Annotated in this window: 51 protein-coding genes, 2 tRNA genes and 2 CRISPR repeat arrays (2 of these 55 only partly in view); of the genes, 25 read left to right on the top strand and 28 right to left on the bottom strand. The window is 63.2% G+C overall.

The genetic code is table 11. From position 1 onward, the window contains the following. On the top strand, positions 1–874 hold the 3' portion of the coding sequence (locus M4J39_RS04475) for an ABC transporter permease subunit (protein WP_251726585.1). The gene continues 260 nt to the left of window position 1, outside the view; 874 of the gene's 1134 nt are visible here — the last part of the coding sequence; its start codon lies off the left edge, out of view; the stop codon is at positions 872–874. A gap of 1 nt (position 875) precedes the next feature. Next, positions 876–2465, top strand: coding sequence for an ABC transporter ATP-binding protein (locus tag M4J39_RS04470; protein WP_251726584.1), 1590 nt, complete (start codon positions 876–878; stop codon positions 2463–2465). A gap of 85 nt (positions 2466–2550) precedes the next feature. Here the strand turns inward: M4J39_RS04470 and M4J39_RS04465 are convergent, their stop codons facing one another. Both M4J39_RS04465 and M4J39_RS04460 read right to left on the bottom strand, forming a co-directional pair. Beyond that, positions 2551–4161, bottom strand: a complete 1611-nt coding sequence (locus M4J39_RS04465) for a peptide chain release factor 3 (protein ID WP_251726583.1) — start codon at positions 4159–4161, stop codon at positions 2551–2553. A gap of 60 nt (positions 4162–4221) precedes the next feature. Next, the gene (locus M4J39_RS04460; RefSeq protein ID WP_251726582.1) at positions 4222–4629 is read right to left on the bottom strand and encodes a hypothetical protein; all 408 of its coding nucleotides are present in this window, start codon (positions 4627–4629) and stop codon (positions 4222–4224) included. A 392-nt stretch (positions 4630–5021) separates the two neighbouring features. On the opposite strand from M4J39_RS04460, the gene M4J39_RS04455 reads away from it, so the two are divergent. Beyond that, positions 5022–5095 (top strand) — tRNA-Gln (locus M4J39_RS04455). Between the two features lie 2 nt (positions 5096–5097). On the opposite strand, the gene M4J39_RS04450 is transcribed toward M4J39_RS04455, so the two are convergent. The 10 genes from M4J39_RS04450 to M4J39_RS04405 form a co-directional block, all read right to left on the bottom strand. Continuing rightward, the gene (locus M4J39_RS04450; RefSeq protein ID WP_251726581.1) at positions 5098–6192 is read right to left on the bottom strand and encodes a tyrosine-type recombinase/integrase; all 1095 of its coding nucleotides are present in this window, start codon (positions 6190–6192) and stop codon (positions 5098–5100) included. Then, positions 6173–6370, bottom strand: a complete 198-nt coding sequence (locus M4J39_RS04445; RefSeq protein ID WP_251726580.1) for a hypothetical protein — start codon at positions 6368–6370, stop codon at positions 6173–6175. Before M4J39_RS04445 ends, M4J39_RS04450 begins: the two co-directional genes overlap by 20 nt. Before the next feature lie 9 nt (positions 6371–6379). After that, positions 6380–6700, bottom strand: a complete 321-nt coding sequence (locus M4J39_RS04440; RefSeq protein WP_251726579.1) for a capsid cement protein — start codon at positions 6698–6700, stop codon at positions 6380–6382. A gap of 2 nt (positions 6701–6702) precedes the next feature. Then, the gene (locus tag M4J39_RS04435) at positions 6703–6933 is read right to left on the bottom strand and encodes a phage head-tail joining protein (RefSeq protein ID WP_251726578.1); all 231 of its coding nucleotides are present in this window, start codon (positions 6931–6933) and stop codon (positions 6703–6705) included. Further along, entirely contained in the window at positions 6933–8318 is a 1386-nt protein-coding gene (locus M4J39_RS04430; RefSeq protein WP_251726577.1) for a prohead protease/major capsid protein fusion protein, read from the bottom strand. The genes M4J39_RS04435 and M4J39_RS04430 overlap by 1 nt, the downstream gene beginning before the upstream one ends. Then, the gene (locus M4J39_RS04425) at positions 8311–10215 is read right to left on the bottom strand and encodes a phage portal protein (RefSeq protein ID WP_251726576.1); all 1905 of its coding nucleotides are present in this window, start codon (positions 10213–10215) and stop codon (positions 8311–8313) included. Before M4J39_RS04425 ends, M4J39_RS04430 begins: the two co-directional genes overlap by 8 nt. Then, positions 10215–10745, bottom strand: a complete 531-nt coding sequence (locus M4J39_RS04420; protein ID WP_251726575.1) for a hypothetical protein — start codon at positions 10743–10745, stop codon at positions 10215–10217. The genes M4J39_RS04425 and M4J39_RS04420 overlap by 1 nt, the downstream gene beginning before the upstream one ends. Positions 10746–10830: 85 nt before the next feature. After that, positions 10831–11358 (bottom strand): hypothetical protein, encoded by a 528-nt coding sequence (locus tag M4J39_RS04415; RefSeq protein WP_251726574.1) that lies wholly within the window; start codon positions 11356–11358, stop codon positions 10831–10833. 2 nt (positions 11359–11360) lie between these two features. Beyond that, the gene (locus M4J39_RS04410; protein ID WP_251726573.1) at positions 11361–11588 is read right to left on the bottom strand and encodes a hypothetical protein; all 228 of its coding nucleotides are present in this window, start codon (positions 11586–11588) and stop codon (positions 11361–11363) included. Positions 11589–11590: 2 nt separating this feature from the next. Next, the gene (locus tag M4J39_RS04405; RefSeq protein ID WP_251726572.1) at positions 11591–11776 is read right to left on the bottom strand and encodes a hypothetical protein; all 186 of its coding nucleotides are present in this window, start codon (positions 11774–11776) and stop codon (positions 11591–11593) included. 314 nt (positions 11777–12090) lie between these two features. Here M4J39_RS04405 and M4J39_RS04395 point away from each other — a divergent pair, with 314 nt between their 5' ends. Continuing rightward, positions 12091–12801, top strand: coding sequence for a hypothetical protein (locus tag M4J39_RS04395; RefSeq protein WP_251726570.1), 711 nt, complete (start codon positions 12091–12093; stop codon positions 12799–12801). A gap of 58 nt (positions 12802–12859) precedes the next feature. Here M4J39_RS04395 and M4J39_RS04390 read toward each other — a convergent pair whose 3' ends face one another. From M4J39_RS04390 to M4J39_RS04360, 7 genes are all read right to left on the bottom strand, one after another. Then, complete coding sequence (locus tag M4J39_RS04390) at positions 12860–14677, bottom strand: phage terminase large subunit family protein (protein ID WP_251726569.1); 1818 nt, start codon at positions 14675–14677, stop codon at positions 12860–12862. 3 nt (positions 14678–14680) lie between these two features. Further along, positions 14681–15196, bottom strand: a complete 516-nt coding sequence (locus M4J39_RS04385) for a hypothetical protein (RefSeq protein ID WP_251726568.1) — start codon at positions 15194–15196, stop codon at positions 14681–14683. A gap of 38 nt (positions 15197–15234) precedes the next feature. After that, on the bottom strand, positions 15235–16272 hold the full coding sequence (locus tag M4J39_RS04380; protein ID WP_251726567.1) for a helix-turn-helix domain-containing protein: 1038 nt from the start codon (positions 16270–16272) through the stop codon (positions 15235–15237). Continuing rightward, the gene (locus M4J39_RS04375; protein ID WP_251726566.1) at positions 16269–16565 is read right to left on the bottom strand and encodes a helix-turn-helix domain-containing protein; all 297 of its coding nucleotides are present in this window, start codon (positions 16563–16565) and stop codon (positions 16269–16271) included. The genes M4J39_RS04380 and M4J39_RS04375 overlap by 4 nt, the downstream gene beginning before the upstream one ends. Then, the gene (locus M4J39_RS04370; protein WP_251726565.1) at positions 16562–16708 is read right to left on the bottom strand and encodes a hypothetical protein; all 147 of its coding nucleotides are present in this window, start codon (positions 16706–16708) and stop codon (positions 16562–16564) included. Before M4J39_RS04370 ends, M4J39_RS04375 begins: the two co-directional genes overlap by 4 nt. A 243-nt stretch (positions 16709–16951) precedes the next feature. Continuing rightward, complete coding sequence (locus M4J39_RS04365; RefSeq protein WP_251726564.1) at positions 16952–18016, bottom strand: tyrosine-type recombinase/integrase; 1065 nt, start codon at positions 18014–18016, stop codon at positions 16952–16954. 1 nt (position 18017) lies between these two features. Then, positions 18018–18254 carry a hypothetical protein gene (locus M4J39_RS04360; protein ID WP_251726563.1) on the bottom strand — a complete coding sequence of 79 codons (237 nt, stop codon included), beginning with the start codon at positions 18252–18254 and terminating at the stop codon, positions 18018–18020. A 635-nt stretch (positions 18255–18889) separates the two neighbouring features. On the opposite strand from M4J39_RS04360, the gene M4J39_RS04355 reads away from it, so the two are divergent. Then, positions 18890–19642 (top strand): recombinase family protein, encoded by a 753-nt coding sequence (locus M4J39_RS04355; RefSeq protein ID WP_251726562.1) that lies wholly within the window; start codon positions 18890–18892, stop codon positions 19640–19642. 145 nt (positions 19643–19787) lie between these two features. Continuing rightward, the gene (locus M4J39_RS04350) at positions 19788–20171 is read left to right on the top strand and encodes a hypothetical protein (protein WP_251726561.1); all 384 of its coding nucleotides are present in this window, start codon (positions 19788–19790) and stop codon (positions 20169–20171) included. Between the two features lie 710 nt (positions 20172–20881). On the opposite strand, the gene M4J39_RS04345 is transcribed toward M4J39_RS04350, so the two are convergent. The 6 genes from M4J39_RS04345 to M4J39_RS04320 form a co-directional block, all read right to left on the bottom strand. Next, complete coding sequence (locus M4J39_RS04345) at positions 20882–21367, bottom strand: phage regulatory CII family protein (RefSeq protein WP_251726560.1); 486 nt, start codon at positions 21365–21367, stop codon at positions 20882–20884. Between the two features lie 114 nt (positions 21368–21481). Then, entirely contained in the window at positions 21482–21637 is a 156-nt protein-coding gene (locus M4J39_RS04340) for a hypothetical protein (RefSeq protein ID WP_251726559.1), read from the bottom strand. Between the two features lie 195 nt (positions 21638–21832). After that, a complete protein-coding gene (locus tag M4J39_RS04335; RefSeq protein WP_251726558.1) occupies positions 21833–24007 on the bottom strand; it encodes a TIGR03986 family CRISPR-associated RAMP protein in 2175 nt (724 codons plus the stop codon). Beyond that, complete coding sequence (locus tag M4J39_RS04330) at positions 24000–25412, bottom strand: RAMP superfamily CRISPR-associated protein (protein ID WP_251726557.1); 1413 nt, start codon at positions 25410–25412, stop codon at positions 24000–24002. Before M4J39_RS04330 ends, M4J39_RS04335 begins: the two co-directional genes overlap by 8 nt. A gap of 12 nt (positions 25413–25424) precedes the next feature. Beyond that, complete coding sequence (locus M4J39_RS04325) at positions 25425–27356, bottom strand: RAMP superfamily CRISPR-associated protein (RefSeq protein WP_251726556.1); 1932 nt, start codon at positions 27354–27356, stop codon at positions 25425–25427. 3 nt (positions 27357–27359) lie between these two features. Continuing rightward, entirely contained in the window at positions 27360–29081 is a 1722-nt protein-coding gene (locus tag M4J39_RS04320) for a hypothetical protein (protein ID WP_251726555.1), read from the bottom strand. A gap of 629 nt (positions 29082–29710) precedes the next feature. Next, positions 29711–30166: a CRISPR direct-repeat array (repeat unit 37 nt; unit sequence GTTTCAGTCCCCTACCAAGCGGGGCACGGCCTAAGAC). A gap of 251 nt (positions 30167–30417) precedes the next feature. Between M4J39_RS04320 and cas1 the strand changes: the two genes are divergently transcribed. From cas1 to cas2e, 14 genes are all read left to right on the top strand, one after another. Beyond that, a complete protein-coding gene (gene cas1, locus M4J39_RS04315) occupies positions 30418–32370 on the top strand; it encodes a CRISPR-associated endonuclease Cas1 (protein WP_251726554.1) in 1953 nt (650 codons plus the stop codon). Positions 32371–32378: 8 nt separating this feature from the next. Then, entirely contained in the window at positions 32379–32666 is a 288-nt protein-coding gene (cas2, locus tag M4J39_RS04310) for a CRISPR-associated endonuclease Cas2 (RefSeq protein WP_251726553.1), read from the top strand. A 10-nt stretch (positions 32667–32676) separates the two neighbouring features. Then, positions 32677–33648 (top strand): hypothetical protein, encoded by a 972-nt coding sequence (locus M4J39_RS04305; RefSeq protein ID WP_251726552.1) that lies wholly within the window; start codon positions 32677–32679, stop codon positions 33646–33648. Positions 33649–35153: 1505 nt separating this feature from the next. Further along, positions 35154–37274 (top strand): hypothetical protein, encoded by a 2121-nt coding sequence (locus M4J39_RS04300; RefSeq protein ID WP_251726551.1) that lies wholly within the window; start codon positions 35154–35156, stop codon positions 37272–37274. Positions 37275–37305: 31 nt separating this feature from the next. Continuing rightward, positions 37306–38112: a hypothetical protein gene (locus M4J39_RS04295; protein WP_251726550.1), complete on the top strand. Its 807-nt coding sequence runs from the start codon at positions 37306–37308 to the stop codon at positions 38110–38112. After that, entirely contained in the window at positions 38112–38837 is a 726-nt protein-coding gene (locus M4J39_RS04290) for a hypothetical protein (RefSeq protein WP_251726549.1), read from the top strand. Before M4J39_RS04295 ends, M4J39_RS04290 begins: the two co-directional genes overlap by 1 nt. A gap of 99 nt (positions 38838–38936) precedes the next feature. Continuing rightward, entirely contained in the window at positions 38937–41564 is a 2628-nt protein-coding gene (cas3, locus tag M4J39_RS04285) for a CRISPR-associated helicase Cas3' (protein WP_251726548.1), read from the top strand. 182 nt (positions 41565–41746) lie between these two features. Then, complete coding sequence (locus M4J39_RS04280; RefSeq protein WP_251726547.1) at positions 41747–43228, top strand: hypothetical protein; 1482 nt, start codon at positions 41747–41749, stop codon at positions 43226–43228. Next, entirely contained in the window at positions 43221–43751 is a 531-nt protein-coding gene (gene casB / locus M4J39_RS04275; protein WP_251726546.1) for a type I-E CRISPR-associated protein Cse2/CasB, read from the top strand. The genes M4J39_RS04280 and casB overlap by 8 nt, the downstream gene beginning before the upstream one ends. A gap of 39 nt (positions 43752–43790) precedes the next feature. Continuing rightward, positions 43791–44993, top strand: a complete 1203-nt coding sequence (gene cas7e / locus M4J39_RS04270; protein ID WP_251726545.1) for a type I-E CRISPR-associated protein Cas7/Cse4/CasC — start codon at positions 43791–43793, stop codon at positions 44991–44993. Between the two features lie 4 nt (positions 44994–44997). Further along, the gene (cas5e, locus tag M4J39_RS04265; protein ID WP_251726544.1) at positions 44998–45726 is read left to right on the top strand and encodes a type I-E CRISPR-associated protein Cas5/CasD; all 729 of its coding nucleotides are present in this window, start codon (positions 44998–45000) and stop codon (positions 45724–45726) included. Next, a complete protein-coding gene (gene cas6e / locus M4J39_RS04260) occupies positions 45723–46469 on the top strand; it encodes a type I-E CRISPR-associated protein Cas6/Cse3/CasE (RefSeq protein ID WP_251726543.1) in 747 nt (248 codons plus the stop codon). The genes cas5e and cas6e overlap by 4 nt, the downstream gene beginning before the upstream one ends. Positions 46470–46480: 11 nt before the next feature. Next, positions 46481–47461 carry a type I-E CRISPR-associated endonuclease Cas1e gene (gene cas1e, locus M4J39_RS04255; RefSeq protein ID WP_251726542.1) on the top strand — a complete coding sequence of 327 codons (981 nt, stop codon included), beginning with the start codon at positions 46481–46483 and terminating at the stop codon, positions 47459–47461. Then, positions 47439–47753 (top strand): type I-E CRISPR-associated endoribonuclease Cas2e, encoded by a 315-nt coding sequence (cas2e, locus tag M4J39_RS04250; RefSeq protein ID WP_251726541.1) that lies wholly within the window; start codon positions 47439–47441, stop codon positions 47751–47753. The genes cas1e and cas2e overlap by 23 nt, the downstream gene beginning before the upstream one ends. Before the next feature lie 86 nt (positions 47754–47839). Further along, positions 47840–49332: a CRISPR direct-repeat array (repeat unit 24 nt; unit sequence CCCCGCCCACGCGGGGATGAACCC). A 207-nt stretch (positions 49333–49539) separates the two neighbouring features. Here the strand turns inward: cas2e and M4J39_RS04245 are convergent. Then, on the bottom strand, positions 49540–49887 hold the full coding sequence (locus tag M4J39_RS04245) for a hypothetical protein (protein ID WP_251726540.1): 348 nt from the start codon (positions 49885–49887) through the stop codon (positions 49540–49542). 190 nt (positions 49888–50077) lie between these two features. Between M4J39_RS04245 and M4J39_RS04240 the strand changes: the two genes are divergently transcribed. Next, positions 50078–50452: a hypothetical protein gene (locus M4J39_RS04240; protein ID WP_251726539.1), complete on the top strand. Its 375-nt coding sequence runs from the start codon at positions 50078–50080 to the stop codon at positions 50450–50452. A 193-nt stretch (positions 50453–50645) separates the two neighbouring features. After that, a tRNA-Gln gene (locus M4J39_RS04235) sits at positions 50646–50726 on the top strand. A 74-nt stretch (positions 50727–50800) separates the two neighbouring features. On the opposite strand, the gene M4J39_RS23025 is transcribed toward M4J39_RS04235, so the two are convergent. Together M4J39_RS23025 and M4J39_RS04225 are read right to left on the bottom strand one after the other, a co-directional pair. Beyond that, entirely contained in the window at positions 50801–53269 is a 2469-nt protein-coding gene (locus M4J39_RS23025; protein WP_251726538.1) for an ATP-binding protein, read from the bottom strand. Then, complete coding sequence (locus M4J39_RS04225) at positions 53266–54012, bottom strand: response regulator (RefSeq protein ID WP_251726537.1); 747 nt, start codon at positions 54010–54012, stop codon at positions 53266–53268. Before M4J39_RS04225 ends, M4J39_RS23025 begins: the two co-directional genes overlap by 4 nt. 212 nt (positions 54013–54224) lie before the next feature. Between M4J39_RS04225 and M4J39_RS04220 the strand changes: the two genes are divergently transcribed. The 3 genes in view from M4J39_RS04220 to M4J39_RS04210 are tightly spaced (at most 54 nt apart) and all read left to right on the top strand, a layout consistent with a single transcriptional unit that may run on beyond the window. Next, a complete protein-coding gene (locus M4J39_RS04220; protein WP_251726536.1) occupies positions 54225–55256 on the top strand; it encodes an ABC transporter substrate-binding protein in 1032 nt (343 codons plus the stop codon). A 54-nt stretch (positions 55257–55310) separates the two neighbouring features. Next, complete coding sequence (locus tag M4J39_RS04215) at positions 55311–57479, top strand: ABC transporter permease (protein ID WP_371875380.1); 2169 nt, start codon at positions 55311–55313, stop codon at positions 57477–57479. A gap of 18 nt (positions 57480–57497) precedes the next feature. After that, positions 57498–57671: the 5' end (the start) of an ABC transporter ATP-binding protein gene (locus M4J39_RS04210; protein WP_251726534.1), read on the top strand. The gene runs 882 nt beyond the window's last position; only the first 174 of its 1056 coding nucleotides appear in the window; the start codon lies at positions 57498–57500; its stop codon lies off the right edge, out of view.

Below are 57671 nucleotides of genomic sequence, written 5' to 3'. Positions count from 1 at the left end.
GACGGCCGTCGAGCGGGCGCGTCTCAGACTGGACTCCTTCGACGCCGACGGCACGAGCTACACGGCGCGCATCAGTTCCGACAAGCCGGTCGATCCCCGCGCCACGCGCTATCTCGATCGTCCCGATGAGTTCGAAGGCGCCGAGATCGTCTCGACCCTGGATGATGGCAAGACCGTCGAGGTCAAGGGCAACATCAACGGGCAGTACTTCCCGTTCGGCACCGACCGCAACGGCCGCGATCTCCTGCCGCGCATCATGGTCGGCGGGCAGGTGTCGATCACCGTCGGCCTGCTCGCCACCTTCGTGTCGCTGATCATCGGCGTCACCTATGGCGCCGTGTCGGGTTACGTCGGCGGTCGCGTCGACAACGTGATGATGCGCTTCGTCGAGATCCTCTATTCGCTGCCGTTCATGTTCTTCGTGATCATGCTCGTCGTGTTCTTCGGTCGTCACTTCGTGCTGATCTTCGCGGCGATCGGCGCTATCGAGTGGCTGGACATGGCGCGTATCGTCCGCGGACAGACGCTGTCGCTGAAACGGCGCGAGTTCGTCGAGGCGGCGCATGCCATGGGTCTCTCCAACTGGCAGATCATCCGCCGGCACGTCATCCCCAACACCATCGGGCCCGTTGTCGTGTTCGTCACGGTGCTGGTGCCGAAGGTTATCCTGCTCGAGAGCTTCCTGAGCTTCCTGGGCCTTGGCGTTCAGGAGCCGATGACCTCCTGGGGATCGCTGATCGCCGAGGGCACCACCGGCATGCAGGCGGTGCCGTGGCTGCTGATCTACCCGGCCGCCTTCTTCGTGGTGACGCTGTTCGCCCTCAACTTCATCGGCGACGGCCTGCGCGACGCCCTTGACCCGAAGGACCGCTGACATGGCCGAAACGCTACTCGACATCCGCGGGCTCAACGTTCGCTTTTCGACGCCGGCCGGTGACGTTCACGCCGTCAAAGGCATCGACCTTCAGGTCAGCAAGGGCGAGACACTGGCCATCGTCGGCGAAAGCGGCTCGGGCAAGAGCCAGACCATGATGGCGATCATGGGCTTGCTCGCCAGCAACGGTCGGGCCGAGGGATCGGCCAAGTTTCAGGGCGAGGAGATGATCGGCCTGCCGCTCGGCAAGCTGAACAAGATCCGCGGCGCCAAGATCACCATGATCTTCCAGGAGCCGATGACCTCGCTCGACCCGCTCTACAAGATCGGCAAGCAGCTTGCCGAGCCGATGATGCGCCACCGGGGTCTTTCGGCCAAGGCGGCGAGGGAGAGGGCGATCGAGCTTCTCAAGCTCGTCAAGATCCCCGATCCGGAGCGACGCGTCGACAGCTACCCTTACGAGATGTCCGGCGGGCAGCGTCAGCGCGTGATGATCGCCATGGCGCTCGCCAACGATCCGGAACTCCTGATCGCCGACGAGCCGACCACGGCGCTCGACGTGACGATCCAGGCCCAGATCCTGGAGCTGCTCGCCGAGCTCAAGCAGCGGATCGGCCTTGCCATTGTGTTCATCAGCCACGATCTCGGCATCGTCCGCCGCTTCTCCGACCGGGTCGCCGTCATGCGGACCGGCGAGGTGGTCGAGACCGGCACGGTGGCCGACATCTTCGCCAATCCGCAGCATCCCTACACCCAGATGCTGCTCGCCGCCGAACCCACGGGCCGCAAGGAACCGCCGGCGGACAATGCGCCGGTGCTGCTGGAGGGCAGGGACGTCGACGTCCGCTTCACCATGGGCGGTGGCTTCATGGGCGGCAAGAAGCTCGACATTCATGCCGTCGATCATGTCGATATTCGCCTGAAGGAAGGCCAGACGATCGGCATCGTCGGCGAGAGCGGCTCGGGCAAGTCGACGCTGGGGCGGGCGCTCCTGCGCCTCAACCATGGCACCGGCGCCATCCGCTTCGGCACCGACGACATCTCGGAGGCGAGCCGCCAGGAGATGCGTCGTCACCGCCGGCAGATGCAGCTTGTGTTCCAGGATCCGTTCGGCTCGCTCAGCCCGCGCATGACGGCCGGGCAGATCGTGACCGAGGGACTGCTGGTGCACGAGCCGCAGCTCAGCAAGAAGGACCGCGATCTCCGGGCCATCAAGGCGTTCATGGAGGTCGGCCTCGACCCGGCGACGCGCAACCGCTATCCGCACGAGTTCTCAGGCGGCCAGCGCCAGCGCATCGCCATCGCTCGCGCCATCATCCTGAAGCCGCAGGTGGTGGTGCTGGACGAGCCGACGTCCGCCCTCGACCGCTCGGTGCAGAAGCAGATCGTCGAGCTGTTGCGCGACCTGCAGGCCAAGCACGGGCTCAGCTACCTGTTCATCAGCCACGATCTCGCGGTCGTACGGGCGCTCTCGGACTACATCGTCGTGATGAAGGGCGGCAAGATCGTCGAGGAAGGTTCGACCGACCAGATCTTCGACGCGCCGCGCGAGAGCTATACCCGCGAGCTGATGGCCGCCGCCTTCGGCTGACGAGGGCGGTTGAGACCCATGGAAAAACGAAGGCCGGGCAGCGAGCCCGGCCTTTCTCGTCTTCGGAGGGGACGATCGCGGCGGCTCAGCCTTCCGCGGCCCGCGCCTGCGTTTCCTTGATGTCTGTGAAGCGGATCTTCGGCCACTTCTCCTTGATGTAGTTGAAGGCATAGCCGGAGGTGGCGAGCAGCACCGGATCGCCGTCGACATCCTCGGCCATGGCTGAGCGGTTGCCGTTCTGGAAGTCGATCACGTCCTGACGGTCGCCGGCCAGCCAGCGGGCCATGTTGTACTGGCTCACTTCAAAACCGACCTCGAGGCCGTATTCCTGGTCGAGGCGGCCCTGCAGCACGTCGAGCTGCAGCGCGCCAACGAAGCCGACCAGGGTTGGCGAGCCGTCGACCGGCCGGAACACCTGCACGACGCCTTCTTCGGCGAGCTCCTGCAAGGCCTGCTTCAGCTTCTTGGCCTTCATGGCGTCTTCCAGGCGGACGCGGCGCAGGATTTCCGGCGCGAAGCTCGGAACGCCGACGAAGGTCAGGTTCTCGCCCTCGGTCAGGGTGTCGCCGATTCTCAGCGTGCCATGGTTGGGAATGCCGACCACGTCGCCGGCCCAAGCCTCATCGGCGATCTGGCGGTCCTGGGCGAAGAAGAACTGCGGCGCGGTGAGGCCGATGGTTTTCTGTGTCCGGACGTGCTTGACCTTCATGCCGCGATTGAGCTTGCCCGAGCAGAGGCGGACGAAGGCGATGCGGTCGCGATGGTTGGGATCCATGTTGGCCTGGATCTTGAAGACGAACGCGCTCATTTTCGGCTCGTCCGCCTTGACCACGCGGCTCGATGCTGCCTGATCGCGCGGGGAGGGGGCATAGGCGGCGAGGCCATCCAGAATGTCCTTGATGCCGAAATTGCGCAGCGCCGATCCCCAGAACACCGGCGTCAGGTGCCCCTCGCGGAAGGACTGAAGATCGAAGGCGTTGGTGCCCTCGGCGGCGAGATCGATGCCTTCGCGAAGCTCGGTGAGATAGCGCTGCTCAAGAAGCTGATTGAGCTTGTCGTCGCCGATCTCGTCGTGGTGGTCGTCGCCCTTTTCGTTCATCAGGCGGGTCTGGCGGCGCTTCAGGTCATAGGTGCCGATGAAGTCCTTGCCCGAGCCGACAGGCCAGGTGATCGGTGCTGTGTCGAGGGCAAGGGTCTTCTCGATCTCGTCCAGGGTTTCGAACGGGTCGCGCGCCTCGCGGTCGAGCTTGTTGACGAAGGTGACGATGGGGATGTCGCGCATGCGGCAGACTTCGAACAGCTTGCGCGTGCGGTCTTCGATGCCCTTGGCCGCGTCGATCACCATGATGGCGCTATCGACGGCGGTCAGCGTGCGGTAGGTGTCCTCGGAAAAGTCCTCGTGGCCCGGCGTGTCCAGGAGGTTGAAGACGTTGCCGCCATACTCGAACGTCATCACCGAGGTGACGACGGAGATGCCGCGATCGCGCTCGATCTTCATCCAGTCGGAACGGGTGCGGCGATTCTCGCCGCGGGCGCGCACCTGACCGGCCATCTGGATGGCGCCGCCGAACAGCAGCAGCTTTTCCGTCAGCGTCGTCTTGCCGGCGTCCGGGTGGGAGATGATGGCGAAGGTGCGCCGCCGCTCGATTTCGCGGTGAAGCCGCGCTTCGGCGGGGGAGGATTCAAGGCTGCTCATCTCATGGTTCTCGCGGCGGTCCCGGAAAGGCCGCCAAACCACAACGCGGCGGGCCGTTTGTCAACCGTTTCGGGCGATTTCTTCGCCATCTTCCGACGCGCGAGGTGTGCCGAGGGCGGTTTTGAGAAAAGCGTGGATGTCCGCCGTGTCGAGCAGCGCCTCGACGTCCTTGCGGGCGCGATCGCCGACCTTGTCCAGGAGCAGACCGCGCGCCGTGTCGACACGCCAGACGAGGTCGCGGAGCGCCATGGTGGCCGTGCGGCTGGCAGCGGTCCATTCGGTCGCCTCGCCCACCAGAGCGCGGGCGACGCTGACGATGGCCGAATCGCGCGTCAATCGGCAGCCCTCGCTTCCCGACGCGTCGACGCCAGCCAGCACGAGCTGCATCAGGCGCAGCAGTGCACCACTGTCGTCAGGCGCTCCCGGCTCTTCCGGCGGGAGATCATGGGCAAAATTCGTCCACGGCATCGGAGTGCAGCGTAGTCCATCGTCGGCGACCGGGGTGCGTCGCTATCGTTGTTCTGGGCCGGTACGCCTTGCGGCGGCCGGCATCTTGGCGCGATCGCGTAACCGACATATTGGCATGGAAAGACCGGGTGCGTCAGGTCGCGGCGCGACTTTTGGCGGCGGTTTTCTTAATATACCCTAAATCCTATCGTCATTTGTGACGTGGGTAATAAAGGCTAGAGGCGGTCTGCACCCTGCACGGGCGCTTCTGTCGGCCCCAACTCAGGCCTCCGGCGCCCCCTTCGACAGAACCTTTGCCGGCGCCTTGACAGGGCGATTTCGATCGGGTACCAGAACGCCGCAGCCGACGAAGCGCCGCTTCGCCGCCGCCTCCGAAACCGTCGGGGTCCCGCTGGGGGATAATTTAACGGTAGAATGACGGACTCTGACTCCGTTCGTCTTGGTTCGAATCCAGGTCCCCCAGCCAATTCATTTCACTACGCTTTTCCCGTTTGGTTCATGGAACGTCCCGGCTCGGTCGGGCGTTTGGTCGGGAAACTTTGTTCTCGCTTCGAGCTTCCTTATGGCTGACTCGGCGAGCGTTGGATCGCGGCTGAGGTAGTGGGAATCGAGGATCGATCGCACATCTCGAAGCGAATGGCCGGTAAGCGTGGCGATCTCCGCCTCGGTGCATTCGGCCTTGGCAAGGCGAGTTACGGCAGTGCCGCGCAAATCATGAAACGTTAGGCCCTCGATGCCTGCTTTCTCGCAGGCGCGAGCCCATGCCGTCTGGAAGCCGGCAGGGGTCCAGGGAGAGCCGTAGGAGTTCACGAGGATCGGTGAGGGCTCACGCTTGCGAATCGGGTCCAGCATCGCCTTGAGAGCCGTAGCGACGGGGATAACGACTCGAACACCTGTCTTGCTCTGCCTCAGGCGAATCTTTTCGCCATCGTAGGCTGTCCAGGGCAGGCGCAGGAGATCGCCCTGGCGCTGTCCGGTCCAAAGCGCCAGCATCAAGGGAAGATGCAGATGGGCCGGGGCATGCTTAAGGAACATCGCCTCGTCATCGTCGGTCCAAACCTTGTCGTTCCGGTCCGCCCGATAGAGCCGGCCGGCCTTGGAACAAGGGTTAACCGCGATGAGCCCGCGACCTTCCGCCCAAGACAGCATGCGGGCGAGGATGGACCACGTGTAATCGGCCTGTCGCCGTGACTTCTGCGCCAGCTCGTCGCGCCATCCCAGAAGGATTGCGCGGGTCCGGCGATCGGGTAGGGCGGAGGTTGGAAAGTCGCCAAACTCCTTCTCAATCTTCAGGATGTGCTTGACGTAGTCCTTGCGGGTACGCTCGGCCAGTTCCGTAAACTCGGGACTGGCCTGAAAGCCGTTCATGATCGATAGCAGCGTTCCGGCCGGAGCTTGGCGCTTCTGGGATACAGCGGCATTGTAGCTTGCGACGAACTCGGCACTGCCCGGAACGCCTTCAAGTCTTGGGCCGCCCTTCCAGGCATACCAGTAGGTTTTGAAGCTGCCGTCAGCGAGCTTCTTGGTCTTCGAGTTGATGCCCTTAAGCTTGACGCGGACCACGGCCGTTAATCCATCTATCGAGAGCGGTTGCGGGTTCGGGCTCTGCTGTCCCGGCGATGATGACGATCTTGCCGTCCAGGTCTATTTCAACGCGTGCCGCTTTGAGGCCGGCACCCTCCGCGCCTTTGATGGCGCGGGTGATCTGGGCTTGGGTGGCGATTGGCTTGCGCTTCCCCATGTCGCCACCTCAGTTCGAAAGCCGGACGGCGACTGTCGCCGCGGCTGCGGCCGTCGCCTCGGTAGCGTTGCCGATCTTGAAATTCCCCGCGGCGGTCGTGGTGACCTTGCCACCGTCCCAATAAGCGGCGGCGCCTTCGGTCAGGGCTTCGCCGGCCGCCTTGGGAAGGTGGTAGACGCCGGTGAGTGCCACGGCGCCCTTGGTGCCGGCGGCGATGTCGGTCGCAGCCACGCCGAACAGGTCGCCGAAGAGATGGCCCTGGCCGGAGACGAGGCCGCCGGCCGGGGCGGTAAGGTCAAGGGTGTTTCCCTGCTGAATGAAGTTCTTCACGTTCAGATGCCTTTCGAGGAAGAGAAGCGGACCATGCGAACCGGGCCACCGGAGAGCGCCGCAATGCGGCGTTCAAGGTCGGCGATGACTTCGGCGAGTTCCGCGTCGGATCGGTATTCGAGGCGGCGGGACATGCCGCCGCTGCTGCTGATTTCGTAGGACTTGACGCCCTTGCGGCGGGTATCGAGCAGGTGATTGAGTTCCGTCGTCAGCTTGGCGAGATCGTCGGCCATCACTGGCCCTCGTTCATGTACCAGCCCTTGGAATCGAGGAAGGCAGCGCCGAAATCGAGCCGGACCTTCACCTCAACGCCATCGACCTCGAAGCCCTCGCGGCTCTGGGTCTGCGGACCCTCGGCGCCCTGGAGATAGCTGTATTCGAGGCCTTCGGCCGTGACGGGGTCAGCGGCAACGTACCAGCGGCCGGTATCGGTGAGGCGCGGCTCTACGAGCAGTTCGAGCTTGCCGCCGAAGGGATTGACGTCCTCGGTCCTGGTCGGCTGCACCGAAGCAAGCACGGTCTCGCCAGTGGTCTCCAGTTCCGGCGGCACCAGAAGGAACTTCGGCGTCACCGCGACCGGGCGACCGTTGGGGCCGGTTTGCCGGCGCATGGCGAGGCGGGCGGCCGAGAGGGTGTTGGTCGAGAGCGGGCCGCCGCCTTCGGCAAGGTTGCCATGGCTGGCATGAAACACCGGCTTGCCGTCGTCCATCGTCGGGCCGACACCGCCGTTGGCGATCAACAGGTCGACGAGGAACTGAGCCTCGAATTCCGCCGAAGCGAGTCCAAGCTTGCCCGACAGGCCGGTGAAGGCGCCAATATCGTCGTTGATGAGCATTGGCCGGCTAAGGCTGATGATCGTCCCATAGGTACCGATCTTGTAGCTTTCCTTGCCCTCGACAAAGGCGCTGTACTTGTATTCGCCGCGCTCGCTCACCTTTTCGAGCTTCGCCATGTCGGCGGCCTGGAGGGCGGTCTTGGCGCGGAAGTCCTTGGCCGTCGACTGCCGGGCGAGGCGCTTCAGCACGGCCGGCGCCGTCTCGTAGGAGGCGCGCAAGGTGCGGTTGGCCGTGTCGGCGAAGATGGCCGGAAAGTCGCTGGTCGACAGGGCGCGGGTGATGGTCTCGGCCGGCACCATGCCGGCGGTCGAGATACCGGCACGCCGGCAGCACTCACGGGCAAGGTCGAGCGTCGTCATGGAGGCGAAGGCACGAGCCGGCTCGGAAAGCTGATGGCGCGGATTGGCGCGAACGGCATAGACCGCTTCGCCTGCCAGAGACCGGAACTGCATCGGATCGTCATGCAGGCCCGTGGCGCCAACGCTGGCGGTGATGATCGGCGCGCGTGGCGCACGGGTCCGCAACGTCTCCAGGGCGGCCGCACGGGCCTCGCCTTCGGTCGCGCCACGATCGATCAGGCCGTTCGCCCAATCCGAGCCGAGATCGAAGGTGGTGGCAAGGGCGCGGATCTCGCCGTTAACGGCGGCGCGGGTCTCGATCGTCGGCGCGGCCTGCGGCTGCGGGGCCGGCGTCGGGACGACGGTCTCGGCCGACCGCTGGAACGGCGGCACGGCCGTATCAGGCGCGTTGCGCGTCAAGACGGGCGCTTCGGTATCATGCATCTTCGAGCTTCCTGGTTCTGGCGGTCGGGTCGGCACCGACCGGGACAAGTGAAACCTCCCGAAGCTCCCAATGGGTCACGGTGCGAACGCGAGCGCCCTTCGCGTCCAAACCGTCCTTCCACTGGATCGGGAGATAGCCGACGGAAACATTGCGGATGATCCCCGCCCGGATGTCCTGCCAGAAGGCTTCGGCACGGGCGGAGATCTCGACTTTGACGATGAGTTGGCCGGCTTCGACGCGGGCAGCGCGCACGGCGCCGAGCACGCGGTCGAGGCTGTCTTGCCGATGGCTGTCGAGCAGCGGCATGCCTTCGAGCCGGGTCATGTCGATGGCAGCGGCCGAGACGATCAGATCCTCGCGGAACGGTCCCTCGATGTCGTAGCGAACGACGCCGGCGCCGGTCGAAGCGATCAGCTCGACGGTGCGGGCCTTCTCGTCAATCGAGGCCGGCCGGAAGTCGGCGCGGAACAGCATTTCGGGAACGGCGCGGGCAACTGGGGCAGGGCTTTGCACCTGTGCCGCCGGCGCCACGCCAAGCCGCTTCAGACGGGCCGCATCGGCGGCAATCTCGGCGTCGACTTCCTCGGCGTCATAGCCGCGCTCGGCGATGATCTCGGAACGGCTGCGAAGGTTGGTGCGAAGGGCAATCTCGGCCGCCTTGGCTTCGCCCTCGGGGTCGATCCAAGGCCACGCCGGGGGCAACCACTTGGCGACGTCGAAGGTGCCGGGCTCGCGCATGTAGGCGGCAGCGCTAACGCGGCCTGTGAGTAACTGCCAGCGCACGAAGCGCTTCCAGACCGGGCGGCAAAGACCGAAGACGACGACGTGATGCTGAACGCCTTCGATGAACGGCCGCAAATCCATCTTCGCCATGCGGGCGGAGGAATAGTTGACCTGGGAATAGTCGCCCGTCGCCGCCTCGAAGGTGACGCCGGCACCGGCGGCGATCATCCGGAACAGGCCGGTCACCAGTGCGGTTGCGCCGCCCTGGTCGGGCAGGGGGAAGAAATCGATGTGCTTGCCGTTGGGCAGCACGGGCATTGAGCCCGGCTCAAGGGCGACTTCCTGGGCCGCGCCGGAGCTGTCGCCTTCATAGGGTGAGCCGCCCTCGTTGTCGGTGATGAAGCCGGCATGAAGGGCGGCGATCTTCGTGCGAAGGATCATCGCGTCGAGCGTCGCGTCCAGTTCCTTGGCCGGCATCAGCACGGGCGCGAACCATGAAAGGCCGCGCACCTGTCCGGGCATCAGTGGCCGGAAGCCGTGAATAACTTCGCTGGCCGGCACCCGCTCGGGCGCAAGCGTATAACCGGCCAGCGCATCACCCGGCATGGCCGGGCGAATGTGGTAGGCGACAATGCGCCCGGTAAGGTCGAACTCGACGCCTTGCAGCGCGTAGCCGGTCGGCTTGCGCCAGCTCACGGAGCGGTCGAGCTGTTCGGGGTGAAGGCGCCGGAGCTGCGGCGCACCGGTTCGGGTGTCTTCACTCCACACGGCGAGGAATTCGCCGAGAACCACGAGGTCACGGGCAAACTGTGCCTGTTGGCCGTAGAAGTCCGTCCGGCCATCCGCGTCCGCCACATCTGTCCAGGAGCTGAAAGACAGTTGCAGAGTTTCGCGGATGGCCGGGGCGGGATGCCTCGATCGCGGCACGATGCCGGCGCCGATCAGCATCCCAACCAGCGCCTCGGTGATCCGGGCGCCGATCGAGGTATTCAGTGCAAAATGTTGGGCTCGCGCCCCGATGGTCGGTGCCGTCTGGTAGACGACGCCGGGTCCAGTTGCCTGCCGGTCATCCGTCCACCGTCTCCCGCTACCGGCCGCGTCGAGCGAGCGGGTTTCTGTTGTGCGGCTGGTGGTGCGGCGGAGCAGGGTGGCGAGGCGCGAGATCGGGCTCATCAGAGGATGAACTCGATACCGGCTTCGTCGGCGCGGGCTTTGACCTTCAGGGCGGCGGCGGTGACATTCCGGATAACGGCGGACCGGACCTGGATGCCGTCCTCGTCGATGGCAGTCAGCTCCGTGGCCACGATCGGGAAGACCTTCGAGGCGGGGCCGGCAAAGCAGGAGTGACCGCCGAAGCGACCATCGATAGCCCGCTCGGTCTGAAGCCACACAACGAACAGCGGCTCATCCTCCTTCAGGAAGTCACGTCCGAGCTGTGCCGACGCGGAAAGCTCACGGTTGGCGATGGAAACGAGCTTGGAAGCGTGAGCCATGGACATGGAATCCAGCTTCACCAAATCGTCGAACAGCTGGAACATGACAGCCTGAAACGCCGTGAACTTGCGCACGGAGTCGGCATCGATGGATGCCGCTTCGTGGTCGCCGGGTGTCGGCAGGAAGTGGCGGCCTTCGCGGTCGAGGTTGAGCATCTGGGTTGTGGTGATGCCGGCGATCTTGGCGAATTCGCTACGCTTGAGGGGCATGATGGGGAGTGCCTTTCGATGTAATGATTACATGAAAATGCGCGAAGCGTATTTCGATGTCAAGATTACATTGATTTTGCGAGCATCACGCCGGTGGAAACCCTCCTTCTTCAGCCTTTGCCGGCCGGATCAGCCGGAACTCACTCTCAGGCCGGTATAGCCAGCGGGCGCCTTGTCGGGCGTTCGGAGAGCGAAAGCGAAACTGCCCGGCAAACCGATGGTGCTTCGGCGCTCGTTCCAAGCGCTGGATGCGAACGTCAGTCTTGGGCCATTGCGAGAGGTTGACCTCGTAGACGCCGGGGCCGCTGAATTCGAGGATGGGAGGCGGCGGCGGGGGCTGGTAGGTCGCAAGGAAAGCCATGTGAAGCGAGCCGTTTTTTGTTGGCTCGTCGGGAAGGATGCTTCCCCAGATCTCGAACTCGGGGAACTCGGTGGTCACCAGTTGCCGGAGATGGGCAAGCATGGCCGTAAGGCGGTCGAGGCGAGTGGAGGCGTCCGGGATGACTGCGGCGTCGACCATGCTGGCGCCGGCCAATGTGGCGGGAACGGCTAAAGCAGGAACGGCTGCAAGCCTGCCGATGAAAGAGCGGCGGGAGAGTGAAGAGATATCCATGGTCAGGCCTCTCCGGCTTGGTTTGCCTGCAATGGCGCGGTACTGATGGCCATCGCCGTTTGGACGGCTTCGAGGATGTCGCTGCCTATCCGCATGATGGAGTTAGGGGTGATCTCGGCGCACCGGCTGGTGCCAGCGGCTACAAGGATTTCGGCATAGGCTTCGATGGCGCCGAGAAGGGGATCGATCCTCAACGCGATGTCTGAGGCGGATATAGAACTCGCCGGCATGCTCAGACCTCCCTCATGGTTGCGAGCGGAAGACGGCGGCTGTCGTCTTCAAGATCGGGATCGGCGTCGAGCTGGTCGAGAACGGCGATAAGCCCCTCGATGGCGTCCTCTACGGTGCGCCGGAAGCCGCCGGGTACCTCTACGAACTCGCGGGCATAGCTCCGCCCCTCACGCAAATGCATGTTCATGGCGCACTCCGTGTGCTAGAAATGGTTCGACGTACCAGAATTGACACCGCGAAACATGTCACGTCAAGACATTTCTGTCACGAGGTTACACTTTTGAACGCAGCGCAATGCCGTATGGCCCGAGCGGCTCTTGAGATTGGAGTGAGGGAACTCGCTGCTATGGCGAAGGTCTCACCAACGACTGTCTCTAAACTTGAGGCAGGTGAGGAACTCAAGCCGCGCACGGTTGAGGCAATCAGGGCGGCGCTTGAAGCGGCCGGCATCGAGTTTATTCCCGACATCGGAGGGGGAGCGGGAGTAAGGCTCAGAAGCAAATGATGAGCAAGTACCTAAGCAACGGAACTATATCTCTTTTTCTTGCGTTATTGTTCTATGGCATGGTGGTGATCATCGCAAATACGAACGGTCAGCTCTGCGATCAGACCGAGACTATATTATCCTGTATCCGCGAATGGGTAATTGCCTTTAGTGGTGTATTCGGTGCGGTCTCTGTTTTCATAGTTTCGTTTGTGGCTCTAAGTTTGGAGAAAAAGCGCGATGATCAACTGGAGAGGCTCAACGGTCGAGCATACGCTCTAGCTGCAATTGATGTCGTCAATCACGCGAATTCAATCGCCTTCAAGTATAGTTTATCGAAATATCCATCAAGTACCAGCAGGATAACCGCAGAATTCCTCGATGAAATTGCGGATTCTTGCAGAAACTTAATTGATCAAATCATCGCCGTTGAAAAGACAAACACATTTGACTTGTCAGCCGATTATCCTAACCAGCTAATTAATGCGACCAACAAGTTTAGCAACGCGGTTTTGTTGGCGAGGTTGTTTACACCATTCCCAGAAACAGGAGAAGGTGTAGCCCCTGATGAAATGCAATATGACCAAACTGACGAGTTTTTCCTTTTTTCTCAAGCAACAGAAAACTACGCTAACAAAGTTGAAGATATAGCTAAGAAATATGGGACGGTATTTTTGTCTTCAAAGCATCCATCAAATATAGAAATAAACACCGACGACGCCACATAATTCGTTTATTTAGCGCTATCTTGGAAGATATTTTCAATAATACAATGGTTACACCATACTATAAGTGTAGCCATTTGCTTTTTATTACTATCCTGGGCGTTGAACCTCCAGTTGCGCTAGCCACGGCGTCGAGCCTGTAACCTGTCGCATATAGCCCGTGCAGAGCCGCCGTCGCGTAGACGCGGCAATCAAGCGGCTCGTTACGGACGCCGCTTTCGGCGATCCATTCGATCTTGGCCACGCCCTTGTGGAACTTGCGGATCGGCCGCTCGGCCGTCAGTCCTCGATACCAGTCGAGATCGCGATCACTTGGGAAGTGCAGCCGGCCGGGACCGGTTCCGTCGAGCCGTAAGCGCGCATAGAGCGCGGCCTTCAGAGTGTCGACGCCGACGATGAACACCGGCGCCGGTGAGCCAGCTTTCAGCTTTGGGGGGCGCTTCGGCCATGGTGGCACGCCGGGGCCGCCACGCCCCTTGATCGCCCATACGCGCCGGTTTGCTCGCCCCTGGGCAAAGCGCACCACCTCGGCCGTTCGGTGGCCGCCGCTGTCGATCGCCGTGGCGGCAACGGCGAGCACTTGGTCGCTGCCCTCGATGGGGAAGCGCTGTGCGAGCACCTGGTCGAGCTGGGTCCACACCTCCGGCTTGGCAGGGTCGCCCCATAGCACCTCATAGCCGAGCGACCAGCTTTCTTCCTGGGCGCCCCATGCCACGAGCTCCACCTCGAGGCGGTTGTCTTGGGTGTCGACGCCGGCAGTGATCGCCAGCACGCCGGCCGGCAGGCGGTCGCCCCATTCCTCGGCGCGGGCCATCAGGTCATCGGCAAGGATTGGCGTCGTTGCTCGATCCTCGAAAGGCTCGCCAAGGCGAGTGTTCACCCACGCCTGAAGGCGTGGCGGATCGTCCTTCACGTCCAGGAAGTCACGGGCCATCTCGCCCCACGTCTCGAATGGGCTGTAGAGGCCGGGAAGATGGAAGCCGGCTGTGCGGCCGTCGCCCTCGGCGGTTGCTCGCCATTCGCCGGCCGCCAACATGGCCGGCTTGTGCCGCTCCTCGGCGACGCCGCCGCAAGCCGAGCAGACGAGGTGCGCCCGGTCTGGCTCGCCCTCCGGCCATTGGATGCGGTCCCATGTGATCGGTTGCGCCTCGCCGCATTGAGGGCAGGGAACGAAGAACCGCCGTTGATCGCTTTCGAGATAAGCCTTCTCGATGCGGCTCACGCCGGCCAGCGTTGGCGTCGAACAGAGATAGATTTTGCGCCGGCCTCGGAAGGTGGCCGTGCGGCGAATGGCAAGGTCGATCGGATCGCCTTCGCCGGCCGCATCGACCGGGAAGGCGTCGACCTCGTCAAGGAACAGATACCGGGCCGGGGTCGACCTCAGGCCAGTAGGTGCGTTGGCGCCGGTCATGATCAGCGAGCCGCCGAGAAACTCCTTCTGGGCAATCGTGTTGCCCTTCTCGCGAGCCTTGGGCGGGGCGACGAGGCCTCGCAGTGCGGGCGTCTCCTCGATGAGCGGATCTATGCGGGTGCGGCTGTTGCGTCGGACCATGTCGATGGTCGGCTGAACGAGCAGCATCATGCCGGGAGCGTGGGCGATGACGTAGCCAAGCCAGTTCAAGCCGGCTTCCGTCTTGCCGACCTGGGCGCCGGCCATGAAGACGACACGCTCGATCGCTGATGAGGCCGACAGGGCATCCATGACGGCGCGGAGGTAAGGCACGCGGGCCGTGCGCCACGGGCCGGGCTCCGCCGAGGCCTGCGGCAACAGGCGATGCCGATCCGACCATTCGCTGACGGTGAGTTGCGGTTCCGGTTCGAGGCCACGCCGCCAAACGGCATCGACGAAGGCTCGGGCTTCGAGGGCAAGATCTTCCATCGGTCAGAACTCCGCCATGGGACGGGCCGCCAGGGCGGCGAGTTGGTCACGGACGAGGCGATCAAGCACGGCGAAGGCTTGGCCGGGGTCGACGCCAAGCTCGCCGGCAAAGGCGGCAGCGGCACGGGAAGACCAGCCGATCCAGGCATCCCGCTCACCCCTTGCCCGATCGAAGACGGCGCGCTCGACGGCGGCACGATCGACGAGGGCGCCGCTTTCGCGATCGAGGGCAAGGCGGGCACGTTCCGCCCGGATGCGGTCGTATTCGCCACGGCTTCCGATGAGGCGGCGATCGTCGGCGCCTGTGGTTGCCTGCCGGCGGTTCGGATCGACGTTGCGGCGATACCAGCCAGTCGCCTTCTCGATGTTGACGCGGCCGGACGGCTCGACCGGCAGGCCTTGGGCGATGAGCTGCGAGACGCGACCGGGAGACAGGCCAAGATGGGCGGCAAAGCCTTTCTTGGAGAGTGTTTCCGGCTGCAACTCCTGCGCGTCCATGCCGTCCAAAAGGTCTGTCATTTCGTCCTCAAACCACGGAAATTTAGGCTAAATCCGGCTCAACTGTAGCTAAACGCCGGGGAGCGAATTACCCCCATCGGCTCGGCCGGGAAGGACCCGGAAGGGGACGAGCCGGGAGGCCATTCGGTCTCGAAGTACCAACCGAACCGGCCGGGCTTCGAGGGAAAGGATCGGGCTACCAAGCTGAGCCCCTTCCGCTTCCGGTGCTCCTTCCAGGCCTTCCAAGCCGCCGTGCCTTCCTCGACGAAGATGCGTGCCTGCTTGGCCTCGGAAGCCTTCAGCCCGCTAGACGATGCCGGCTTGGTCTCGGCAGACCAGCCTTCCTCTCGAAGCCATCGCGCCAACGGCATCGCTTCCCCGACGTGGCCGGTGATGCGCTTGAGCCTCCGCTCTCTGGCTGCGGCGATGATCGTCTCGGGAAGCACACGCAGTCCCGTCACCGCTCGATGGAAGGCTGAGCGAGCTTTGCCCTTGTCGGTGTTGTTCGCCCAAATCTCCCACAGCTCCTCAAAGGCCGCGTCGATGTCGTTGCCGGGTTGGGTAGGGGGATTAAGGGGGTATATATTTTTATGTTTCTTCGGGTCGCAAAGCTCTGCGACCGTTGAAGGGGCGATTTGCGACTGTTCCTTTTCGGCAACAGTTGCACCAGCTTGCGGCCGTTCAGATGGGGCAACGGTTGCAGGAGCTTGCGACTGTTCGAACCGGGCAACGGTTGCATCAGCTTGCGACTGTTCGACCACTTCCAACGGTCGCACGTCGTTGCAGATGGTTGGGATCTGAAGCGGCTCTGGGATCGCCACAGAGGCCGGCAGGAGCAGGGTGAAGGTGTTGCTCTTGCGTCCCTTCGTACGTGTCACGCCAAGCCAGCCAGCGCCCTCCAGCCACTTCACGGCACGGATGGCCGTGTCACGGCTGATAGCCGCGCTCTTGCCCAAAAGCTCGTAGGAGGGGAAGCATTCGCTGCCTGGGTGAAGGCGCTGGCTGATTGCCATTGCCACCCGGCAGACCGTCGCGGAGATCTCAGGGCAGGCCAGAACGGCATTCTGCCAGACCGTTCGATAGCGAACGTCGATCATGAACGCACCGCCTTCCGAACCTGCTCGGGCGCTTCTGGAAGGCATAGGGCGTAAACGTTGGCCTCTCCGGACGTTCGCGTGACCGTAAGCCAGCCAAGCCTTTCCAAGGCGCGGACTGCGCGCATGGCCGATCGGGGCGAGCAAGCGTAAGCCTCGCCAAGCTGACGGTGGGCAATCTGATCAGCGCCGGCCTGGATGCTGTATGCGATGGCCGCTCCTGCGAGCTTTTCAGAAGGCGAAAGCTCTCGGCTGGCAAAGGCGACCGACAGCCAATAGGTGACGGTTAGCTTCATGCCGCACCGCCGATCTGGGCAGCAACAGCGCGAACGCGATCGGCGAGAGCTTCCTTGCGAAGGATCGCCCGCTCGGGATCCTCGCCCATGCGACAGCCAAGTCGCTCGATGGCGTGGGCGATCGAACGAAGCTCTTCATGCACTGGAATTGACGGTAGAAACCGGCGGTTTTCGGTCGGGAAACTGCTTCTAACCCATTGATTTTGCATATCCGGGCTTTCCCTCGGTCGGAGGAAAAGCGTAGGTCAATGACATAAGGGTAGGGGCCTCTGACTCCGTTCGTCTTGGTTCGAATCCAGGTCCCCCAGCCAATCTCTCTCCTTTGATTTTATTGAGTTTTAGGCTCTGCCGAGCGCGTCCTACGTCTTGGGTTTGACAGTTTCAAACTAGGGTTTGACAATTTCTTCACGCCTGCGGCTCACTTCCGCGTCGAATTCCGACATCACGCCTGCAAGCTTGCGGGACTTGTCGGCCCGCCGGGAATAGTGCCGGGCCATTTCAATCGTCTCCTGGCCAAGCATGTCCGCGATGGTCCGCTCGTCAAAGCCTGATTCGGCCAGAATCGTTGCGACGGTGTGCCTGAGGCCCTTCAAAGTAAGGCCTAGCTCGATCCTCCCGGCCTTTTCGAGTGCAAGCTTCACCTTTCTCCATTCGGTCTGAAAGCCGGAGTAGGTCCACGGCTTCTGCCTGCCGCTGATGAAGAGGGTATCGGCTTCGTGCTTCGGCAAAGCATCCAGAATATTGGCCAGCCGGCCGACCAAAGGCACAATGACCTCGGTATGTGTTTTCGCCCTTCGGGTCACGAGCTGACGATTCCGGACCCGGTTCTTTGGCAGTTTGAGGGTATCGCTGGGATCCAGGCCTGTGAACATCATGAAAGCAATCGGCCCGAGGAGCCGAGGAGGCAACACCTCGAGGACGGCCTCACGTTCCTCGTCACTCCATGGACGGTTCGCTTCGGACTCACCCTTCGGGCTTTTGAGCTTCTTGATCCTGAAGGCTGGGTTGCTCTTGGTGTAGCCGCGCTCAAGCCCCCATCCGAAAATGATCGACAGGACCGTTTTCACGTAGTTCCCGAACTTCACACCCCTTCGCTTTCCGGCCTTGTCTCTGATGTGAACCACTAGGGGCGGTTCGAAACACGCAACTGAGGTGTCCCGGATGTCCTGCAGGTAATCGAACACCTTTTGGTAGTCGGACTTGGTTCGTGGAGCGAGGTCCTCGAACGCGTTGTGTTCACGGTATTTGTCGATCAAATGGCCAAGCGTGCCTGGCTTTGTGAGATCGGCTTTTGTCCCCAGCGCGGTGATGCGTTGGCATTCGGCGAAGAACTCCGCCGAGCCGATAGGGAACTGCTGCAGGTCGATAGGCGTCTTGCTGACACGGTGGTAGCAGCGCGCCTTTCCGTGCCGGTCCTTGAAGATCTGAAAGCCCTTCACCCGCACATACATTTCAGGCGAGCTTCCGCAGGATATCTTCGTAGGTGTTGGCTACCCCTCCTTTGAGGTTGTCGATCCACTGGTCGAGATCCTGCATGTCGAACAGCCGTTTGCCGCGTGGCATCAGAACGGCCGCCACGGTGCAATCTGAGCGAAACACGGCCAGCGGTAGCGCCACATACTCGGCCGCCTCTCGCTCCGACAGCATGCGGCGGGGAGATACTCTCAGGTTTAGGGTTGCAGTGGTCATGCCGAGCTCCAGGGTCCTCGCGATTAAGACAGCGGCTGGTGATATGTCTCTTTGAGCAGGCCGCCGCCGCAGTTCCAGTCGGCGTGCAACGTGCCGACGCCTCACTTATAGCGGTCGAGCAACGGCGGCGCAGACGATTGCAAACTCGGCCGGAAGTGAGTGGCGGCAGCCCTCCGATCGGTCTGATGGACGGAGACTGCAGCCCGAGGGGCTATGCCCTTGCCGAGCGACGTCTCGCGAGAAGAAGCGGGTTGGCTTCGGCTTGAATCGCTCGCTCGTCACTTGGCCGGGTTTTGGTTGGTCCGTCCCGGGACACTGCGGAAAATAGGAACGGCAGCGTCCTAGGGATCGACCGCCGAACGGTCAGGTTTGGTCCCTGCCCAGCTACATGAGAGCGGGCTGCCGACAAAATTCACAATCGACTGCGGTTCGCCGAGGTGCTCGCTATAAGTCTCGGCGTGGACGGTGATCCACCCGCAAGAGAGGTCTCTGTGATCGGTATGGCTTACGTTGCCTCACCCTTTAGTGTTGCTCAGTTGTGTGCTGCTCAACTCTATAGGGGGTCGTATAGCCTTGCTCATTACTTGCTTGCCTCTCCTCTTCCCATACTTGGCCTACCTGTAGCGAGGAGTCTCATGTTCGTTGCCAAAGCACTCAAGCCTGCTGTCGCCTATGTCCGCGTCTCTACACAGAAGCAGGGAGAGAGTGGCGTGGGCCTGGAGGGGCAGCGAGCGGCAATTCGGGCACGTGCCGACGCCGAGGGGTTCCACATCATCGGATGGTTTCAGGACGTGGCCAGTGCTCGAGGTGAGCGAAACCTGGACTACCGGACCGGGTTGAGGAACGCTCTGAAGCTGGCCAAGAGGGAGCGCGCGACACTGCTTCTGGACAGGATCGACCGCATCTCCCGGCACAAGCCGACCTTCGACAAGATTATGACCGAGTTTGGGGACCTGCAGATTGTCTTGGCCTCTGAGGATTCGGCTATGGATCCCCTTGTTCTTGCCAGCAAGGCCGCCCGTGCCGAGGCCGAGGGAGATCTGATTTCTAGGCGAACCAGGGAGGCCCTGGGCATCTTGAAGGACGCCGGCATCCGGTTGGGCAATCCGATAAACCTACCTGAAGCTCAGAAGAAAGGAGCAGAGGCCAACATGCGCCGGGCGATGGAGAAACACGCCGAGATCGCCGAGGCCATCCTCGCAAACCGATGGCAGTCTCTCGCGGTGTCCGACCTGGCCGCCAAACTGAATGATCTGGGCATCAGGACCGGTCGAGACAGGCCATGGACCGCTTCGGCACTGCGCCGACCTCGCAAGGCTGCTCTTCACTTGCTGAAGCAGGCAGAGGCTGACGCTTACGGGGATAACTCCCTGTTTGGCCGCTTCTAGCGATTATCGGCGAGCAGCACGTGCTCTCGGCGTCAGGCGCCATATTCTGTTCGCTTAACCGCAATGCGGGTGCTGATATGTAGGTGCGTCTACTGATTGCTGGTTCGTTCATCTCCGCATATGCACGAGACAAAGAAGAGGCCCCATGAAGCGCATCGCCATTTTCGCCCTCATCGCCCTTGCCGGCTGCCAGACCCAGGCACAGATCGGCGAGATCTACGCCAGGGCAACGCCACCCTCACCGGCGCTCAGGGCCTATCTCGCCGAGCAAGCCAAGTTCTATCTGGTCGACCCCTACTCGGTGCGTGACGCGGCCATCACCTCGGTGAACATCCTCGACGCCAAGAAGGGCGTCACCTCGCTGTGCATTCGCGGCAACGCCAAGAACCGCATGGGTGGCTACTCAGGCATCCAAACCGTTTCAGTCCGCCTTGTGAATGACAAGGCGGTAGCCTCTTATGCGAACCAGGTTGGCTGCTACGATCCGCGTATCACCTGGCACCCGTTCCCGGAACTCGAAGCCCTCTGAGACGGTTGATTGTTGGCAACCGGAGTGATGCACGCCTCCGGGTGTGTCGAACAGCGCTGAGCAAAGGCGGCTTACGTTGACAGAGCTTTACATCGCCGGTCCGGGAAGCGACTTGATGTAAAGCTCGCCAGCGTCGATGCTCGGGAATACATATTTTAAGTTGTGTTTTCTGACCCGGAAACCTTTCGAAATGCCGCTTGAGCAGCCTGAAAGTTGACAGAGCTTTAAATAAAGTTGACAGAACGGAGCCGTTTTCGGCGTTTTGCTGAGAATGTAAAGCTCCAGGCACGTGCAAGAGTTGTGTCAGGCTGGCTATGCGATCGTGCTCGTGGGCGGAGCCTTCCCCTCTTTACCGGTGCACATAAGCCGATTGTGCTTGGTTTCCCGCGCAAAAGTGAAGGTTCCAGATGCTGAGCAGGCAGAGCAGCAAACTCTCCGGGCTGGGCGATGGTTACAGAAGCAGCCAGCTTTGGCTTTCCGGATAGTGTCCTTGTGCAGAGGACGATTGCTTTTGGCGCGCCGCTGTTCTGTTCGCCGTGAGGAAACGCCACCACGCCTCCTCTGCGGTCTACTGGACGGGAGGTGACGCACCTGCCGGACGTCGAAGTCCTAGGGAATGGCGCGTCTTCTCACGGGGATGCCTTCAGTGCCCCAGAGATCCCGAGGCTCAAACCTCCCATGCCGGCCGGAGCGGCCCATTGGGCCTGTTCTCAGGCCTCGTCATGCGCCAGGAGCGGGGCGACGGCTCTCAGGTGTTGGCCAAGCGAGGCGAGGGCGCGTTCGGCGACCTCGATTTCGTTGCGGATCTCAAGGGCGTCGCGATGGTCGATCCGGCGATCGGCCAGCGCCTTCTCCACGGACTCGAGCACGTCCGCAGCTTCAAGGACGATCCGCGTCGCTGACATGTGGATCGCCTCGAGATTGAGATCGTCGGTGGGCGTCAGGGTGGCCCCGCGCTCGGCGCCAATGAACGGTGTGCCACGCAGCAGCCAACCGACGAAACGCGGGTCCGGCGCGGCGCGGATCAGACGCCGGATCTCTTCGGCCGAGAATGGAGTTCGATTGACAAGGCGCGCATGCAGCGCGTCATAGCCGAGCCCCATTTCCATGGCGACCTTCTTGGCCGAGAAGCGCTTCTCGGCGACGATGATGTTGTAGGCGAGATCTGCGAACTCGGCACCACGATCCGTTGACATGATAGCCCCCCAAGCAGAGCCAAATGTTAGGCTCGGGCCATACTCGAGGCCAGACGGGATTTGCCCCATTTGGCCGTGACCCCCGAACTTCTGTGGCCAAGGCACCGGCCCTGCTCATCGTGCAAACATGGCGATGAGGACAATGAGCGCCAGCACGCCGGTCATCAGGCACCCAGCCGGGCCGGTCATCTCGGCGATCATTTGAGCAAACACCCCGATGAAGCCGCCGAACAACATGACGGCGAACAGTGTGAGGATGATGAAAACCATGACGAGCCGCTCCTTCTTCGGCGGCTTGTCATGTGGGGATCTCCTCTCCGGACAGAGGTCAAATCGGAGACCCCTATTTTGCCGGTCGTTCTCGGGGCTCGGTATCCATCACAGGGCCTACGCTTTTCCAAGGAAAGCAATACCCGGCGACTTTGAGGTGCTCGGGTATTGTGCCCTGAGGGTCGTCGACTGGATTCAGTCGAAAGACCAAGTCAGCTTGCGTTCGGGACTTGGTAATAGACGGCCGTCTTTAGCTCTTTCCTGCGGGCCCGTAGCCGGAAGGCTGTTTTTGTCGCTCTTCTCCGGTCGCACCATCTTTCGGATGTCACCAAATGGCTTAAGCGAAAGATAGTCGAGTTGAAGGTCTTTCGCTGGCTGCGCCAGACCGAGGAACTCACGGATCGAAGGAATGTCCGGATAGTTGGGAACTTCGACCTTCATCGCTGCCACGAAGTCTTTGAGGTAGGGCTTTGGATCCACCCCCGCTCTGCAGGCGCCGCCGTCATTCTCTGTGACAACGAGATCGACAAGCTCGGCGCGAATCTGTCCAGCGCCGAACGGCCTTGCTCGACCAAGCATGTGGCGCGATTTCCGCTCGGGGTCACCGCCATGCGTAAGAGCGAACAAGATGGCTCCGAGTTCGGACTTCGACACATTGTGCAGGCGGATTTCCGAACAAAAGCGGACTTCTTGTCGTCCAGCCGCGGGAAGAAGGAAAGAAAGCGAAGACTTCATTTCCGCGTTTCCAGGCCCATCGCCCATAGCCTTGATCCGCGCCATAGATGCAGAGAAGTCGGCGTTTGCCGTTCGCGGCAAATAGCGCTTGCGCCCGGAAAGCTTCGGGTTAGCGTCAGCGCTGTAATCCTTCGTCGTCGCTCCTCTGAGGTAGAAGGGGGCATAGGAAGCCCGCGGTGCCATCTGCACCACCTCCATTGGCTCGCTGATGCGAGGCGTTGGTTCACCATCAGCCAAGTGTGCAAAGCCGAATGCGACGCGCCCTTTGCGGGCGCCTAGCCCGGTTTCCAAACGCTCGTCTTCAAGCAAGCCGACAGCATCGCGCTCCACGACATAGCCGAACAAATTTTCCACGAAGTCGGGCGAATACGCGGCTGGGCTCTTGAGGTCGTGCTTGGGATAATGGGCTTTGTGAGAAGCTTCTACGACCGCCGCCACCGAACGCTTGTGCGGCAGCTTGAAAAGTCGCGTCAGACCGAAAAAGAAGTCCTCGCCCTGTTTCTGTGGATCCCCGACGTAGAACACCGGAAGTCGCCCACCTTGGTCAAACGTGGGTTTTAAGACCTTCCAGTTGCCATCTGGTTCCACAATGTTCTTCGATGGCCTTGAGTAGAAGCGCGAGAAAACCTCTTTCTTCGCCTCGGAGATTCTAACCGGTGGACCTACCGGCTCGTCGAAGAACACATACTCGAACTTCTTCTCGCCGTTTGGAGGAAGCTTGCCCGAGAAGACGAAAACGCCGTCCTCGCTGCCGCCGGGTTCCGTTACCAGCTTGCCATGGTCATCCGTCCGGCGAGAAGTGAACTTGTGGGTCTTCGAAAAATCATAGATGGAGCCACGCCTCATGCCAACGGCAGCATACTTTTGATCAAGTCCGCCCTTAACCCAGTCCCGGCCGGCAAAGCGCATGTTCTTTAGCGCTATATGTGCCCAGTTTGGGCCGAGGGGTTCTAGCTCCCAAATCTCCTTTCCATCCACAACCTTCCTGCGGAGCCAGCCGGCCATAACCTTACCAACGTTGGAGATGCCGCTTTCCTCGGCGTAATACTTGTGTTCGAAATCCCTTAGCCCGTAATGGTGATGAAGGTTTGCGAAGCCAAGCTTGCCGAGTGCAACAATCTCGGTGGCTGCGCGGATCATGCCGCGCAGGCTCGCGCCAGGGATCACGAATGGGCCATATCCGCCCAGTCGCATCGGGCCGACCCCGTTTCCGTTTTTGGCGGCCTCACCGATGAGGAGCGGGCTTTCCGCGATCCAATCGACCTTGATTTTGGCCGAGACTCCGTCTGGCACAGGCTCGTTACGCGGCGAGGGCTTTCCATCTACGACGGTGTCTTCAATCGTTACGAAGCGGTAGGGCGCCGTCGGAACTGGCGCGTTGCCCCAGTTGCGTTGGCGCGGTGCTCGGCCGTTGCCAGCAGGGCGATCGGCTTGAGTGTTCGTTACTTGGCGGGCGGTGGCCTTGCCGAGTTGCTCCTGCGCAGCGAGCACCACCTCTTTGAGTTCATGTGGCTCGAGATCGTCGTAAGGGGCGCGATCTGCCAGGAAGTCGCCTATTTCACCGAAAGACGAACGGCCTGAAAACCTGCCGCTCAGAAGGGCTACCGCCTTATCGATCAACGCCTTGTCAACCATTGTTCTTGCCCTCCACGATGGTCGCCGTGAACCAGCCGAAACCCTTGTTGCCGCCGGCGCCAAGCTGGAGGCCGTTGGTTGCGAGATCCGCCTTGAGGGTTGCGATCAGCTGTTCGGTGGCGGCCTCGATGCGCTTGCGTTCCCCTGGATCCGCCGTTCCGCCGCGTATCCCTTCCGGATAGCCGCGACTGTCGATTTCGAAGGTGGCCGTGAACTCGACGCCGATGAATGTTTCGGTGGTGAAGAGGGCGTTGTCCACCGGGGCGCCGGAGAAGCGGTCGAGCTTCACTGACGTCACCTCCCAGGGCCTTGCCCTTGCGACATCGAGGCCGCGAATTCCGAGCAGCCCGCGAAAGCCGGTGACGCCGAACAGGCGGTCGACCGGATGCGCCGGCATGTGACGGCGGTCGGCAATCGTGATTTGCTTGAAATCGGCGCCGATCTTCTTCACGCGGGCCAGCCATTCGGCGCGATTGCGCAGCGCACCCGAGACGCTCGAGCCCAGAATGAGTGGCAGATCCTCACCAAGTCGCTGCGGCCGGGCGTGCGGCGTCTTTTTGCGCTCGTCGTCGCTTTCACCCGACACGCGCTCCTTCTTGCGGGAGGAGTCGGCGATGATGAACGGGCCGGGGCAGGAGAACTTGACCGTGAAGCTCGTCACTTCGCGGCGCTCCAAGTCCCCCAGGGACACGCGACGAGGGCTCGTCCAGGTGAGGCCGCCGGTCGTGGCGTCGAGAAGGCCCGAGGCAGTCGTCAGCGACTGGGCGTCGAGCTTGATCCGGCCGAAGCCGTCGGCCTGTCCCTTGCCGATCTGGGTTCCGCTGCCCGTCGCCAACTGCGCCAGGGCCTGGTCTAGTGCCTTGCAAACGGCATCGACTTCGGCAAAGCGGCGGGGCGCCACCATCAGCTCGAAGTCGAACTTCGCCCCCGGCGCGACCATCTCCTGGAAGAACAGCTTGCCGTCCTCGACGGAGCCGGTGACGTCGTCGATCGCGGTGCGGGCGGCGACAAAGACGCCTTCGCCGACCTCGGCCTTGTCGAGAACATGCGCATAGGGCAGGTGGGTGGTGTCGCCGGCCTTGGCGAGGCGGGCGCCGCGCACCTGAACGAAGCCGATTTGCCCCTCATCCTTATCTGCCTTGATGCTGCCGGCGACGAGGTCGGCGTCCTTTTCGCTTGCCAGCAGCCGCCGCAGCAGGCCCTTCAGAGTGGTGCCGGGGATAAAGGGCTTTCCGTCGCCGTCGCGGGCGATGGTCGCCACCTGCGGCCGGTCGTTGCCGTCCTGCCCGGACTTGCCGTTGACGCCCTTTCGCTCTTCGAAGTCGCCCGAGCCGACATGCAGGGGTGACACAACCTCCAGTCGGCCCTTGTAGAGGCGACCGATTTCCATGGCGCGTGCGCTCATTTCCGCCTCCTCTCAGACCGCGATGACGTTGCCGGCGAGCTTGGCCGTCGTTTCGTCCGCCAGATGCCGCGTCGTGAAATGCCCGAAGCCGTTTTCCGGCACGTAGGGGCAGTTTCGCCAGTCGAGCGGCCTTGCGCCCTTGAGGCTGGGCAGCGGCAAGCCGGTCCTGAGCAATCGCGCCAGCTTCTCGTCGCCGACATTGCCCTCGAACCGGAAGATCGAGCCCGGCTGGGTGAGCAGGAACGGGAAGTATTGGTCGGCGCCATAGGGGCGGAAACGCCGCGCCTGGTAGCCGCCCGAAAGCTCCTGTCCGGCGAAGAAGTTGAGCAGCTTGAAGCCATCGCCCAGCGCCGCCTTGAAGTAGGCGGCGTAGGCGTCATGGGCGGTCATCAGCTCCTTGCCGGTCTCGTCCCATATGGCCTTGGGATCGAGTATCAGCGCCGGCGTCAGCAGCATCAGCGTGAACTCGTTCGGATGGCTATGGCGGGGCGAGGGGCGCTCCAGCTCTACCGCGCTTGCCAGCGAAAGCCTGGCGCTGGCGCCGGTCCGGCCAATGCCGTCCAGCCCTTCGGCCACCATGGTGGCGATCAGCTTCAGCGCGTCGGTGCGTTCGGCCTCCGAGAGGTTGGCGAGCGAGATGTCGAACAGCCAGCTGCGGTCGGCCATCGAGCTGTCGTCCAGCCGCCGGCGAACCGAGCGGGCGAGCGTGGTGTAGAGCGCCCGGTCGGCTGCCGTGCCCGAGGTGTTGTAGGCGCGCTTCCCGGTTTCGGCGTCCGCGTTGATCGCCGCGTGGGTGCGGGCGACCGGCGGTATGTCGATGAAGGCGGGGCGCGCCAGCGGCTCGTCGGTTCCGTAGAACCAGGTTTCCTTCCAGTCGGTGGTGAACTTGGCCGGCGCCTCGCATCCCTTGACGTAGGCGCCCTGACCGAGGCCGACGTCGATGGCGTCGCCGAAGAGAATGTCGTCTTTCTGCGTGCCATCCGGGCCGACCGGTCCCGGCTTGGTCTCGGCCACCAGCGACAAGGGCAGGGGCAGGTAGATGCGCTGGCCCGGCTTGTCGCCTTCGGGGAAGGCGTGGCCGAACACCATGCGGCTCAGAACCGCGTTGCCGTCGGGGTCTTCGCCGCGCTGGCGCAAGCCATCGGCGAGGGCGCCCTTGAACACGGAGCCCGGCACGACGACGGCGCCGAGATCGGCATTGTCGGCCACCTTGTCGGTCGACACCATGACCGGCCGGTCGAAGGTGACGCGCAGGCGCACCACGCCGTCGGTCGCTGTCGGCGCGGGCGCCGAGGCGGTGGCGGCCGGGCGCAGCGTGATGCGCGACGACGCGTGGACGATTTCGCCGAAGCCCGAGCTCTTGAAGGCGCCGACGGAGGGATGCAACGCCAGTGCCTTGGTCATCAGATCGCCGAGATGGCCGGCCTTGTCCTCGTAGACGACCACCATGCCCTCGAACAACACCACCTCGCCGAACGGGGCGACCAGTTCCAGCACCTGCAACGCGCCGGTTTCGGCGGCGCCGGTCTCCTCGTCGATCTTGACGCGGGTGGTTTCGAGGCCGTTGTTGCGGTGGAGATCGGCCAGCTCATTGCCCCTGAGCACCTTGTTGGCGGTCAGGTCGGAGAAATGGATGCGTCCACGCGCGGGGGCGTTGGTGTTGCCCCGGCCGTCATCCGCGTCGCCATTGCGGGCGCTCGGCTTGCCGAACAGCGACAGGATGTCGTCGGCGCCTATGACCTTGGGCTCGGTATGGTCGGAAAGCAGCTCCAGGCCCTCGCGAAGGATGCCCCGGATCTGGTCGGAGGGAAGGATCGGGCGGCCATCTTCGTCGCGGATCTGTGTGGCATCGACGCCGAACAGCTTGGCGGAAAGGCCGCGGAACAGGAACGGGCTGCGGATGGCCAGCCGGATGTCGTAGATGGAGCGAACGCGCTGCGGCATGGTTCAGCCTCCCACGATGGAGTTGGCGGGGAAGGCTTTCAGTTCGCCGAACGGCTCGAAATAGTCCCAGAACGTGGCGAGCATGGCGAGATCGAGCGACAGCGGACGATCCGGCTGGGCCTTGCCCAGGCCGAAGCTCGGCAGGCGATTGGCGTGAAGGCAATCGACGGCCCGGCTGTCGAAGCGGGCGTATTTCTCGATGACCACCCGCGCGGCGTCCTCCGCCTCCTTGTCCCAAAGCCCGCGCGCTTCCCGCATGGCGCGCAGCGCCGCGTAGATCTGCGAGCGGGGAAAGCCGCGCTGTATCTCCTGAAAGCGCCTGACGGCTCCGGTGAATTCGTCGCCGGGGATGGCCAGCAGCCGGGCGAGGGCGCTCGCCTGGTCATCGGGGGCGATGGCCGGATTGTTGCCGTAAAGGCGGAGGCGTTCCGCCTCGAAATTGCTGTCGGTGTCGGGCGGCGCCAGGCTTTCATAAACCTCGAAGGTCACCGAACTGGCCTTTCGCAAATCCGGAGAGGCGTTCTTGGCGAGATCGGCGGCGCGCTTGGCCACCGCCTTCAACTGACGGATGGGCGTCTTGTGATGGGCGATGGCCACGGCGACGGCGTGGCTTACCGGCACGCCGCCGATTTCCCAAGCCTTGGTCATCTCGAAAAAGCCCTGCGTGAACGGCACGGCCAGCCAGGCCGGCATCACGAACAGGAGTTCGTCGCCGCCCCACATCAGCGTCTCGAAGCGCAGGGCCCACTGACTGCGCTTTTCGCTGTAGACGGCGAAGGCGTCTCCCAGTGGACCGAACTCGTCCTCGTCCGCCTCGCCGGCGACATACCAGTCGAGGATCGACTTCAGCAGCCCCTTGCGCAGTATGTCCAGCCGATCGGAAAAAGCCTTGGCGCCGACCTCCTTGCGAATGCTGCCGAACTTGTTGCCGTCGGCATAGAACACGGCGATCTTCGAGCGGAGCGACACCGGCAGCCGGTAGTCGGCCGGCAGTTCCTCGGCGATATCCGAGACGCTGTCGGTGAAGAGCAGCTTGGCATAGCCTTCGCCCAGTTGCTTGCCATAGAACTTCTGTCGCGCGTCGCGTCCGTAGTTGCGCCGCGCCGCGACGCTGGCCGAGGTGTGATAGATGTCGCTTCCGTTCGCCGAACTGGTGTCCTCGGCCGTCGCGTTCAGCAGATGGCCCTTGGGCGCGCGGATCCAGGCCGTCGCCGGACGGACCTTTTCGAAGCGATCGGCCTCCGTCGTGGCATTGGCGTGGACCGGCGCGGCCGGCAGCGGCGCGATCGTCCATTGCCGGAACTGACGGGCGTGATTGCGGGCTTCCGCCTTGTCGATGCCCGCATCGATCGTCTTGTCCTCGACCGAGGCAACGGCGGTCTCGGCCGCGTCCACCACCACCGTCAAGTAATTGAGCGGAACGGCCTGATCCTCGCCTTTGGCGTTCCAGCCATACTGGGGATCGGAGAAGACGCCTGCGATCGTTCGACGCGCCGTTTCGGCGAAGTCAGCCAGCGTGCCTTCGACGCGGAAGGCACACAGGGAGGCGCCCGAAAACACCTTTTCGGCCTTCGTCACACCCGCGAGCCCCTTGAGCGCCGCGCCAACCTGCTCGTGAAAGTTCAGAAGTGCCAGCGATCCGCCCCGCATGGTCGAAAGATCGTTGGTGTCGTCGATCGTGGCGGCGAAGTTGACGCCCTCCACTCGCAAAATCCAACTACTCATGCCACCCCTCATGAATTGCAGGCTTACGTTTGGCAACAATTTGTAAACGGTAATATCAAAACGGAAAGGTCCGTTTTGACACCTACACATGTATTTTTGACGGGGGCAGCCTATGCGGGACGGGTGTGCGCGATGGCGCTGCGTTCGTCCGAACGCGATCGTCCGGCGCGCAGGCTTCGGGCAGTTCTCCAGGGGCGCGTGATCTAGGGTCAGCTCCCGCGCAAGGTGGGGCGTCCAGGGACGAAAGGCGGTGTCGCGCCAGCTCGCCGCCTCCCTTACCCGATCGTCTTCCTTTCGCGCGAATATCGCCCATCAATTGCTCGGGCGGAGATTTGTTTCATTGATGAGCAATAAAATAACTCGGATTCGGGGCGCCGACACACAGGTGGATGCGAGGGAGACGGAACGGGTGAACCTCCGTTCGCACATCAGAACACGCTGAATCTCGCGAAAGACAGAGAGGGAAGGGCCGGTTGTTGAACCTTTTCCCATCTATCTCGATGACGGAGGGAGATAGCCGGAATGAACGGGCAAACAGGGCATTAAAGCCGAGCAAGGGACGTGGGATCCATACCAAACTGAGCGCCGCCTCGGAGGCGGCTCCGCACGAGCGAGTTTGACCTGTTGGTGTTTCAGTCCCCTACCAAGCGGGGCACGGCCTAAGACGGGGCAAGCCGACCAAGGATAAAAAAGGTCTGGTTTCAGTCCCCTACCAAGCGGGGCACGGCCTAAGACCGCCTTCACCTCTGCCATCGGCGCTCACGCCGAGGTTTCAGTCCCCTACCAAGCGGGGCACGGCCTAAGACTCGGGCTCATTATCGCCAGCGTGGTCAGCGCTTGTTTCAGTCCCCTACCAAGCGGGGCACGGCCTAAGACTCAACTGTTCTGGCGCGAGCAGTGCACGCTATTTAAGTTTCAGTCCCCTACCAAGCGGGGCACGGCCTAAGACCATTGGCTGCGCTTGGGCGGCTTCGACTACGTTTCAGTCCCCTACCAAGCGGGGCACGGCCTAAGACGCGAAATGGCCCTGCGGGCCGAGTGGGCTGAAGTTTCAGTCCCCTACCAAGCGGGGCACGGCCTAAGACCGCATGTCTGTAACCAACCACAAACCAATAAAAACACAAGCCCGATCTATGGAGGTCGACCATTTCTCGACGGTCCCGGCACAGCGAAACGCTGGAGGGCGCTTGCGGCTGTGGAAAATCCTTATGGACCAAAAGGATGCTCCATTTCCACGGAGGTTCGCGTCACCATTGCGCGCTTTCTTCGTGTCAAGAACAACCCGATTGTCCATCTTTCGTCCGGCCAATGGCCGTCGGTGGGAGGAGGAACGCCGATGGTGAAGCGCCTGACCGGTCTTTTCGAGCAAATCGCCGAGCCGACGGCGCTGACGCTGGCCTTCGCCCGTGTGCGGGAAAACGCTGGCGGCCCCGGTGGCGACGGGGTCAGCATAGACGCCTTTGCCAAGCGCCTGGCGAACGAGGTCGTGGCGCTGACCCATGAGCTGATTTCTGGCGAATATGTTCCGCGCCGCGCGCGGCCTGCCCAGATGCCCAAGAAGAGCGGTGGCTTTCGCAAGCTCTCGATCCCCGCGGTGCGAGATCGCGTTGTTCAGACGGCAGCTTCGACGCTGCTGGTTGCCGGCCTCGACCGGGAGATGGAGGATGTGAGCTTCGGCTATCGGCCGGGGCGATCGGTGCAACAGGCGGTGCGCATGGTGGACAAGCACCGGCGCGACGGCTTCCGTTGGGCGGTCGACGCGGACATCCGATCCTATTTCGACAACGTGCCGCATGATCGTCTCATCGCCAAGCTGGAGGCGCATGTCGATGACGGGAGATTCGTCGACCTCATCAGCTTGTGGCTCGAAGCTTATGGTGCAGCAGGGCGGGGACTGCCGCAAGGCTCACCCGTGTCGCCTGTGCTCGCCAATCTCTATCTCGACGCGATGGATGAGGCCTTCCGGGATCCGGCCCTTCGCCTGATCCGCTATGCCGACGACTTCGTGATACTGGCCAGATCGGCTGCCGACGCGGAGGCCGCCAAGGACAAGGCGGCGCGACTTTTGAAGAAGGAAGGTCTCGAGCTCCATCCTGAAAAGACCAAGATCGTGCCGTTCAACCGTGGCCTGCGCTTTCTGGGGCATCTGTTCGTGCGGTCGCTGGTGGTCGCGGACCCCTGGGACGAGGCGCCGACCGAGACCGTGGATTCACCTCCATCTGGAGCCCCGGCACCGGACAGTTCAGGCAAGGACGATGAACAGCGCTCCGGCACTCCCCCTCGCTGCCGGCGCGTTCTCTACCTTGCCATGGCCGGCACCCGCGCGGACACGGGCACCGGCGAGTCCATCGAGGTCAGCGAGGACGGGCACATGCGGCTGCGCCTCAAGGCGCATTTGCTGGAAAGGGTCGAGGTCCATCCCGATACCGATATTTCGTCGGATGCGCTGAGAGCGTTGCTCGCGGCTGGCGTGCCGACGGTGTTCGTCGACGGGCGCGGCGAGGCGCTGGGGTCGGTGGCGCCACGCGAGGGCATCAATGGCGTGCTGCACCTTGCCCAGGCAAGGACCATTCTGGACGAAGCGCGGCGTCGGCAGCTCGCCGAGGTGATCGTCGAGGCTCGTATCCACAATCATCGCGCTTTGCTGCGTCGCCTGAACCGCCAACGCAACGACACCGCAGTGGTGCAGGCCTGCGAGGAGATCAACCGCATCCTCCGCAAGCTGCCGGGCGCCGAGGCGGTTTCCAGCCTGATGAGCTATGAGGGTGCTTCGGCCAAGGTCTATTGGCGGGTGCTGGGCCGCTTCCTGCCCGAGGGTTGGGTGTTCGAGCGGCGTGGCCGTCGTCCACCGGCGACGCCATTCGACGTCATCCTGTCGTATCTCGCGACGCTGGTGACCAACGAGGTCGAACGCGCCGTTTTCGCAGCCGGTCTGCACCCAGGTTTTGCGATCCTGCATGCCAGCAAGAACGAGTCGTCGGCTTGCGCGACGGATCTTGTCGAGGAGTTTCGCGGGCCGGTCGCCGAGAGCTGCGCGGTGACGCTCGTCGCGCAGAAGGCGGTCAATATCGATGGCTTTTCCCGCGATCGCGGCCTCGGCTGGACGATGGAGGCGGAAACGCGCGACGCCATCATTCGCGCCTATGAGCGAACGCTGGCGAGGCCCGTCAAAGATCCCGCCGGCGCCTCCTCCGTGCCCTGGAGAGGCATGATCGAGCGGCAGGTGCGTCGTTTCGCGGGCGCGATCAAAACTGGCGAACCCTATGTTCCCTATCGTATGGACTATTGAGGCCTTTCATGCCACGAGCCGCCATGTTCACGGTCTTTGCCTACGATATCTCCGACGACGCCAAGCGGCGTCGAGTGGCCGGGATGCTGGAGGAGCGCGCCGTGCGGGTTCAGAACTCGGTGTTCGAAGCCTGGATGACGCAAAAGGAAGCCAAAGCCATGGCCATCAAGGTGGAAGCGGTCCTTGCAACCGGCGATAGTCTGCGCGTCTATGCGATCGGTCAGGCCGGGCTGGCGCGCTGCCGGACGTTCGGCGCGCCGGCCATCGTGGACGCGCCTACCTTTCTGATTGCCTGAGAGACTTGGGATGAACGACCTTGAAACCGCGGACTGGGCCACATGTGCTCCCTTGCTATCCGGGCCAGCTCTGCGCTCCTTCCTGGCAGCGCCCCATCCCGGGGTGGGTATCGACGTCATCGCCCGTCAATGGCGATGGACAACGATCTCCCTGTCGCTGGCCGGAGATTTCTCCAGCTTGGAGGGGCACGACGTTGCGAGACGCATACGGGGGGCGCTCTGGCCCGTCCTGAAGCGACATGCGAGCAAGGAGGCGATCGACGGCTTGCCCTGTCCCCGCCAGCCGCTCAGCATGCTCGACCTCTTGTGGAACGATCATGGCAAGGTCACGCGGGCGCGCGATGTTCCCCGCCCGTTTGTGACGCGCGCCCAAGTCGACCGGGATGGTGGCTCCAGCCGCGCCGTGTTCCAGATCATCCTGTTCGGCATAGCCTGCTGCTTTGCCGACCGCCTGATGCCACTTCTGCTCGAAGTCTTTGCCTATGGCGTGGGGCGGGATGGCGAGAGACCCAACTGGCAGGTTCTCGATCAGCAGGTCGAGACCGAGAGCGAGGTCGCGGCTGTCGTCGACGCCAGGATCGATCAAGTGCTGATGGTCCTGAAGAGTCCGATCATCCTCAAGCGCGACGGGACGGCGGCGAGCGATTGGCATGGCTTGTTGCCGGGCCTAGTCGATCGCATCGAGGGGTTGGCGCTTTGGCATGGTTTGCGGCTCGATTGCGATTTCACGGCCGTCAAGAACGATGCGCGGGCCACTCGCGTTTACGATGGCGGCATCGTTGAGACGAGGTGGGAGCGGCGTTCGACGCGCCATTGGCACGAGATACCCATGCAGGATCGCCGCGGCCATCTTGTGCTGGAAGGACCGCTCGACAGGCTGGTGCCCTACCTGCTGATTGGCGAGACAGCACAGATCGGCCATGATACGAGACATGGGCACGGATGGTATGGCGTGGAGCTCTGGGGCGACGATGCCGGCTGAAACCTCCGTGGATCCGTGCTAGTGTATTGTTCCGAAAAGGCTATTTTCATCTCGATCTGCGGCATGGAGGCTGATTTGTGCAAAACACCCTCGAACAATAGCGCCGTCCTGAGATTTGTCTTGAGTTTCCGTGATTTTGTGGTTGGTTACAGCTAGGCGGTTCGAAGCTGCTCCCCGCATGGTAGGGGACTGAAACGCTGGCGGACTTTGACATCCGTCAGAGTGATGGCTCGGTTCGAAGCTGCTCCCCGCATGGTAGGGGACTGAAACCTCGAGCTTCAGCTCGGCATTGCGCTTGGCGAGGGTTCGAAGCTGCTCCCCGCATGGTAGGGGACTGAAACCATGTGGTTGTCGCAATATAGGCTCCTTTCAGGTTCGAAGCTGCTCCCCGCATGGTAGGGGACTGAAACGCACGGACGGCTCGGCCTTGGCCGGAGCCGCCTTCAGGTTCGAAGCTGCTCCCCGCATGGTAGGGGACTGAAACGATGATCTCATCCACGGAGGTGGCCTGGCTCTCGTTCGAAGCCGCTCCCCGCATGGTAGGGGACTGAAACCTCATCGCCGCCTGAAGGTGATCTTTGAAGTTCGGGTTCGAAGCCGCTCCCCGCATGGTAGGGGACTGAAACCTCCAACGGTAGCGTTGGGCGCTGGCTTCCAGAGTTCGAAGCCGCTCCCCGCATGGTAGGGGACTGAAACGATGTGATGTAGGACGTCATGCAGATGTCGTTCGGTTCGAAGCCGCTCCCCGCATGGTAGGGGACTGAAACGCGGGTGCTGAGGCCGCGCGAACACGTGCCAGGTTCGAAGCCGCTTCCCGCATGGTAGGGGACTGAAACCGCTGGCAAAAAGCGAGAAATGTCTCACGGCTCCGTTCGAAGCCGCTCCCCGCATGGTAGGGGACTGAAACATAGGCTCCTTTCAGGAAACTCTCATTTGCACTAGTTCGAGCCGCTCCCCGCATGGTAGGGGACTGAAACCCCGCACGAATGACGGCCGACGCGATGTAGGTCGAGGTTCGAAGCCGCTCCCCGCATGGTAGGGGACTGAAACGCCCATGAGGGTGGCTGTCATCCCCTCAGATTTGTTCGAAGCCGCTCCCCGCTTGGTAGGGGACTGAAACCTGATCATCCACAGCGCCCACCCGAACCAGTGCTTGCGAGTTCGAAGCCGCTCCCCGCATGGTAGGGGACTGAAACTGGCAAGCCGATAGGGAAGCTCCTTCTGGAGAGTTCGAAGCCGCTCCCCGCATGGTAGGGGACTGAAACGGCCCGCAACCGATACTGCGGAAGATGGTGTAGATGTTCGAAGCCGCTCCCCGCATGGTAGGGGACTGACACCTTGCGTAGCTGAAGCACGTGTTGGCCATATAGTCTGAGGCCGCGCCCCGCTTGATAGGGGACGCGCTTTCCGATGCTCCGGCGTCGGTAGTATCTCTCAAATTGTTTGCATTGATTTTGACACGTTAAGAATACTAGCTTCGGTTGAAGCTTTTGGGGGAGAGGCGCGTGTCGCATACCGGTCGCCCGTCATACGAAATTAAGCTGTCCCAGTTTCGCCAGATCCTCATCTGGCCACTGGCCCTGGCGCTTCATCCCGATGGGGAGGACGACGTCCGCCACAAACAGGGCATTAGCGTCGCCGATCTGGTGGACCGGCTCGATGGCAAGCTCGCCCAACAGTCGGACCTGTGGGAGCAGGTGTTGGACCTGTCCGATCACGCGGGCAAGCCGGGGCGGACGCGCAGGCCGCCGGACAGACGACGTGAAGACACGGATGAAGCCTATACAAACAAACTGGACAAGTGGCGCGGCGCTGTCGACAATCTGGAGAAGACGGCAGATCGCGCTCAAGCCTACGGCGAGTTCGTCTATTTCTATGACTTCCTGCAGAGGACGCTGTTTGGTGACAGCGAGGTAGCGCCGTTCAAGTTGTGGCGGCGAAAAGGGATCGACGGGATAAGGTTCAAACTCCGTCTCAATGCCAGCGGCAGCCGGGATGTGGTTTACCAGGCGGACGTGCGGCGGCTGAACCTTTATACCTTCTCAACCGGTGCGGCGATCGTTGCCGTGGAGGTCGATTTTGGCCAAGATCCTCGGGTGGTGTCGGATGAGTTGCAGGTCGGTGTCGAAAAGCGGCGCATGACGCTGGAAGACGCGCTGAGCATCAATGATCATCTTCGGCGAGTTTACACGCCCTTCTTTGCTGTCCATGACAATGGTGAGGTTGTCGCGAGCCGGGTTCCCATCGAGTTCGAATGGCTAAAACGCACCGATCACGGCATGGAGCCCGTTGGTTTTGGTTGTCTTGCCTGCGGCGAGAAGATTGCGCGCACGGGAGCCTTCACGCCCGACGGTCTTGAAGCGACGCTTGAACAGACCGGGTTGTCGAGCTCCGATACATCGTCACGACGCGCCAATCGTGCTGTTCCCGTTTTTGACTACTGGCGCCATGCGCTATGGCCGATAGTCTTCGAGGGAGGGAGCGCGACGAAGGACGACCTGCCGGTCTGGCGTCATGTGGTCGACGAGCGGGTGCCCCTGATGAGCTTCGTTGGCATAACCGGAGCGGCGCATGCCCTGGGAATCGGCCCTTCACCGGCGGCGAATTACGAGGTTGCCCAACGCTACGATCTGGCCTTGATCTCCCGTGGGGACTGGATACGGCTCTGCTTTGCCGACGAGGCGGGCAACGACCCCATGCCCTACAATCCCCGCTTCCTTGAAGATTTCGAGAAGAAGCATTGCTACGACCGATTCATGGCCAGCGAGGCCACAGATTCCGCCTCGCGCCTGCTGCTCGCCAGCTACCATTTCGCGATCGTCGGTTCCGGGCGCTTCTTCGACGAAACCATCGTGCATCATTTCCGGCGTCACTATTTCCAGATGATGCTGCTCGCCAACATGGAGTTTGCCTCGCTGCTGGCGACCTCCAGCCGAATTTCGGTGGCGGTCGACAGCCTCAGCCAGGCGGACCGGCAGAGCACTGAGCTCTCCATGAAGAAAAAGGCCGAACGCAGCGCCAAGGCAATGGTGCGTTTCGGACATGAACTGCAGAAAATCCAGCATGACTTCCTGCGCTTCGTTCACCGTTTTCGCTTCGTCGGCGTTTCGAACCAGATTCAGCCGACCGAAATCTTCGATCAGTTGCGCGGCGTGATGAAGCTCGAGAGCCTCTATGTGGACGTCAAGGACGAACTGGCCGCCGCCGTCAGCTTCACCCACACGGTAGAGCAGGGCCAGATCGCCAAAAGCGGCATGGGCCTGACGGCCGTTGCCACCATCGCCGCCGCCATTGGCCTGGCGCTGACCTTCCTGAGCTTGGGCGCGATCTCCAATCCGTTGCAGCTCATCGATTGGGTGGCGGCAGGGCAGGCGCCTGCTGGTCAGGCTCCTGCCTTGAGTGTCATGAGCGCCTTGTATCGGTGGCTCTGGGCGCTCGGGCCTATTTCCATCGTTACCTTGCTTTTCCTGGCCCTGACCAAGGCATTCGTATGGGCAATCAATCGAAGATTGCATGAAGATACGGGCGAGCGGCTGATCGGCGGATTTCTCAACTATCTCATGCTGGGTAGCGGTCTTTTCGCTTTCGCCTTCCTGATCTGTCTAGGGCTGCATGTTCATGCCTGAAGCTGAAGGAAGGTCGCGGGCGAGCGACGGCGTGAGGTTCTTCCTCGGCGGCAGGGATCTTGAGATGATCGAGGTAGCCGCTCTTCTTCGCGAAGCCGGTTTCGAGGATCGCATTGCCGACAAGCGGCTGGCCTGGGGGGCGGCAGCCTCGTCCTATCTTCCGGAAATCCGAGCGGCAATTGCCGCCGGGGAAACACCTATTCTGGTCGAACTTGCATATGACCTTCCGGACGACATCGAGCGGTCGGCTGTCATCGAGATCGACCATCACGGACCAAGGGCCGGCGTTGGCCAGCCCTCCTCACTCCGTCAGGTGTTCGATCTCTTGAGGGGCAGGGGTGCCCCGGTCGAATGGACGCGCCGACGCACGCTGGTGGAGGCGAATGATATTGGTCACGCGCGTGGGATGCGCTCGGTCTGTGCCTCTGCAAGCGAGATCCGAAAGATCCGCGATGACGATCGGGCCGCTCAGGGCATAACCTCGGACATCGAGGCCATGTCGCGACGCGCCATCGCCGCATCCCGCCGGGAGGGGGGGCTTCTCGTCGTCGACACGGAGGCGCGGACTGCCTCGGCCATCATGGACTTCCTGCTGCCGGAGTATGGTGGCCCCGATCGCGAAGAGGCGGATACCCTGGTCATCATGCCGCAAAGCGTAGCCTTCTTCGGCCGCGGTTCGATCATTGATGCTTTGAAAGCGACTCCCGGCTGTTGGTATGGTGGCGCGCTTCCGGAAACGGGGTTCTGGGGGGCGCCTCGCCACGCCATTGACGATGTTGGCGCCTTTTCTCGACGGCTTGCGGACATGATTGAAAGAACACACGCGGGACGCAGGTAATGGTGTGCACTATCGCTGAGTTGCTGTCGACCCGTGGCGTGAGCTTCAACGGTCCGAGTATCGATCCGCAGGAGATGCAGTCGCGCGCCAGGCTGACCCGCTTGATCGGCGAGAACTACCAGGCCTTCGAGATTGCCCGAAGCATTCTGTTGCAGCGCAGGAGTTCCGACAATCCAGGCCCGCAGGTGCTGAGTTTGTTGGGCGCCATAGAGAGAGAGGGAGTCGCGAAGCGAAGTGGCACGGGTTGGTTCCTCGGAGCCGCCTCTATGCGCTATGTGCGCGGTGGTTGGCTTGAAGAATATGCCGCGCTGGCCGCTTTGCAGGCCAAGGCTGACGAAGTGCGGGCCGGCCAGGTGCTGCGTTGGGTCTCCGGCCCTTATGACGGCATCAACGAGGTCGATGTCATCGCCCGGTTCGGCGAGCGGCTGGTCTTTGCTTCATGCAAAGCTTTGTGGTCGCGCTTCGAAATTGGCGACGAAGCGCAGCGCGAGCGGCTGACCTCAGCTCTTCATGAGGCCGACAACACGCTAGATCATTTTGGCGGCGAAGATGACAGAACCGCGCTGGTGGTTTCGACCGATCTCTATGACGAGCGACGCGATCTTCCGCGCTATCGCCAACTCCACGGCAAGGCACACGCTCTCGATGTAGCGCTCATCACGCTGGAGGATTTCCATTTCTCTTCACTTGTCCGGCGGTTTGAAGAGCTCGGACAATTGGCTTAGTCGCTCCGGTTAGCGTTCTTTTTGGCTTTCAGCGAATTCCGCACGGTCTTTCTCTCTTATCCGTTGAGTTCTGCTTGGCTCGACACTGGAAGGACGTGAATGCCCCGTTCTGAAAACTCCCTTCCTTCCCCGGCCTGGGGTAAGCTAGGCACCGACGGCAGCAGTCAGGATCTCCGCGACCATTGCCGTGACGTCGCTGCGATTTTTGTGGCCTTGTGCCGTCTGCCGGGTATCCGAACCCGCCTCAGCCGGCTCGCCGATGTGGACCAACTTTCGGACATCTCGATCGAAAGGCTTGGCTGGTTTGTGTTTCTACATGACCTCGGCAAGGTCAACGCAGGTTTCCAGGCCCGGCGCTTTCCCGGCGCGCCAATGGTCGGGCACGTCGCGCCGATCCTTGGCCTCTACGACGACATCTGCGCCCTGGTGGCAAAAGGGCTCGACAACTGGGGAGATGACGCGCAGCTTTCGGACCTGTTCCACGCGGTGCTCTCGCACCACGGCAAGCCGTGGGCCGAAGATCCGACAAACCCGGACCAGAACCTGGTCCTTGGGTATCGCCGGCACTGGCGTCCGGATGGCGCCTACGATCCCTGTCGCGAGCTGTATCGGCTGCGCCGCGCCGCCGACCTCCAGTTTCCCGCTGCCTTCGATGCGTCGGCGCCGACGCCCCTTGCATCGCCGTTGATCCATGCCGTGGCGGGCTTGGCCATGCTCGCCGACTGGATTGCCTCCTCGGACTGGCAGAACAGCCCGCCCGCCGATCGACTGTCGGCCTGGGCCGAGGCTTGGCTCGTTCGTATCGGGCTCGACGCCATTCCATGGCGAACACGCTTGCCGGAGGAACTGGATTTCCGCGCCACATTCGGCTTTGCGCCAACATTGGCCCAAGCGGCCTTCGCGTCCGCCCCCGGAGCGCTCGCCATCCTCGAGTCCGAGACCGGTTCCGGCAAGACCGAGGCTGCCCTCTGGCGCTTCGTCATGCGCTTGCGCGCCGGCGCGGTCGACGGGCTGTATTTCGCATTGCCGACCCGAACGGCGGCGGCGCAGCTTCACGGCCGAGTGGAGCGGCTGGTGCGAGCCCTCTGGCCGGATGGTCCACCGGCCGTCGTTCTCGCCGTTCCGGGATACCTCGATGACAGCGGCGCCGGAGGCTTGCCCGACGCGCGTGACGCCCAGGATGAGACCGAAGGCGACGCGCGCCAGCCGCCGACCTGGGCGCACCAGCATCCGAAGCGCTACTTCACCGGGCTGATCGGCGTCGGCACCATCGATCAGGCCTTGATGTCGGTTCTCAAGGTGAAGCACGCCGAGATGCGCGGCGCGGCGCTGATGCGGCTGATGCTGGTGATCGACGAGGTGCATGCGTCGGACGCCTACATGAGCGCTCTCACCGAAGAACTCCTCTCTGATCATTTAGCCGCCGGTGGCGAGGCGGCGCTGCTCTCGGCGACACTCAGCGCGCGCATGCGTGTTCGCTACGCTTCGATCGGCCACGCCGCCCACGGCAATCTGCGGGCCGCCGAAACTGTCCTTCCCGATCTCGAAGCGGCAACGCGTCTGCCCTATCCGGCGATCACCGCCAATACCCGCCTCGGTGGCGAGGTGATCGGCATTGCCGCGAGTGGTCGCGAGAAGCGTGTTGCGCTCGAGGTCGCGAGCCTTATCGACGACGCTGAAGCCGTCGCGGAGCGGGCGGCGCTGTCCGCGGCCGAGGGCGCCAAGGTGCTAGTGATCCGAAATACCGTTTCCGCCGCCATCGCGACGCAACAGGCGCTCGAGCGCAGGCTCGGCCCGGCTTCGCCGTTGCTGTTCCGGGTGGAAGGCGTGCCAACCCTGCACCACGGGCGTTTCGCCCGCGAGGACCGGCTGTTGCTCGACCGTGCGGTGGAGGTGGCAGTCGGCAAGGCGCGTCCACCCGGGGGGCGCGTCATCGTGGGGACCCAGACGCTCGAGCAGAGCCTTGATATCGATGCGGATTACCTCATCTCGGACCTTTGCCCGATCGACGTGCTGTTGCAGCGGCTCGGTCGCCTGCATCGGCATGCGAGCGAGCCTGACGGCGAACGGCGCAAAAGGCCGGCTATCTTTCTCGATCCGAATGCGCTGGTGCTCGTCCCGCCCGGCGACCTCGGCGATCTCCTGAGCGGCCGGCGGCGCGGTGTCGACAGCCACGGCCTCGGGCCGATGAAGGATAAACGGGGAGGGGCGCGCGGCATCTATCCCGATGTCGTCGTTCTGGAGCTGACGCGGCGCCTTCTGATCGGCCGGCCGCTCTGGACCATTCCAGCCGACAATCGAGACCTCGTCGAGCGAGCGCTGCACCCCGAGGCGCGCGAGGCACTGGTCGAGAGCGTGCCGGACGAAATCCGCGACCTCTGGCGCCAGCACTGGAGCGAACTTGAGGGGGGAGCGTTCGCCGATGGCGGCACGGCGCGCGGCGCCTGTCTCCGGCGCGACAAGCCGTTCATGGACCACTGCAACTGGATCGATCCCGAGGAGCGAGCCGCTACGCGCCTCGGTGACGCCGGTCCGATGATCGACCTTCCGGAGGGCACGATCGGGCCGTTTGGCAAGACTGTGCGTCGGCTAGTAATTCCGCACTGGTGGCATGCAGACGTTGCAGAAACATCACTTATGCGAGTGGACAACGGCGAAATTCAATTTGAACTTGGCGAGACCCAGGTCTTGTATGGGAGGCACGGCCTGCTACGCAGGGAGGCGTGATGATTGCGTTCAACCTCCTCGATACACCTCTTATCACATCATCCGATCCGTCGGGGCTGAACAGATCCCGGCGGACTTTGCCGGGAACCCTCGCCGCTTTGGTGTGCGGTGAAATAGGCGATTTCAGCCGCCTTCGTCCGCACCAGCGACACGTTTGGCACGCGCTCCTGGTTCAGCTTGCGGTGCTGGCTCTGACGAGAGCCGGGCGGACCGATCTGCCGGAGGACGAGGAGAGCTGGCGCGCTCTGCTGCTCTCGCTCACCCCAGATGATCCCGACTGCGCAGCCTTCGCCCTGATCAGCCCGCCGGACCGGCCAGCCCTCCTTCAAGCGCCGGTGCCGGGCGGCAAGCTGGCCGGTTTCAAGCCTGTCGATACGCCGGATGAACTCGACATGCTGGTCATGTCGAAGAGCCACGATATCAAAGCCGGTGCCCTGCCGGCGGACGATGCAGAACTCTGGCTCTATGCACTCGTCAGCCTGCAGACGCAGGAGGGCTTCCTTGGCGCCGGCAACTACGGCATTGCCCGCATGAACGGCGGCTTCGCCAGCCGGCCTGGTTTCGGTGGGACGAGAGATCGGCTGTCGGGAGACAGCTTCGTTGCCGACTGCCGCCGCGCTCTGGAGAAGCGGGCCGAGTTGTCGATGGCCCTCGGCTACCTGCCGCAGGGCGGCATCGCGCTAACTTGGTTGCTTCCCTGGGACGGCGCCACGTCCCTGCGGCTCGATCAGCTCGATCTCAACTTCATCGATGTCTGCCGGCGCGTGCGCCTGGTCGAGCGAGGTGGCAGGCTCGTCGCCCTCGCCATCAGCACCAAGGCGCCCCGTATCGAGGCTAGGGCAGCCAAGGGCGACACCGGCGACCTCTGGACGCCGGTAATCGTCGACAAGGAGGGGCGAAAGGCCTTCACCGCCGACGCCCGCGGCTGGTCCTATCAGCAGCTTGTCCGCCTGATGTTTCCGCAGATGAACAAGAAGGGCGAAACGGTGGTGCCATCGCCGCTACAGTCGCTCGACGATCTCGATGCCGATGGAGACCTCGTCATGCTTGGCCGGGTGCTGGTGCGCGGTCAGGGCAAGACTGAGGGCTATCACGAGCGCCGTGTGCCGATTTCGCGACTGGTGTCGGCTGGTTTCGGTCGCCGCCCCAAGGAGACCGATGAGATCGCCGCCATAGCCCGTGATCGGGTGCAGGATGCCGGCGCCTTTGCCCGCCAGGTCCTGTTTCCCGCGCTGATGGCGGTGTTCTCCGGTGCTCCGCGCAGCGAGGCAGGAGAGCGCACACGAGATGACGATACGACGAAGTCGCGGGCGGGCGACGCAGGTGGCCGGTTCGATACACTACTCGACGTTCATTTCTTCGATGATCTCGCCGATGAGGTCGAGGTGGTGGGGGACAAGGCGGCCATCGAGCGTGTTCGTGCCGACTGGATCAGGAACCGCCTGTTCTGCATCGGAACGCGTGTGCTTGGAGACGCCATCGCCGCTGCGCCCGATGCCGCCGCCCGTCACTGGCGGATTCGCGTTGCCGCCGAGGACGTTTTCAACGCCTGTTTCCGCAAGCAGTTCGGCAACCGGCTCGCCGCGGCCGACCAGCCCATGCCCGCCTACCGCTGGGCCGATCTCGACGCCGAACTTGCCGCCGAGGAGATGCCCGATGACTGACGAAACCGCCGTCGTCCCCGACGAACCGAAGACCTCCCTCTTCTTTCGGCTGGCCGCCGTGATTGCCGGCGAAGCGCTCGGCCCGGGCGCCAAGGCCAGCCTGCGCCGCAACGATCCGGCCACCGTGCTCGGGCAGCCTGCCTTCCATCAGGCCTTGGCCAAGCAAGACATTAACATCCGCGAGGAAGAAGCGTTGGCCTGGGCAGCGATCGTGCAAGCCATCGCGCTCACCTCCGGCAACGGCTTTCAGTCGCGCAGTGGCAAGGCGCTGGCCGAGGCCGGACTTAGCGAAGTGCGCTTTTCCAAGCTGATGGCGGCCAGTGGCGACATGCTGATCGATCAGATCGGCATCCTCGCTCGCCATCTTGCCGCCAAGCAGGTCCCGGTCGACTGGACGGATCTTGCCAACCTGCTGCTCGCCGATCATCGGGGAGAGGTTGACGAGGTTGTCCGCCTGCGTTTCCGCATCGCCCAAGGCTACTACCGCGAACTCAACCGTGCCGAGCGTCCGTCCGCCGGCTGACATCTCATTCCGCTTGATCTCGTTTCCGGGGGGCTCCAAATGCCGTTGCCGCGTTTCATCCAGATCCACTCGCTCGTCTCCTATCCTGCCGTGCTGCTCAACCGCGACGACGCTGGCCTTGCCAAGCGCGTCAGTTACGGCGGATCGGTGCGCACGCGCGTCTCCTCGCAATGCCTGAAGCGGCACTGGCGCACCGCCGAGGACGACTGGAGCCTTCGTCATACCGGCCTCGAACTCTCCGTCCGTTCGCGCGAGATCTTCGAATACGAGATCGGTCCCGAGGTTGCCAAAGCGCTGCCCGGTGTCGACAAGGCGGCGCTCGCTGAGGTAGGCAAGGCGCTGTCGCGTGCCATCTACGGCGACAAGGCCGACGATGTGCGCAAACGGCAGGCGCTGTTGCTCGGTTGGCCGGAACTGCGCTTCCTCACCCAGGAGGCGATCGCCATCCTCAAGGACAATCCAACGGCCGAAGCTGCGGCCACCGCCGCCGAGGCCCGTTTCAAGGGCAAGGACGCCAAGGCGAACTTTGCCGCCATGAGGGAGAGTGCCGGCACGCTTGCCGCTGGCCTCGAGGCGGCGCTGTTCGGCCGGATGGTCACCTCCGATCCGAATGCCAACACCGACGCGGCCATACACGTCGCACATGCCTTCACCGTGCATGCCCAGGAGTCGGAGACCGACTACTTCACCGTGGTCGACGATCTAAAGAACCGCGATCCCGACGAGGATTCCGGTTCGGCCGGCATCTTCGACACCGAGCTCACTTCCGGGCTGTTCTACGAGTATGTGGTGATCGATGTGCCGCTGCTCGTCTCGAACATCACCGGTGTCCGGCCCGAGGGTTGGGCCGGGTCGGACGTCGATCGCGCGTTGCCGGCCAAGGTAGCTGAGCACCTGCTGCATCTCATTGCCACCATTTCGCCCGGCGCCAAGAAGGGCTCGACCGCGCCCTACGCCCGCGCGTCGACGCTGCTCGTCGAGGCAGGCAGCGCCCAACCTCGCTCGCTCGCCAAGGCTTTCGAGAAGCCGGTGCAGGCAAGGATAGGCCAAAGCCAGGGCACGCTGGCCGAACTGGCTCTGTTCGATGCCCTGAAGCGCTTCGACGGAATCTACGGCAAGAGCGAGACGCGCGCTTATGCATCCTTCGACGGCGCTGCATTTTCGGCACTTGCCGACGGGCCGCAATCGCTCGATGCCCTGGGCGGCTGGCTCAACGGGGTGATCAGCCGGGCGGAGGCCTGAGCCGATGGCCGCCGTGCTGCTACTTCGCCTGGAAGCGCCACTAGTCGCCTTTGGCGACATCATGATCGATGCCCACGGACCGGTTACCGATCTGCCTTCGGCATCGATGTTGACAGGTCTGCTCGCCAATGCTCTCGGCTGGCGTCGCGAGGATCGCGCCGCGCTGCAACGTCTTGAGGATCGTCTGATTCACGCTGCGCGCCTTGATCGCAGTGCCGGTCGTTTCACCGAGTTCCAGACCGCCAAGCTGGAAAAATCCGACCAGGGTTGGACGACGCGCGGCCGGCCGGAGGGAAGGGCGGGGGGCGATGGCAGCTATGTCGGCCCGCATCTGCGTTTCCGCGACCACAATGCCGACGTTTGCGTCCACGTCGCGCTGCGCCTCGAACCTGCCGATGAGCCACCTTTGCTGGCCGACCTTGCGGCTGCGCTGTCCCAGCCAGCTCGGCCGCTGTTTCTTGGCCGCAAGCCCTGTCTGCCGGCAGATCGGATCGCTGTCGGCATCGTCGGCGCCGACACGCTGCTCGACGCACTGCTGATCACGCCGCTCGCGGCTCGATCGTCCGATCGCATCCTCGTCGATCTTCCACGGTCGGAAGCGCCGCCCGAAGGCTTTCGTCGCGTCCATCGCTCCGACCGGCGCGACTTCCTGGCCGGCGTTCATACAGGTGACAGCATTCGCTTCGAAGGCAGCCTGCCGCGCCATCGTTTCGCCGAGGGGGCAGACCGATGACGCTCTACCTCATCTCGTTCCGCCCCGACTTCACCCGCCTGATGGCGCTGGCGGCGCGTGAGAAACTACTGCCGCCCGGCGGTGATCTCGGTTATGCGTTGCACGCCGTCATGGCGGCGAGTTTCGGCGATCTTGAGCCCAAACCCTTCCGTGCCTTCAGGCCGGGCGAGCCCGGTGGCGGTCCGTCCGGTCGGTTGCTCGCATACTCCTCGGCGCCGCTCGAAGCGTTGCGAGCCCACGCCACGACTTTCGCAGATCCAGCCTTCTCGGCGCCGCTTCAGCTCGATTCCGCCGAGGAGCGGCCGATGCCCAGCGGCTTTGCGGCCGGTAGCCGGCTCGGCTTCAACCTGCGTCTGCGCCCCGTTCAGCGCACCGGTGCTTCCTCCGATGGCCGCGAGAGGGCGCGGGAGCGCGACGTCTACAGCGGTTCAGCTACCGACGACGAGCCGGGTCGCCTTGGCCGCGTGCGCGCTTACACTGCCTGGCTCGACCGTCAGCTCGGCCACGACCGCGCAGCCCATCTGTTGACTGCCGAGGTCGACCGTCTTTGCCGCACGGGGCTGTTTGCCCGCAACCGCTCGGGGCAGGGCAATCGTAACCGCATGGTCGACGGTCCCGACATCACCCTTTCCGGCGTGCTGTCAGTGGTCGATTCCGCAGCCTTCGATGCACTCCTTGCCCGTGGGGTCGGTCGTTTCCGCGCCTTCGGCTTTGGCATGCTGCTGCTGCGTCCACCTGATTGAGGCCTTCGCTCATGCTTCTCGGTCGCCTCGGGCTTGAAACCGCCCGCCTGCCGCACAGCGACAGGCACGGCCTCGTGCTGCTGGATCGTGGTTCGCTCACTGTCGAGGACGGGTGCCTGCGCTTCGTCTCGGCGGGTGGTGGCGCCGTGGATCGGGGCGAATACACCATCCCGCACCAGTCGATCTCGCTGGTTATGCTAGGCCCAGGCTCGACGGTCAGCCACGACGCCCTGCGCCTGCTCGCCCGGCACGGTGCGGCGTTAGCTGCCGTTGGCGACGACGGCGTGCGTCTTTACACCGCCCCGCCGCTGATGCCGGACTTCTCCAACCTGGCTCGGCGGCAAACCGAACTCTGGTCGGACGCCAATCGTGGCCGACTTGATGTTGCCCGTCGTATGTATGCCTTCCGTCTCAAGGAGATCCTGCCTCATCGCGACATCGCCGTCCTGCGTGGCATCGAGGGGGCCCGCGTCAAGGCGCTCTATGCCAATCTCGCCCAGCGCTTCGCCATCAAGTGGAATGGCCGTCGCTACGATCGATCCAATCCGCTGTCGGCCGATCTCCCCAACCAAGCGATCAACCACGCCGCCAGCGCTGTCGAGGGAGCCGCCGCCATCGCGGTCACTGCCACAGCGACCATTCCGCAGCTCGGCTTCATCCACGAAGACTCAGGCCAGAGCTTCGTGCTCGACATTGCCGATCTTTTCCGTGACGACGTCACCATCCCCTGCGCCTTCCGTGCTGTGGCCGCCCAGAAGAAGGCGCCGCAGGAGTCCATCGAACGCCTTACCCGCCGCATCACCGGTGAGGCACTGCGCAAGGAGGGGATCATCGCTGCCATGATCGATCGCATCAAGACACTGTTCGAGCCGGTCGACGAGCAAGCGCCAGCCGCACGTGCGCGTAAGCGGGCGCCGGCCGACCTATCCGGCCTTGCCAACGACAGCGGGGAGGGAGGAGGCGATGCCGATGACCGTTCTGGTGACCCGTGATGTTCCGGATCGTTATCGCGGATTTCTCGCGTCCGTGATGCCTGAGGTTGCGCCGGGTGTCTATGTTTCCCCCGAGCTCAGCCGCGCAGTGCGCGAACGTGTTTGGACCGTCCTGAGCGATTGGTGGGGAACGATGCCGGGTGGCTCTGTCGTCATGTCCTGGAAGGACAAAACGACAACCTCTGGCCTCGGCCTCGAGGTGCTTGGTCTGCCACCGGTCTCGCTGGTCGATCTCGATGGTCTCCTGGTCGTCCGCCGTGACAGTCGGCAAGCCAGCGCGGTTCCGGACTAAGCCGACGTTGCCGGTCGTTGGGATCAAGATTCGGCTTGACCCTGTTCTTTGAAATCGTGGATAAACTCAACGGGTTCGCACCAAGAGGCTCCCCCGCCCACGCGGGGATGAACCCTGATGACCCGGCGCTTTCATGTTGTGCATTGCGGCTCCCCCGCCCACGCGGGGATGAACCCGTGTCGAATACCGCCCGGCTGGGGGTAAACAGGGCTCCCCCGCCCACGCGGGGATGAACCCGATTTCCTGGACGACGCCGGGCACCCGGATGTGGCTCCCCCGCCTACGCGGGGATGAACCCGTGTCGGTCGGCTACTCGATCGACAAGGTTCGGGCTCCCCCGCCCACGCGGGGATGAACCCGGCATGATAGACTCTGGCGGCAGCGCGCCCAGGGCTCCCCCGCCCACGCGGGGATGAACCCTTGAGATAGAGCTCCACCACCTTGTCGAAGGTGGCTCCCCCGCCCACGCGGGGATGAACCCGCCCTTCCCCGGATATCGAACCGCAGTTTCGGGGCTGCCCCGCCCACGCGGGGATGAACCCATCATCACCACTTCACGCGGTTTCCCGCCACGGGCTGCCTCGCCCACGCGGGGATGAACCCTCTCCCTCGGCGCCGACAGCCACACACCAGTCGGCTGCCCCGCCCACGCGGGGATGAACCCGCTATTGGTGTAGTCGTAGAGATCCGCCTTGTGGCTGCCCCGCCCACGCGGGGATGAACCCTGATTGACGCGCTCCTTTGGAACATCGAATGGGGCTGCCCCGCCCACGCGGGGATGAACCCGCCAACGCGCTGCTAGGCCCAATCATAGAGGCGGCTGCCCCGCCCACGCGGGGATGAACCCCGCAGGAAAGCCCGCTCGATGGCAACGACGCCGGCTCCCCCGCCCACGCGGGGATGAACCGAGACCTGTCTGCTTATCGCACGGTCTCCGGCGGGCTCCCCCGCCCACGCGGGGATGAACCCGGGGCAATGCGAGACCGCCGGCGCGATCGACGGGCTCCCCCGCCCACGCGGGGATGAACCCGCCGTCTGGCACTTGAGGCCGACAATCTCCCCGGCTCCCCCGCCCACGCGGGGATGAACCCACCATGGCTCGCATCGCCAGGGGCTTCAAGCGGGCTCCCCCGCCCACGCGGGGATGAACCCCGCATCTGCCAGTCTGCGCGGCGGTCGCCGCGGGCTCCCCCGCCCACGCGGGGATGAACCCGCTTCCAGCGACACGCCCACCAGAGGGATGACGGCTCCCCCGCCCACGCGGGGATGAACCCTGACGGACATGGCGATCCTCCACCTCCACGAGGGCTCCCCCGCCCACGCGGGGATGAACCCCGACGACCGTCAGTCTGAGGGGCGCAAGTATGGGCTGCCCCGCCCACGCGGGGATGAACCCTCCACCACGAGCGTTCCGCCGCGGTAGATGACGGCTGCCCCGCCCACGCGGGGATGAACCCAGCAGCTCCCGCACCCCGCTCGACCAGTCAAAGGCTCCCCCGCCCACGCGGGGATGAACCCTGCAGCGGGCAAAGGTGCTGTTCGCGGCCGGCGGCTGCCCCGCCCACGCGGGGATGAACCGGAAGCCGTGCTCGTGTCCAGAGTAAAAACGAGGTTGATCCGCCCATGCGGGGCAGATTCCGTCTTCTGGCTGTTTGTGTTGTCTCGCCGTGTGCGTGGGCACTTAAGTGGATGAACTACCTTCTGGTCGTTTAGCCCGGTTTCGGAGATCGACCGGACACTTCGCATCAGCAAAGAGTGTTCGGCAGGCGGTTGCGTAGTGAGGCCGTCATGGATGGCGCGCCAGTTGGATAGATTTCCCGCAAGTAATCCAGCCAGAATCGTTCGCCCGGGACAACTCTGGGCTCTGAAATGCATCTGCCAAGGAGCTTGCGAGTTCTTCGCCAAACCAGTCTGTCAAAGCGAGCGCCCAAAGACGTTTGCGCTCGCACTGAAGGCTTTCTGCGAGCCGATCAACCCTATCGAGCGGAAGCCTCTGCTCCGAACTCATGATCCGCTCGAATGTCGTGACGCTCTCAAAACCACAAGAGGCAGAGACATCGGAAGCGTTCATGTTCTTTAGAAGTATCGCATCAAGAACGAAAGCCGAAACCAAATAAGTCTCGTTCTGTCGCATTCTAATACTCCATTAATTCGCTTCGTTCTGTGTATGTGATTTATATATATCTGTTTTATTTTTGGATGTGCATGTTCGGTTGTAAGTAAGTGCTTATTTAGGTTCACCACAGTGTTGTTTATATTTTGGATGTGTCGTTATATTTCTTAGTCGGTGAGTTTTTTGGTGAAGATCTGGGGGCGCTCGTCACATGATAGCAAAAGAACAAGATTCCCATCCGACCGAAGAAAAACCACAGGTTGATATCGACATATGGAGAACCCTTAAGAACGCGCTTCGGTTCGCGATCCCGGATGAGGATGTAGAGATTTCTGAAAGTGAGCTCCGACACATGTTGCGCTTTTTTATGGAGCAAATAGAGAAAAGCGGCTTGAGAGTAGTCCCCATGGCGCCAACGACCAAGATGCACCTGGCCATGAAGCGCGCGCTCGATGAAGGTATGGGCGGGGCTACCTATTGGGTGCGGCAGCGCACGAAGCAACGTTGGCGCTACCAAGCGGCAATGAACGCCGCTCCCAACTGGCGTAATGGCTACGAACAGGAGAAGCTCTGCGCTGACAAATGAGACTACGTCTGGGCCACCGGCACACCAAGCCCAGCGCGTCGCCGATGCCCCTCAACAGCCGAGATCAAACAGGCGCGGTGTAAGGTAAGGCGAGAGTCGACACCGTCATGAGGTCTGAGCAAAAGGCTGCCAGCAAGGTTTGACAAAACGCCGCTAAGTGATTGATTCTGTCACGTCGGTTTGACAGGGTATCTGGGATAATGAGTTGAATTAACAGGGAAAAATTCGGACTCTGACTCCGTTCGTCTTGGTTCGAATCCAGGTCCCCCAGCCAATCTCTTTTTTCCAAGAAATATCATTCGCTTAGGCGGCTGTGGTCGGCTCGTTGGGCTTGGGTTTCCCAATCTCTCAGCCCAGCAGTTTGTCGAGTCTGAGCGGTTTATCGGATAGTATGAGTCTGTTTCCGTATCGGCTTCCCAGCGGGGAGACCTCGGGCAAGTGACCTGAGACGACGAAGACGGCAGTGGCGGGGTCACGGGCGAGTGCCTGTTCGGCGACCTGCCAACCCGTGGGTTCGTTGCCGAGATGCAGGTCCGTGATCACCGCGTCGAAGCGCTGTTCGCCTTGCAGGCGCTCGAGCGCCATGGCCGCGCTCGTGCAGAGCGTCACCGTGGCTCCGGCTTCCACCAACAGCTTCGTCGCTTTCGCGGCATCGGCCGGGTCGTCCTCCACCAGCAGTATCCTTTGCCAGGGGAGGGACGACGCGGGCAGCTCCTGCGTCTTTTCGCTGCGCGGCAGGATGAGTCGCACGGTGGTGCCGACCCCTTGCTGTGATTCGATCCGGACATCGCCGTCGGACTGCCGGATGAAGCCATAGACCATGGCAAGCCCCAAGCCGGTGCCCTTGCCGTCGGCTCGGGCGCTGAAGAACGGCTCCATGGCGTGGGCCAGGATGTTCGGCGCCATGCCGAGGCCGGTGTCCTCGATCGTGAGGACGGCGTCGCGCCCGTCATTGGATGGAGCGAGAGCGATGGCGATTCTTCCGCTGTCGGGAATGGCCTGGGCGGCATTGAGGCAGATGTTGATGATGGCGCTTTCCAGCTGTCCGGCGTCGACGCGGACGAAGAGCTCCTCGTCGGCCGGCTGGACGCTGAGGGTGATATTGTCCCGCAACGTCAGATAGATCAGGTCGGTCAGCCCCTCGACAAGCTCGTTGAGCTCGACGAGTTCGGGTTCGAGGTGCTGACGACGGGCGAAGGCGAGCAGCCGCTGGGTGAGCGACGTGCCGAGCTCGACGGCGCTGGCGATCGACTGGCGCAGCTCGCGGCCGCGTTCGGGAGAGGCGGCTTCCAGCATGTGCACGCTGCTGGAAATGGTCGAGAGAATGTTACCGAAGTCGTGCGCCACCTCGCCGGAAATCTTGGCGAGCCCTTCGATGCGCTGGATCTGCTGCATGCGATCCTGGAACTGCCGGCGCTCGGTCGCGTCGGAGAACAGGGCCACCGCGCCGCCAGCCGGCAGGGCCCTGTCGCGGCGTTCGATGGTTCGGCCATCGGGATCGGTCAGCTCGGCGTAGTCCGACGCGGTGGTGGTGGCGCGCCAGCCTTGGGCCTTGAGCAACTGGTCGAGGTTGACTGGCCCCGCAAGGCTGGACGGTGGCAATCCCAGAACCTCCGCCAGGCGGTCGTTGGTGGCGGTGATGCCGCCTCCGGGAGCCAGCACCGCAACGCCGTCGGACATGCCGAGCACCATGGTTTCCCAAAGGGTCGTCTGGCGGATGCGCTGACGATGCGCCCGGTCGAGCCGGATGGCGTTGGCCCGAAACACCCGAAAGGCGCGGAGCAGCTTGCCGATCTCGTCGCTCTTGCCGTAGCTGCGCGGCAGCGAGCTGGCACGATCGCCGGCGGCAAGGCGCATCATGCCGTCGGCGATGGCCGAGAGGTTGGCGGTGACATAGCGGGCAACGAACTGGGCCGTGAACAGGGCGATGGCGGTGCCGATCAGCATGACGACCAGGATCGTGCTCTTGGCGACCGAGATCATGGTGGTCGTGTTGGTCAGTTCGCTGGCGATTTCCTTTTGGGCTGTGGCGGTGACGGCCGCTGCGTAGGCGCTGACGATCTCGGCACCTATGCGAATGCGCACCAGGGCGTTGGCCGCCGCGATGCGATGGGCGAGTTCCCGCCGCCGGAGCTCGAACAGCCCGTTGTCGCCTTCGGCAAACGCGGCCAGTCTGTTGCGCGCCTCCCGCCCGCTGTCGGTGGCAATGGGCGACAGTCGCTGTTTGAGGCCATGGAACTCGCGTTGGAACTCACCGAGGCCGATCAGGTTCTCGGCCCGACCTGCTCCGAGGAGCGTGGAGGCAATGCGCTGAAGCGTCAGCCAGTCGCCGCCTTCGTAGAGCGATTGCCCGACTGTCCCCGTCCGGAGGGCAAGACTGCGCTCCTCGCGCGCCACTTCGGCGTTGAGGCGCAGGATTCGGTCGAGCAGTGCGGAGCGGGATTGGGTGGCCGCGAGAAGATCGAGCACCGCCTGACGCATCTTCTTGAGATCGTCGGCGATCCCCGGCTGCAGATCGGGGCGCCCCTCGATGTTGGCGATCAGCGCGATGACGTGTTCCCCCTCCTGATGGACGCGAAAGGGGCTGTCGAGGGCCAGGAGGAACGGCATGCGCGTGGCGAGATCGGCCGCGTCGCTGGACAGGTGGAGCGCGTCGTCCACCTCAGCCAGCGTGCCGGTGTTCAGCGTCTTGAGGCGGTCTTGGCCGCTTTCGAGCGTGATCCAGGCTATGGCGCCGGCAAAGCAGGTCAGCAGGGCAAGGATCGCCAAGGCGGACTGCAGGCGGGTGCGAACCGACAGGCTGGCGAGCGCTTTCACGGTTCGCTCCGGGAGGTCGTCACGAAGATGTAGCCTTGGCCGCGCCGGGTCTGCAGGTATACCGGCTTGGACGGAACGGTCTCGATCTTGCGGCGCAGCCGCAGGATCAGGACGTCGATGGTTCGGTCGACATAGGTGGACAGGTCGCTGCCGAGCTCCTGGAGAAGCTCGACGCGCGGAATGATGCGGTCTCTGTTCCGAACCAGATACTCCAGCAGCCGGTACTCGCCATTGGTGAGCGGTATCTCGCCGCCATCGGATGCGAGGAGTTCCCGCCGCGTCAGGTCGAGCGTCATGCTGCCGAATGTCTCCATGTGGTGCGCGGATCGGTCGGTGGCCGGCGCCTTCCATCCGGAGCGCCTGAGGACCGCCCTCAAGCGGGCGAGCAGCTCGCGCGGGTTGAAGGGCTTCATCAGGTAATCGTCGGCGCCCGTCTCAAGCCCTTCTATGCGGTCGGTTTCGGTTCCCCAGCCGGTCAGCATGACGATGGGGATGCCGAGCCGAGCTCTGATTTCCATCGCCAGATCGAGCCCGGATTCGCCGGCAAGGTTGAGATCGATGAGCGCGAGGTCCAGTCGCGGCGGCGGGTCGAGGCGGCGGTAGGCATCCGCGTCGCGAAGCGGCAGCGTCGCAAAGCCGTTCTCGCCCAGCAGGGCCGTCATCGTGCCGCGCAACTCGTCGTCGTCGTCGATGATCGCGATGGTGGCCCCATCGGAGGCCGGCGGTTCGTTTTCCTCTGTCATGATCCATCAATCACCGATGTGCCGCGCTTCGGAAATTCGCCGTCAGTCGCGGTTACCCGCTTTGCCGGCAGATTTGGCCGGCTTTGAAATATTGTTCATACAAAACCCGGCGATCCCGGGCATTCCTCGACCTTTTGGGTCTGGTCCCGGAAGGGGGCAGCGTGTCACGGTTCGTGAGCCCCGGACGAGGACCGGGTGAACGGGAGGAAAACATGATCCGCCTTTGCACTGTCAGCGCCATCGCGCTGGCGGCCGGTTTTTCTGTATCCGCAGCCGGCGCCGCCACGCTCAACGTCGTTTGCTCGAACGAGCAGGCCTGGTGCGACCTCATGGCCCAGAACTTCAAGATCGACACCGGGATCGACGTCGCCATGGTTCGCAAGAGCACCGGCGAGGTGCTGGCGCAGATCCGCGCCGAAGCCGGCAACCCCAAGATCGACGTGTGGTGGGGCGGCACGGGTGATCCGCACATGATCGCCGCGGCCGAGGATCTCACCGAGCCGTCCGGCGTCGATACCTCCGAGTTGCTCGGCTGGGCCCGCAACATGGCCGACATGACCGACGGCAAGGCCATCGGCGTCCACGTCGGCCTGCTCGGCATGATCTACAACACGGAAGTCGTGGCGGAGAAGAAGCTCGATCCGCCGGCCTGCTGGCGCGACCTCGCCAAGCCCGAGTACAAGGGCGAGATTCAGGTGGCCAATCCGAAGTCATCGGGCACCGCCTACACCGAACTTGCCACGCTGGTGCAGCTGTTCGGTGAGGACGAGGGCTTCAAGCTGCTCGCCGAGATCGGCGCCAACATCAACCAGTACACCAAGTCCGGTTCCGCGCCGGGCAAGGCGGTGGCGCGTGGCGAGACCACGATTGGCATCGGCTTCATGCACGACATGGTCAACCTGAAGAAACAGGGCTTCCCGGTTCAGATCGTCGCGCCTTGCGAGGGCACCGGTTACGAGACCGGGGCCGTCAGCGTCATCAAGGGTACGCCGCATCTCGAAGAGGCCAAGAAGTGGGTCGAGTATGTCATCTCGGCGGATGCCCAGTCCGCCGGCCTTGAGGTCGGCGTCTATAACATCCCCTCGAACCCGGGCGCCAAGACCGATCCGGACGCGCCGGACATGGCCTCGGTCAAGCTGATCGACTACGATTACAAGACCTATGGCTCGTCGGAAACGCGCACCCGGTTGCTCGAGCGCTGGGATGCCGAAGTGAAGAACGCCGGCGGACAGATTCAGGAGTAATCGGTCGTCGTTCGGCCCGCTCCCCAAGGGGCGGGCCGAAATTTCCTTTTCGGGATGAATGGCATGAAACGCACGGCGGGGCTATGGCTCCTGATCGGCCTCATCGGCTATGCCCTGTTGCCCTGGTACCTTGTGGGCGACCCCGGCTTCTGGCGCTTCGGCTGGCTGGCCGATCCGGCCCTTCTTGGACCGTCGGCCCTGGTGTCGCTGTTCCAGGGGCGGTGGTGGCTGGCCGCGCCGCTGGTCGGCTTCGCCGCCGCCGGGTTGACGCTCGGGCTCTGCACCCGGCAACTCGCCGTGGCTCGGGGGCTGGTCGGTTCAGGTGCGCTCGGGCTTCTGCTGATGTTGGCTCAGGGCCTGCTGATCCTCGGTCAGGGGCCGCGTTTCGGCTTTCCGTCGGGTGCGAGCCAGTCCGGCATGGGGGCGGGGGCGTTGGTCGTCGCCGCCGCGCTGCTCTTCGTGCTGACGACGGGTATCTCGGGGCTCGGCAAGGGGCGGGGCGATGCCTTCATCTCCGGGCTTGTCGGCGCCATCGTGGCGCTGGTCGGCCTGTTCGTCTTCTATCCGATGGCGTTCATCCTGGTGCGCGCCTTCGAGCTTCGCGACGGCAGCGGCTTCGGTTTCGGCGAGTTCCTGCCGCGCCTGTTTTCGCCCGAAATCTGGAGCGGCGCTTGCGTGGTCGGGGCCGGCTGGTGCGGACCGGCGGTGAACTCGGTCGTCCTGGCGCTGGCGACCGCCGCCGGAACGACCCTGCTGGGCCTTGCCTTCGCGCTGATCGTCACCCGGACCGAGTTCCGGGCCAAGAAGCTGCTCCGGGTTCTGTCCATCCTGCCGATCATCACGCCGCCTTTCGTGATCGGCCTCGCCCTGATCCTGCTGTTCGGGCGCGCGGGTACGATTACCGTCGGCCTCTACGAGGTCTTCGGCATAGAGCAAACCCGCTGGCTCTACGGCTTCTGGGGCGTGTGGCTGTCGCAGATGCTCTCCTTCACGCCGATCGCCTTTCTGGTGCTGATCGGCGTGGTGGAAGGCGTCAGCCCCTCCATGGAGGAGGCGAGCCAGACTCTCGACGCCGATCGCTGGCAGACCTTCCGCTACGTGACCTGGCCGTTGATGCGTCCGGGACTGGCCAACGCCTTCCTGCTCGCCTTCATCGAAAGCCTCGCCGACTTCGGCAATCCCCTGGTGCTCGGCGGCAATTTCGACGTGCTGTCGACGGAGATCTACTTCTCGATCGTCGGCACCGTCGCCGATCCGGCCCAGGCGGCCATCCTGTCGGTGACCCTGCTTGGATTGATGCTGGCGGTCTTCCTCATCCAGCGCCAGTGGGTCGGCAAGAAGAACTATGCCACGGTGACCGGCAAGGCGGATTCAGGGCGCAACGCGGCTCTGAACCCCGTGCTGCGCTGGACCTGCTACGGCGTTGCCATTCCCTGGGCGATATTCACCGCGATGATCTATGCACTGATCATCTTCGGCAGCTTCGTCAAGCTCTGGGGCTACGACCACAGCTTCACCTTCGAGCACTATGTGCGCGCCTTCAAGATCGTGGTCCGCAACGGCGTGCACTTCGTCGGCTCGGCCTGGGACAGCTACTTCACCACGCTGTGGATCGCCGGCATCTCGGCGCCGCTGACCGCCGTGGTGGGGCTCGCAACGGCCTATCTCCTGGTGCGGCAGAAGTTCGCCTTCAAGAGCGCGTTCGAGTTCTCGACCATGCTGTCCTTCGCCATTCCCGGCACGGTGATCGGCGTCGCCTACGTGATGGCCTTCAACTTCCCGCCGGTGGAGCTGACGGGCACGGCGATCATCCTGGTCATCGTCTTCGTCTTCCGCAACATGCCGGTGGGCGTGCGCGGCGGCATCGCCGCCATGAGCCAGCTCGACAAGTCGCTCGACGAGGCGTCGATCATGCTGGGGGCCAACAGCTTCACCACCTTGCGGCGCGTCATCATGCCGTTGATGGGGCCGGCGATCCTCGCGGCGCTGACCTACAGCTTCGTGCGCGCCATCACCTCGGTGTCGGCGGTCATCTTCCTCGTCTCGGCGCAGTACAACATGGCGACGGCCTTCATCGTCGGCCGGGTCGAGAACGGCGAATACGGCATTTCCATCGCCTACGCATCGGTGCTCATCGTCACCATGCTGGCCTGTATCCTCTTGATGCAACTGATGATCGGTCGGCGCCGCCTGCGTCGTTCCGATCGCGTTGAAGCCCATTGACCCGGGAGCGTTCCTCCGATGTCTGAAAAAGGTTCCGTCCAGTTCGAAGGCGTCAGCAAGCGCTTCGGCGAAGTCGTGGCCCTGAAGCCGCTCGATCTCGACATCCAGCCGGGAACCCTGGTGACGCTGCTCGGTCCGTCCGGTTGCGGCAAGACCACTACCTTGCGGCTCATCGCCGGTCTGGAGAGCGCG

The organism is Pleomorphomonas sp. NRK KF1, assembly GCF_023721755.1.
GTDB lineage: Bacteria > Pseudomonadota > Alphaproteobacteria > Rhizobiales > Pleomorphomonadaceae > Pleomorphomonas.
This window is presented reverse-complemented; position numbering and strand designations above follow the sequence as displayed.

Coding starts and splice junctions, on each gene's coding strand:
- M4J39_RS04470 (WP_251726584.1), top strand. CDS start 876: ATGGCCGAAACGCTACTCGACATCCGCGGGCTCAACGTTCGCTTTTCG.
- M4J39_RS04465 (WP_251726583.1), bottom strand. CDS start 4,161: ATGAGCAGCCTTGAATCCTCCCCCGCCGAAGCGCGGCTTCACCGCGAA.
- M4J39_RS04460 (WP_251726582.1), bottom strand. CDS start 4,629: ATGCCGTGGACGAATTTTGCCCATGATCTCCCGCCGGAAGAGCCGGGA.
- M4J39_RS04445 (WP_251726580.1), bottom strand. CDS start 6,370: ATGGGGAAGCGCAAGCCAATCGCCACCCAAGCCCAGATCACCCGCGCC.
- M4J39_RS04435 (WP_251726578.1), bottom strand. CDS start 6,933: ATGGCCGACGATCTCGCCAAGCTGACGACGGAACTCAATCACCTGCTC.
- M4J39_RS04430 (WP_251726577.1), bottom strand. CDS start 8,318: ATGCATGATACCGAAGCGCCCGTCTTGACGCGCAACGCGCCTGATACG.
- M4J39_RS04425 (WP_251726576.1), bottom strand. CDS start 10,215: ATGAGCCCGATCTCGCGCCTCGCCACCCTGCTCCGCCGCACCACCAGC.
- M4J39_RS04420 (WP_251726575.1), bottom strand. CDS start 10,745: ATGCCCCTCAAGCGTAGCGAATTCGCCAAGATCGCCGGCATCACCACA.
- M4J39_RS04415 (WP_251726574.1), bottom strand. CDS start 11,358: ATGGATATCTCTTCACTCTCCCGCCGCTCTTTCATCGGCAGGCTTGCA.
- M4J39_RS04410 (WP_251726573.1), bottom strand. CDS start 11,588: ATGCCGGCGAGTTCTATATCCGCCTCAGACATCGCGTTGAGGATCGAT.
- M4J39_RS04405 (WP_251726572.1), bottom strand. CDS start 11,776: ATGAACATGCATTTGCGTGAGGGGCGGAGCTATGCCCGCGAGTTCGTA.
- M4J39_RS04395 (WP_251726570.1), top strand. CDS start 12,091: ATGATGAGCAAGTACCTAAGCAACGGAACTATATCTCTTTTTCTTGCG.
- M4J39_RS04390 (WP_251726569.1), bottom strand. CDS start 14,677: ATGGAAGATCTTGCCCTCGAAGCCCGAGCCTTCGTCGATGCCGTTTGG.
- M4J39_RS04385 (WP_251726568.1), bottom strand. CDS start 15,196: ATGACAGACCTTTTGGACGGCATGGACGCGCAGGAGTTGCAGCCGGAA.
- M4J39_RS04380 (WP_251726567.1), bottom strand. CDS start 16,272: ATGATCGACGTTCGCTATCGAACGGTCTGGCAGAATGCCGTTCTGGCC.
- M4J39_RS04375 (WP_251726566.1), bottom strand. CDS start 16,565: ATGAAGCTAACCGTCACCTATTGGCTGTCGGTCGCCTTTGCCAGCCGA.
- M4J39_RS04365 (WP_251726564.1), bottom strand. CDS start 18,016: ATGTATGTGCGGGTGAAGGGCTTTCAGATCTTCAAGGACCGGCACGGA.
- M4J39_RS04360 (WP_251726563.1), bottom strand. CDS start 18,254: ATGACCACTGCAACCCTAAACCTGAGAGTATCTCCCCGCCGCATGCTG.
- M4J39_RS04355 (WP_251726562.1), top strand. CDS start 18,890: ATGTTCGTTGCCAAAGCACTCAAGCCTGCTGTCGCCTATGTCCGCGTC.
- M4J39_RS04350 (WP_251726561.1), top strand. CDS start 19,788: ATGAAGCGCATCGCCATTTTCGCCCTCATCGCCCTTGCCGGCTGCCAG.
- M4J39_RS04345 (WP_251726560.1), bottom strand. CDS start 21,367: ATGTCAACGGATCGTGGTGCCGAGTTCGCAGATCTCGCCTACAACATC.
- M4J39_RS04340 (WP_251726559.1), bottom strand. CDS start 21,637: ATGGTTTTCATCATCCTCACACTGTTCGCCGTCATGTTGTTCGGCGGC.
- M4J39_RS04335 (WP_251726558.1), bottom strand. CDS start 24,007: ATGGTTGACAAGGCGTTGATCGATAAGGCGGTAGCCCTTCTGAGCGGC.
- M4J39_RS04330 (WP_251726557.1), bottom strand. CDS start 25,412: ATGAGCGCACGCGCCATGGAAATCGGTCGCCTCTACAAGGGCCGACTG.
- M4J39_RS04325 (WP_251726556.1), bottom strand. CDS start 27,356: ATGCCGCAGCGCGTTCGCTCCATCTACGACATCCGGCTGGCCATCCGC.
- M4J39_RS04320 (WP_251726555.1), bottom strand. CDS start 29,081: ATGAGTAGTTGGATTTTGCGAGTGGAGGGCGTCAACTTCGCCGCCACG.
- cas1 (WP_251726554.1), top strand. CDS start 30,418: ATGGTGAAGCGCCTGACCGGTCTTTTCGAGCAAATCGCCGAGCCGACG.
- cas2 (WP_251726553.1), top strand. CDS start 32,379: ATGCCACGAGCCGCCATGTTCACGGTCTTTGCCTACGATATCTCCGAC.
- M4J39_RS04305 (WP_251726552.1), top strand. CDS start 32,677: ATGAACGACCTTGAAACCGCGGACTGGGCCACATGTGCTCCCTTGCTA.
- M4J39_RS04290 (WP_251726549.1), top strand. CDS start 38,112: ATGGTGTGCACTATCGCTGAGTTGCTGTCGACCCGTGGCGTGAGCTTC.
- cas3 (WP_251726548.1), top strand. CDS start 38,937: ATGCCCCGTTCTGAAAACTCCCTTCCTTCCCCGGCCTGGGGTAAGCTA.
- casB (WP_251726546.1), top strand. CDS start 43,221: ATGACTGACGAAACCGCCGTCGTCCCCGACGAACCGAAGACCTCCCTC.
- cas7e (WP_251726545.1), top strand. CDS start 43,791: ATGCCGTTGCCGCGTTTCATCCAGATCCACTCGCTCGTCTCCTATCCT.
- cas5e (WP_251726544.1), top strand. CDS start 44,998: ATGGCCGCCGTGCTGCTACTTCGCCTGGAAGCGCCACTAGTCGCCTTT.
- cas6e (WP_251726543.1), top strand. CDS start 45,723: ATGACGCTCTACCTCATCTCGTTCCGCCCCGACTTCACCCGCCTGATG.
- cas1e (WP_251726542.1), top strand. CDS start 46,481: ATGCTTCTCGGTCGCCTCGGGCTTGAAACCGCCCGCCTGCCGCACAGC.
- cas2e (WP_251726541.1), top strand. CDS start 47,439: ATGACCGTTCTGGTGACCCGTGATGTTCCGGATCGTTATCGCGGATTT.
- M4J39_RS04245 (WP_251726540.1), bottom strand. CDS start 49,887: ATGCGACAGAACGAGACTTATTTGGTTTCGGCTTTCGTTCTTGATGCG.
- M4J39_RS04240 (WP_251726539.1), top strand. CDS start 50,078: ATGATAGCAAAAGAACAAGATTCCCATCCGACCGAAGAAAAACCACAG.
- M4J39_RS04225 (WP_251726537.1), bottom strand. CDS start 54,012: ATGACAGAGGAAAACGAACCGCCGGCCTCCGATGGGGCCACCATCGCG.
- M4J39_RS04220 (WP_251726536.1), top strand. CDS start 54,225: ATGATCCGCCTTTGCACTGTCAGCGCCATCGCGCTGGCGGCCGGTTTT.
- M4J39_RS04215 (WP_371875380.1), top strand. CDS start 55,311: ATGAATGGCATGAAACGCACGGCGGGGCTATGGCTCCTGATCGGCCTC.